The organism is Amycolatopsis stemonae (genome assembly GCF_054781455.1).
Map to the genome: position 1 here is coordinate 1057251 of NZ_BAAGUJ010000001.1, position 57226 is coordinate 1114476.

At 69.7% G+C, this 57226-nt stretch carries 52 protein-coding genes and 1 tRNA gene (2 of these 53 only partly in view); 27 read left to right on the forward strand and 26 right to left on the reverse strand.

Features of this window, described 5'->3' with window-relative positions; genetic code table 11:
• On the forward strand, window positions 1-214 hold the 3' end of the coding sequence (locus tag ACYVLJ_RS05250) for a hypothetical protein (RefSeq protein WP_460437914.1). Its footprint begins 404 nt before the window's first position; the window shows 214 of its 618 coding nt (coding positions 405-618); its start codon lies off the left edge, out of view; the stop codon is at window positions 212-214.
• A 4-nt stretch (window positions 215-218) separates the two neighbouring features.
• Window positions 219-695 (forward strand): hypothetical protein, encoded by a 477-nt coding sequence (locus tag ACYVLJ_RS05255; protein ID WP_460437915.1) that lies wholly within the window; start codon window positions 219-221, stop codon window positions 693-695.
• A gap of 49 nt (window positions 696-744) precedes the next feature.
• Here the strand turns inward: ACYVLJ_RS05255 and ACYVLJ_RS05260 are convergent, their stop codons facing one another.
• Window positions 745-1959, reverse strand: a complete 1215-nt coding sequence (locus tag ACYVLJ_RS05260) for a helix-turn-helix domain-containing protein (RefSeq protein WP_460437916.1) — start codon at window positions 1957-1959, stop codon at window positions 745-747.
• Window positions 1960-1992: 33 nt separating this feature from the next.
• The gene (locus tag ACYVLJ_RS05265; RefSeq protein ID WP_460437917.1) at window positions 1993-2481 is read right to left on the reverse strand and encodes an NUDIX hydrolase; all 489 of its coding nucleotides are present in this window, start codon (window positions 2479-2481) and stop codon (window positions 1993-1995) included.
• A gap of 133 nt (window positions 2482-2614) precedes the next feature.
• On the opposite strand from ACYVLJ_RS05265, the gene ACYVLJ_RS05270 reads away from it, so the two are divergent.
• The 5 genes from ACYVLJ_RS05270 (at window position 2615) to ACYVLJ_RS05290 (ending at window position 5201) form a co-directional block, all read left to right on the forward strand.
• Window positions 2615-2827, forward strand: a complete 213-nt coding sequence (locus ACYVLJ_RS05270) for a hypothetical protein (protein ID WP_460437918.1) — start codon at window positions 2615-2617, stop codon at window positions 2825-2827.
• Window positions 2824-3123 carry a hypothetical protein gene (locus ACYVLJ_RS05275; protein ID WP_460437919.1) on the forward strand — a complete coding sequence of 100 codons (300 nt, stop codon included), beginning with the start codon at window positions 2824-2826 and terminating at the stop codon, window positions 3121-3123. The genes ACYVLJ_RS05270 and ACYVLJ_RS05275 overlap by 4 nt, the downstream gene beginning before the upstream one ends.
• Complete coding sequence (locus tag ACYVLJ_RS05280) at window positions 3110-3370, forward strand: hypothetical protein (protein WP_460437920.1); 261 nt, start codon at window positions 3110-3112, stop codon at window positions 3368-3370. The genes ACYVLJ_RS05275 and ACYVLJ_RS05280 overlap by 14 nt, the downstream gene beginning before the upstream one ends.
• Before the next feature lie 3 nt (window positions 3371-3373).
• Entirely contained in the window at window positions 3374-4171 is a 798-nt protein-coding gene (locus ACYVLJ_RS05285; RefSeq protein ID WP_460437921.1) for a helix-turn-helix domain-containing protein, read from the forward strand.
• A 133-nt stretch (window positions 4172-4304) separates the two neighbouring features.
• On the forward strand, window positions 4305-5201 hold the full coding sequence (locus ACYVLJ_RS05290; RefSeq protein WP_360470821.1) for a phosphotransferase family protein: 897 nt from the start codon (window positions 4305-4307) through the stop codon (window positions 5199-5201).
• On the opposite strand, the gene ACYVLJ_RS05295 is transcribed toward ACYVLJ_RS05290, so the two are convergent.
• Window positions 5160-6575, reverse strand: a complete 1416-nt coding sequence (locus tag ACYVLJ_RS05295; RefSeq protein WP_460437922.1) for a hypothetical protein — start codon at window positions 6573-6575, stop codon at window positions 5160-5162. The genes ACYVLJ_RS05290 and ACYVLJ_RS05295 overlap by 42 nt on opposite strands.
• Window positions 6576-6760: 185 nt before the next feature.
• Here ACYVLJ_RS05295 and ACYVLJ_RS05300 point away from each other — a divergent pair, with 185 nt between their 5' ends.
• Window positions 6761-6961 carry a hypothetical protein gene (locus ACYVLJ_RS05300; RefSeq protein WP_451970843.1) on the forward strand — a complete coding sequence of 67 codons (201 nt, stop codon included), beginning with the start codon at window positions 6761-6763 and terminating at the stop codon, window positions 6959-6961.
• Here the strand turns inward: ACYVLJ_RS05300 and ACYVLJ_RS05305 are convergent.
• Window positions 6958-7311, reverse strand: a complete 354-nt coding sequence (locus tag ACYVLJ_RS05305) for a GntR family transcriptional regulator (protein ID WP_452061520.1) — start codon at window positions 7309-7311, stop codon at window positions 6958-6960. The genes ACYVLJ_RS05300 and ACYVLJ_RS05305 overlap by 4 nt on opposite strands.
• A 142-nt stretch (window positions 7312-7453) precedes the next feature.
• On the opposite strand from ACYVLJ_RS05305, the gene ACYVLJ_RS05310 reads away from it, so the two are divergent.
• From ACYVLJ_RS05310 to ACYVLJ_RS05340, 7 genes are all read left to right on the forward strand, one after another.
• Window positions 7454-7687: a hypothetical protein gene (locus ACYVLJ_RS05310; protein ID WP_460437923.1), complete on the forward strand. Its 234-nt coding sequence runs from the start codon at window positions 7454-7456 to the stop codon at window positions 7685-7687.
• 91 nt (window positions 7688-7778) lie between these two features.
• Complete coding sequence (locus ACYVLJ_RS05315) at window positions 7779-8567, forward strand: ABC transporter permease (RefSeq protein WP_460437924.1); 789 nt, start codon at window positions 7779-7781, stop codon at window positions 8565-8567.
• Window positions 8567-10738, forward strand: a complete 2172-nt coding sequence (locus tag ACYVLJ_RS05320; RefSeq protein ID WP_460437925.1) for a P-loop NTPase family protein — start codon at window positions 8567-8569, stop codon at window positions 10736-10738. The genes ACYVLJ_RS05315 and ACYVLJ_RS05320 overlap by 1 nt, the downstream gene beginning before the upstream one ends.
• Before the next feature lie 450 nt (window positions 10739-11188).
• Window positions 11189-11719: a hypothetical protein gene (locus ACYVLJ_RS05325; protein ID WP_460437926.1), complete on the forward strand. Its 531-nt coding sequence runs from the start codon at window positions 11189-11191 to the stop codon at window positions 11717-11719.
• Window positions 11719-13278, forward strand: coding sequence for a DUF3631 domain-containing protein (locus ACYVLJ_RS05330; protein WP_460437927.1), 1560 nt, complete (start codon window positions 11719-11721; stop codon window positions 13276-13278). Before ACYVLJ_RS05325 ends, ACYVLJ_RS05330 begins: the two co-directional genes overlap by 1 nt.
• Window positions 13275-13505: a helix-turn-helix domain-containing protein gene (locus ACYVLJ_RS05335; RefSeq protein WP_460437928.1), complete on the forward strand. Its 231-nt coding sequence runs from the start codon at window positions 13275-13277 to the stop codon at window positions 13503-13505. Before ACYVLJ_RS05330 ends, ACYVLJ_RS05335 begins: the two co-directional genes overlap by 4 nt.
• The gene (locus ACYVLJ_RS05340) at window positions 13489-14685 is read left to right on the forward strand and encodes a site-specific integrase (RefSeq protein WP_460437929.1); all 1197 of its coding nucleotides are present in this window, start codon (window positions 13489-13491) and stop codon (window positions 14683-14685) included. Before ACYVLJ_RS05335 ends, ACYVLJ_RS05340 begins: the two co-directional genes overlap by 17 nt.
• A gap of 226 nt (window positions 14686-14911) precedes the next feature.
• Here the strand turns inward: ACYVLJ_RS05340 and ACYVLJ_RS05345 are convergent, their stop codons facing one another.
• Window positions 14912-17203 (reverse strand): tetratricopeptide repeat protein, encoded by a 2292-nt coding sequence (locus ACYVLJ_RS05345; RefSeq protein ID WP_460437930.1) that lies wholly within the window; start codon window positions 17201-17203, stop codon window positions 14912-14914.
• Between the two features lie 360 nt (window positions 17204-17563).
• Window positions 17564-17637, reverse strand: a tRNA-Thr gene (locus ACYVLJ_RS05350).
• A 134-nt stretch (window positions 17638-17771) separates the two neighbouring features.
• On the opposite strand from ACYVLJ_RS05350, the gene ACYVLJ_RS05355 reads away from it, so the two are divergent.
• Complete coding sequence (locus ACYVLJ_RS05355; protein ID WP_451969297.1) at window positions 17772-19436, forward strand: hypothetical protein; 1665 nt, start codon at window positions 17772-17774, stop codon at window positions 19434-19436.
• Between the two features lie 98 nt (window positions 19437-19534).
• Here the strand turns inward: ACYVLJ_RS05355 and ACYVLJ_RS05360 are convergent, their stop codons facing one another.
• The 7 genes from ACYVLJ_RS05360 to topA form a co-directional block, all read right to left on the reverse strand.
• The gene (locus tag ACYVLJ_RS05360; protein WP_460437931.1) at window positions 19535-20740 is read right to left on the reverse strand and encodes a DNA polymerase III subunit delta'; all 1206 of its coding nucleotides are present in this window, start codon (window positions 20738-20740) and stop codon (window positions 19535-19537) included.
• Window positions 20737-22902 (reverse strand): bifunctional MFS transporter/dTMP kinase, encoded by a 2166-nt coding sequence (locus tag ACYVLJ_RS05365; protein ID WP_460437932.1) that lies wholly within the window; start codon window positions 22900-22902, stop codon window positions 20737-20739. The genes ACYVLJ_RS05360 and ACYVLJ_RS05365 overlap by 4 nt, the downstream gene beginning before the upstream one ends.
• 148 nt (window positions 22903-23050) lie before the next feature.
• Window positions 23051-23668: a hypothetical protein gene (locus tag ACYVLJ_RS05370; RefSeq protein WP_460437933.1), complete on the reverse strand. Its 618-nt coding sequence runs from the start codon at window positions 23666-23668 to the stop codon at window positions 23051-23053.
• A gap of 310 nt (window positions 23669-23978) precedes the next feature.
• Complete coding sequence (locus ACYVLJ_RS05375; RefSeq protein ID WP_451969304.1) at window positions 23979-24770, reverse strand: hypothetical protein; 792 nt, start codon at window positions 24768-24770, stop codon at window positions 23979-23981.
• A gap of 368 nt (window positions 24771-25138) precedes the next feature.
• On the reverse strand, window positions 25139-25930 hold the full coding sequence (locus tag ACYVLJ_RS05380) for an ESX secretion-associated protein EspG (protein WP_460437934.1): 792 nt from the start codon (window positions 25928-25930) through the stop codon (window positions 25139-25141).
• 86 nt (window positions 25931-26016) lie between these two features.
• Window positions 26017-26634: a hypothetical protein gene (locus ACYVLJ_RS05385; RefSeq protein WP_460437935.1), complete on the reverse strand. Its 618-nt coding sequence runs from the start codon at window positions 26632-26634 to the stop codon at window positions 26017-26019.
• 118 nt (window positions 26635-26752) lie between these two features.
• Window positions 26753-29635, reverse strand: a complete 2883-nt coding sequence (gene topA / locus ACYVLJ_RS05390) for a type I DNA topoisomerase (protein ID WP_460437936.1) — start codon at window positions 29633-29635, stop codon at window positions 26753-26755.
• A 305-nt stretch (window positions 29636-29940) separates the two neighbouring features.
• On the opposite strand from topA, the gene ACYVLJ_RS05395 reads away from it, so the two are divergent.
• Entirely contained in the window at window positions 29941-30747 is an 807-nt protein-coding gene (locus ACYVLJ_RS05395) for a S1 family peptidase (protein ID WP_460437937.1), read from the forward strand.
• A gap of 18 nt (window positions 30748-30765) precedes the next feature.
• On the opposite strand, the gene ACYVLJ_RS05400 is transcribed toward ACYVLJ_RS05395, so the two are convergent.
• From ACYVLJ_RS05400 to ACYVLJ_RS05410, 3 genes are all read right to left on the reverse strand, one after another.
• Window positions 30766-31416 (reverse strand): hypothetical protein, encoded by a 651-nt coding sequence (locus ACYVLJ_RS05400; protein WP_451969311.1) that lies wholly within the window; start codon window positions 31414-31416, stop codon window positions 30766-30768.
• A gap of 51 nt (window positions 31417-31467) precedes the next feature.
• Window positions 31468-32058 carry a hypothetical protein gene (locus tag ACYVLJ_RS05405; protein ID WP_460437938.1) on the reverse strand — a complete coding sequence of 197 codons (591 nt, stop codon included), beginning with the start codon at window positions 32056-32058 and terminating at the stop codon, window positions 31468-31470.
• Between the two features lie 218 nt (window positions 32059-32276).
• Window positions 32277-34538 (reverse strand): sodium-translocating pyrophosphatase, encoded by a 2262-nt coding sequence (locus ACYVLJ_RS05410; protein WP_451969315.1) that lies wholly within the window; start codon window positions 34536-34538, stop codon window positions 32277-32279.
• Window positions 34539-34887: 349 nt separating this feature from the next.
• Here ACYVLJ_RS05410 and ACYVLJ_RS05415 point away from each other — a divergent pair, with 349 nt between their 5' ends.
• Entirely contained in the window at window positions 34888-37335 is a 2448-nt protein-coding gene (locus tag ACYVLJ_RS05415) for a DEAD/DEAH box helicase (protein ID WP_460438014.1), read from the forward strand.
• A gap of 81 nt (window positions 37336-37416) precedes the next feature.
• Here ACYVLJ_RS05415 and ACYVLJ_RS05420 read toward each other — a convergent pair whose 3' ends face one another.
• The 8 genes from ACYVLJ_RS05420 to ssd all read right to left on the reverse strand — a co-directional run bounded on the left by ACYVLJ_RS05420 (window position 37417) and on the right by ssd (window position 43580).
• Window positions 37417-38034, reverse strand: coding sequence for a bifunctional DNA primase/polymerase (locus tag ACYVLJ_RS05420; protein WP_451969317.1), 618 nt, complete (start codon window positions 38032-38034; stop codon window positions 37417-37419).
• A gap of 488 nt (window positions 38035-38522) precedes the next feature.
• Window positions 38523-38918: a flp pilus-assembly TadE/G-like family protein gene (locus ACYVLJ_RS05425; RefSeq protein ID WP_460437939.1), complete on the reverse strand. Its 396-nt coding sequence runs from the start codon at window positions 38916-38918 to the stop codon at window positions 38523-38525.
• Window positions 38908-39240: a TadE family type IV pilus minor pilin gene (locus ACYVLJ_RS05430; protein ID WP_460437940.1), complete on the reverse strand. Its 333-nt coding sequence runs from the start codon at window positions 39238-39240 to the stop codon at window positions 38908-38910. The genes ACYVLJ_RS05425 and ACYVLJ_RS05430 overlap by 11 nt, the downstream gene beginning before the upstream one ends.
• A gap of 20 nt (window positions 39241-39260) precedes the next feature.
• Window positions 39261-39434: a DUF4244 domain-containing protein gene (locus tag ACYVLJ_RS05435; protein ID WP_460437941.1), complete on the reverse strand. Its 174-nt coding sequence runs from the start codon at window positions 39432-39434 to the stop codon at window positions 39261-39263.
• A gap of 21 nt (window positions 39435-39455) precedes the next feature.
• Window positions 39456-40178: a type II secretion system F family protein gene (locus ACYVLJ_RS05440; protein ID WP_460437942.1), complete on the reverse strand. Its 723-nt coding sequence runs from the start codon at window positions 40176-40178 to the stop codon at window positions 39456-39458.
• A complete protein-coding gene (locus ACYVLJ_RS05445) occupies window positions 40175-40933 on the reverse strand; it encodes a type II secretion system F family protein (protein WP_460437943.1) in 759 nt (252 codons plus the stop codon). Before ACYVLJ_RS05445 ends, ACYVLJ_RS05440 begins: the two co-directional genes overlap by 4 nt.
• A 67-nt stretch (window positions 40934-41000) precedes the next feature.
• Window positions 41001-42149: a TadA family conjugal transfer-associated ATPase gene (locus ACYVLJ_RS05450; protein WP_460437944.1), complete on the reverse strand. Its 1149-nt coding sequence runs from the start codon at window positions 42147-42149 to the stop codon at window positions 41001-41003.
• 357 nt (window positions 42150-42506) lie between these two features.
• Window positions 42507-43580 carry a CpaE-like family protein gene (gene ssd, locus ACYVLJ_RS05455; protein ID WP_460437945.1) on the reverse strand — a complete coding sequence of 358 codons (1074 nt, stop codon included), beginning with the start codon at window positions 43578-43580 and terminating at the stop codon, window positions 42507-42509.
• Window positions 43581-44144: 564 nt separating this feature from the next.
• On the opposite strand from ssd, the gene ACYVLJ_RS05460 reads away from it, so the two are divergent.
• The 7 genes from ACYVLJ_RS05460 (at window position 44145) to nicT (ending at window position 53858) form a co-directional block, all read left to right on the forward strand.
• Complete coding sequence (locus ACYVLJ_RS05460) at window positions 44145-44975, forward strand: HAD family hydrolase (RefSeq protein WP_451969330.1); 831 nt, start codon at window positions 44145-44147, stop codon at window positions 44973-44975.
• A gap of 724 nt (window positions 44976-45699) precedes the next feature.
• Window positions 45700-47457 (forward strand): glycoside hydrolase family 3 protein, encoded by a 1758-nt coding sequence (locus ACYVLJ_RS05465; protein WP_460438015.1) that lies wholly within the window; start codon window positions 45700-45702, stop codon window positions 47455-47457.
• Window positions 47454-48713 (forward strand): exo-beta-N-acetylmuramidase NamZ family protein, encoded by a 1260-nt coding sequence (locus tag ACYVLJ_RS05470; RefSeq protein WP_460437946.1) that lies wholly within the window; start codon window positions 47454-47456, stop codon window positions 48711-48713. The genes ACYVLJ_RS05465 and ACYVLJ_RS05470 overlap by 4 nt, the downstream gene beginning before the upstream one ends.
• 46 nt (window positions 48714-48759) lie before the next feature.
• Window positions 48760-50478, forward strand: coding sequence for a serine hydrolase domain-containing protein (locus tag ACYVLJ_RS05475; protein WP_460438016.1), 1719 nt, complete (start codon window positions 48760-48762; stop codon window positions 50476-50478).
• Window positions 50479-50716: 238 nt separating this feature from the next.
• Window positions 50717-51691 carry a MurR/RpiR family transcriptional regulator gene (locus tag ACYVLJ_RS05480; RefSeq protein WP_451969333.1) on the forward strand — a complete coding sequence of 325 codons (975 nt, stop codon included), beginning with the start codon at window positions 50717-50719 and terminating at the stop codon, window positions 51689-51691.
• A 23-nt stretch (window positions 51692-51714) separates the two neighbouring features.
• On the forward strand, window positions 51715-52644 hold the full coding sequence (locus ACYVLJ_RS05485) for an N-acetylmuramic acid 6-phosphate etherase (RefSeq protein WP_451969335.1): 930 nt from the start codon (window positions 51715-51717) through the stop codon (window positions 52642-52644).
• A gap of 122 nt (window positions 52645-52766) precedes the next feature.
• Window positions 52767-53858, forward strand: coding sequence for a HoxN/HupN/NixA family nickel/cobalt transporter (nicT, locus tag ACYVLJ_RS05490; RefSeq protein ID WP_460437947.1), 1092 nt, complete (start codon window positions 52767-52769; stop codon window positions 53856-53858).
• On the opposite strand, the gene ACYVLJ_RS05495 is transcribed toward nicT, so the two are convergent.
• On the reverse strand, window positions 53855-54577 hold the full coding sequence (locus ACYVLJ_RS05495; protein WP_460437948.1) for a Fic family protein: 723 nt from the start codon (window positions 54575-54577) through the stop codon (window positions 53855-53857). The two genes, nicT and ACYVLJ_RS05495, sit on opposite strands and share 4 nt — an antisense overlap.
• Window positions 54570-55067 (reverse strand): phosphoribosyltransferase, encoded by a 498-nt coding sequence (locus ACYVLJ_RS05500; RefSeq protein WP_451969340.1) that lies wholly within the window; start codon window positions 55065-55067, stop codon window positions 54570-54572. The genes ACYVLJ_RS05495 and ACYVLJ_RS05500 overlap by 8 nt, the downstream gene beginning before the upstream one ends.
• Window positions 55068-55179: 112 nt before the next feature.
• Between ACYVLJ_RS05500 and ACYVLJ_RS05505 the strand changes: the two genes are divergently transcribed.
• Both ACYVLJ_RS05505 and acs read left to right on the forward strand, forming a co-directional pair.
• Window positions 55180-55782 (forward strand): GNAT family N-acetyltransferase, encoded by a 603-nt coding sequence (locus tag ACYVLJ_RS05505; RefSeq protein WP_460437949.1) that lies wholly within the window; start codon window positions 55180-55182, stop codon window positions 55780-55782.
• 100 nt (window positions 55783-55882) lie between these two features.
• Window positions 55883-57226: the 5' portion of an acetate--CoA ligase gene (gene acs, locus ACYVLJ_RS05510; RefSeq protein ID WP_451969344.1), read on the forward strand. 639 nt of this gene lie beyond the right edge of the window; only the first 1344 of its 1983 coding nucleotides appear in the window; its start codon is at window positions 55883-55885; its stop codon lies off the right edge, out of view.

The window sequence follows — 57226 nt, forward strand, 5'->3', positions numbered from 1 at the left end:
GGCGGCAGTTTGGTATGCTGATGAGTTCTCATTGGAGATCATCGTGGATCGCGAAGGTGACGCTTACGCGATCGTTAAAATCGGCAGTAACATGCTTTCAGTGGATCTCGATAATGGTGATACCACTGCACTACGTGCTATCCGAGGACACCTCGGCAGGCTGACGGCTCACGTGAAAGTCAAGAATCCGCAGTGGCGCGACCTAGTGAGGTAGCTACATGGCGGATGATAAGGCGGACTTCATCGAAGGCGATGAAGTTATCCTACGACGATGCCCAAATAAGATTCCGGACTTTCTGAATCCGTTCGATCTTGTCACAAAGCAACCGAAGATGGAGACATATGCCGTTCGACTAAAGGACAACGAAGACGGTTTGTCTTGCTATCGCGAAGCTCTACTGGAGCGAAACGGTCAGTCTGCGGTGTCCGCCAGCAAAAAGCGGACTTGCTACGTCTTCTCGTTCCTTGCGCGCGTAGTTCGAGAGGTCTCGGGCGTAGTTCAGCAGTGGGATGTCATACCAGACCCACTAGAAGACCAGGAGGACGAGGAGGAAACGATCGGCCATGCCCACGCGCTAGTCACGCCACATAGAGGTTTTCGTTACGCGGCCAGCGGGCAGACCAAGAAAGATTTTACAAAGGTTCGACACGCGATTATTGCGAATGCACGTGCTGTCTATTGCCCCGTTGCATAGACAGCGGTCTCCCGACTCCGGGTGACCGGAAGGCCGGTACCTTGAAGGGTTAGTCGATCACGCCATAGTGGACTGCGAGCGCGGCAAACTCTGGTCCTCGACGCCGGGTAGCTCGGTCGACCAAGCGCTGCATGGTCGTCTTGCCGAGAGGCTGGTATCGGACCCAGTCTGGCGCCAGGTCGCGTGCCTCGGCGAGCCACGCCAATGCATCTCGGTCATGATGTAAGTCCGCTGCTGCGGCCGCGAGGAACAGCCGATGGCCGGCCTCCCAGAAAGCCGGGACGTCGCCCATTGTGTCGGGCACAACGGCAGCCAGTCGTAGAGCCTGTTCCGGGTCGCCGGCCCGCGCCGCAAGTTCGACGTTCTGAAGGGCCGCGACGCGCGGGCCGAAGATCGCAGCCTCCGTGGCCGTGTCGCCTCGTGACCGGATCGCAGCAGCGTGTGCGGCGGCGAGGAGGTCCTCGGCACGGCCGGCGCTGCCAGTTCGCAGCGCAGCGGTTGCGGCGTTGAACAGCAGATTCCCGAACACGCCGGCGCGTATCGGATCGCGATCGAGCATCCGCGGCTCGATGGCGGCTGCCGCCTGTGTGGCGACGCGCTCAGCGTCCTCGGCCCGACCTTGGCGAACCAGCGTCCACGCCAGGTAGCGCAGCGAGATCGCGGCCTCGACCTCGGGAGCATCCGACTCGGCCGCGGCGTCGATTGCCCGTGCGGCGGAGGTGTACGCCAGGTCGTCGAAGCCGAGCCGGCCCGCGATGCCGGCGCCGAGCCGGTAGGCCGTTGAAAGGACGCGGTGCGAGCCGGCACGCTCCTCGTCGCGGGTGTCGCGGACACCTCGGCGTGCGTCGGCCAGGACGACCGGCAGCGCGTGCAGCAGCTCGGCATGGCGCCCATCGACGTACGCCCTCCAGGCAGCGTGCGCGCTGGCTGTGAGTTCTGGGAGCGGCAGCAGCTCGCGGGTGTCGGCCAAATCCTCAAGACCGGGAATGGACGCATCCGCGGTGATCGCCCGGCGGAGCGGCGCCACGTCGACATCGCGAGAGTGCGGCGCCGGCAGCGTGCCGAGCAGTGCATCGACAGGGACGCCGAGCGCGGCCGCGAGCTTGCGGAGGGTGGCGGGGCGGCTGGTCGTCCGAGTGCCCTGCTCGATGCGCGCCACGGTGTCTACGCCGACCGAGGCAGCCTCGGCGAGGCCCTCTTGCGAGAAGTCGCGGGCTTTGCGGATGCGCGTCAGGTTCTCGGCGAGCGGGTTGTGAGTGGTCATCCGTCCTCCGGCTGTGTGCACGCAGTAACCAGACTACTGCGCTATGCGCCTGCCGTCTTCGCATATCAGCAGCTCACCGGCGCGTGCGGCGTCGAGGGCTACCGCGATGCGGCGCGCGAGGATTGGCTTCAGGCGCGATGCCGCGGTGTCGAGCGGTAGCAGCTCCACCGACAGGATCTCGGGGTCCGTGATCGTCAGGGCCTTGATCTCGGCCTCGGCGACCAGGCCGCCGTCGAAGACGTACGCCATCCCCTCCGGCATGCGCGAGTCGTCCGGGATGTAGTCGATCACCAGCAGGTTGCCGAGCGGCCGATCGATGCCGACCTCTTCCGCGACCTCCCGGGCCGCCGTGCGCCAGGGCGGCTCGCCCTCCTCGCACGCACCGCCCGGGATGTCCCAGTGCGGCTTGTACGACGGCTCGACGAACAGCACGCGGTCGGCCTCGTCGCGGAAGAGGACGCCTGCGGACATGCGCTTGCGGTTGAGCGAGCGCACGTACTCGTCGAAGGGGAGCAAGTCCACGAGGCGAGGCTACCGGCGGCGAGCGACGTCCCGCTGATCTATGCCTTTCACGCCTAGTTCGAAGGCGTTGACCTGCCGAAATCATGGTTACCGGCTGTGTTTCGACTGTCCGGATTCGACGACAGTTGATCAGGTGACGGCACAAGACGGGGGCTCGACCGGGCGCGAGGTCCGGCCGACGTTCTGGTGCGGCGGCTCGCTGTTCAACACCGGCGGCCAGCGGCTCAACGAGATCGACTGGAGCACAAACCAGCACCCGAAGACGCACGCGGACATGACCGATGCCGACTGGGAGCAGGCTGCCAGCGCGCTTCGGTCGTTCGAGATCGAGCGAGGGCTTCGGTGACCGCATTGGACGACCGCCCGGTCAGTCACCCGGCCGGCCCTCGGCGTGACTTCTGGGAGTGGCACGAGTTCACGGACGGCGACGGCTGGGCTCACCTGTACCTGCACTCGGAGATGGCGAACCCGCGGCTCGTCCTGCTACTGCCCTGGTGCCTGATCAACGATCCGTTTCCGCTGGAGCACGACCGCCCGAGCGTCAGCCGCGGTCGGGTGATCCCGAAACCCGGCCGGATATGCCCCGTCTGCGCGAGCCAGAACCAGCACCGACGAATCGAGGTGCCGCATGCACGCGCGTGATCGCGAACTGCTGGCCGGCCTCTCGAAGATGAACTCCAGGATCGGAAGCGTGACGGTCGAGCTGCTGACCCTCCAGCCGAACGACGCGCGCTATGCGGCGGCGCTGCGCACGCTCGCCCGTCAGCTGGCGCAAGTCGGCGCCGCGCTGGTCCAGCGCGCTGGCGAGTTGGACGGCGGCGACATCGATCTCGTGAACCTGTTGGACACCCCGAGGGAAGACACTCACCGACTGAACGGAGCGGGTTGAACCGTGACCGACGCTGCATCCCGACCGGCCCTCATCGCGCTCGCAGACGGCCTACGCGACGCCCGTACCCGCCGCGGCGTCGGCCTCCGCCGGCTCGCCGACATGATCAATCTTCACCCGGGAGTTCTGTCGAGTTTCGAACTTGGCAAACGCATACCGCCGGACACGACCGTGGCGCATATCCTCGGCGTCCTCCGCTCGCCGACCGCCGTGTGCGATCAGCTCGTCGACCTCGCCCGTCGAGCCCACGAACGAGACTTCATCGACCACGCCGGGCGCGCCGAAGACCTCCTGCGAACGACGTATGAGCAGCGGTCGACGCACGTCTTCGAGTGGTCGCCGACCCTGATTCCGGAGGCTCTGCAGACCGTCGAGTACGCCCGCGCGCTGCGGGATACTGGCCTGGTCGAGCCTACCTTTGACACCGCCCGCCGATCTCTTGCCCGGACGGTCCAGGAACTCACTTCGCCGACGGGCACGGAGCCGCGACGCACCTACCTGATCGGCGAGGCCGCTACTCGTTCCGATTTCGGCTCGGCGGATGAGTTTCGCGCCCAGCTCGACGCGGTGGTCGCTCTGACACGCCATCCGCGTATGTCCGTCCGTCTCGTTCCGGCCGTCGAGTGCCCGCCCGGCCTGGTCGAGCGATTCACCCTCTACGAGAACCGTGCTGGTGCCTTCACGGTCGCCGTGCCACACCACCGCGGAGCCGTCTTCATCACGCACGAAGACACCGTGACGGCCTACAGGAAGACCGCCAAGGCGCTACAGCGCCACGCCACCGACACCAGGTGGCGCTGACCAGCTCCCGGCCGGCGCGTCCTGACCTCCCTCCAGGCGGCGCGCTGGCCGGGTTCCACCCGCGCGTCATTCGCCGCGCACACGTTCCCGCCAAAGCTCTAGCCTGGCTGAGGCACCCCGATAGAGGAGTCTGATGACCACGACGAAGGCCTTCACGTCAGAGCGAACACAAGCCGTCTTCGAGGCAGCCTGTGCCTTCGCCGGGCTCGACGCGGCCGGCGCGAAGCGGGTCCGATTCGGGGAGAACGCCATCTTCCGCCTGGCCGACAGCTCGGCCGTCGTCCGCGTCGGACGCTCGATCCCCGCGGCGACGAAGGAAGTGCTCGTCGCCGGCTGGCTCGCAGAGAACGCCTTCCCCGCTGCCACGTCGCTACCTGGCGCCGAACAGCCGTTCATCGAGGACGGGTTACCCGTCACTTTCTGGAACTGCCTCGAAGAGGACGACACCCCGATCACGCCGGCGGAGTTCGGGAAGCTGCTTCACGACCTCCACGCCCTCCCCCATCCGAAGGACTTCCGCCTGCCGGCGTTCTCCCCGATGCCGAAGGTTGAACCGCGGCTGCAAGCCCTGAAGGGCAAGCTCCCCGAGGCTGACCTCGACTTCCTGCGCGAGCGGTACGAGGAACTCTCCGAGAAGTTCCAAGCCCTTGAGTTCCCGCTTCCCGCTGGCCCAGTGCACGGCGACGCGCACCCTGGGAACGTCATGCGCGCCCCGGACGGGACGCTGAACCTGATCGACTTCGAGGACTTCGCCTTTGGTCCACGCGAGTGGGACGCGGCCGTGCTTTCGGTCCGACACCAGGCGTTCGGCTGGGCATCCGAGGCCGAGTACGACTCGTACACCGAGGCGTACGGGTTCGATCCGATCAGCTGGGACGGGTTCCCCGTGGTTAGGGCTACCCGCGAGCTGAACATGACCATGTGGCTCTCGCAGACCGTCGACGAGTCCGCCGAGGTCAAAGCCGAGGTCGAGAAGCGGATCAGCGACCTACGCGACGACCAGGCGCCCCGACACTGGAAGGTTTTCTGACGGCAGGTGGATGTTGGCGAAGTCGAGGAATTCCTTCACCAACGGGTCGCCGGCATGCCCGCCCAGCCGTCCGCGGAAGTCGTCGAGATACGAGATCACCCGGAACGACTTGAGCTTCGCCGCGGTCTCGACGACCGACCTGGCCACGTCCAACGCCTCTTCGAGGTTCCCGCCTTGCAGGTGCGACGTGGCCAGCACGGTCCGGCAGAACGAGAGACTGCGGACGTAAGTCGACTCCGAGGCAGCGATCGACGCGGCCGCGTGGTGGTTCGCCAGCTCGGCATTCCCGATGTCGCGGAAGCAGTGCGCGAACTCGGCGTGTAGCTCGGCCTCGTCGAAGTAGTGGATCCACTCGGGGTCGTTCTCCCGGATGCCCTGGCAGTGCCACCGCTCAGCCGTGAGCAGCGCGGCCGTGACGTCCTCTGCCCTGCCGAGCGACGCAAGCGCCCTCGCTTCCATCGCGTGGAACAGCGCCATCGTGGTAGGAGTGGCGTAGCCGTTCGCGCCCTTGTACGCGGCTCGCGCCAGGTCGACCGCCCGCTGGAAGTGCCCGAGGAAGTTCGCCTGATGCGACATGCCCGCGAGGATTCGGCCGCACAGCGCCTTGTCGCCGGCCGCCTTCGCCAGGCGGAACGCCTGCGTTAGGTACCGCTGCGCGAGTCCGTGCGCACCCGTGTCGTAGGCCGTCCAGCCGGCGAGCCGCGTCAGGGCAGCGACCTCCCGGAAGTACTCCCGGCCGACTGGGTCTTGCGGGGACACGTGCTTGATGTTCGGCAAGATCTCCTGGTCGAGGAACGAGGCGACGAGCGACTTCGGCCGGCCCCCGCCGTACTTGTAATCGAAGCTGCTGAACATCGCGGTTGCCTCGCGAACCGCCTCGACGTCCACAAGGGTGATCGAGCGCGGCTCGGATGGCGGCCGCGATCCTTCGTCGTCGGAGTCGGTCAGCCATCGGACGAGCAGGCCGCTCCATGCCTCCGGTACGACGGCCAGCGGGCCGACCCGCTTCGGCGTCCGCAGCTCGAGTTCGGTGATCGCGCCTAGCGCGACCAGGCTGTGTGCGATCTCCTCCGGGTACTCCAGGCCGACGTCATCCGGGGTGGTCTCGGTGGCTGCGGCGAAGCCGATCTCATCCAGGCCGACCGGACGGCCGAGCAGCTCGCCGAGAACGCTGGCGATCAGCTGGCAGGTGCGCGGGTGCGGCTTCGTGCCGTCGAGCCAGCGCTTGACCGACACGTGGTCCGCACTGACAAGCTCGCCGCCGTCTCTCAGGCTGCGCTCGCGCACACGGCGAGCGAACCCCTTGTTAGTCGCCCCCGCCTGTCGCATAACCGCAGCTAGAAGTGCGTTCGGCTGCTTCCCCTTGTCGACCACCGGTACCTCCGAAGGTCATTAAAGCACCCCCCGTGCACCCCCCACGTGCAGAAATGCACCCCCGCGTGCACTCTGCTGCACCCCCACCCCTGCGCGGTTTCCTGAGTTCATCAGCGACAACGCCGGATCGAAAACCCCGATCCGGATCGGCCTCCAGGCCTGTCGCAGAACGAAAGGAGACCGTGATGGCGAAGAACAACTTCCCGGTTATGAAGAGCGGGGGCGGCCTGGTCGGCAAGGCGATCGGCCTGATCGTCGGACTCGCGATCATCGTGCTGATCGTCAAGTACCCGGCCGACTCGGCGAGCTGGGCCAGCGGAGCCGCACACGGCATCGGTGCCGTGATCGACGGTGTCGTGACGTTCCTCCGCGCCCTGTTCGGCTAGTTCTCCCCCAGCTTCCGCTCGATCTCGCCGAGACGCTTCCTGATCTCGGCAATGGCCTGCCAGACCCGCTCGTCCCCCGAGGCCTCGGGGCGAGTCGCGGAGTCACCTTCGGCCGGCTGTGTACGAACGAACGAGCCCTTGCCGTGCCGGATGACCACCAGGCCCTCTTCCCTGAGGTGGGCAACGGCGCTCTTGGCCGTGTTCACCGCCACCCCCCAGGAATCGGCCAGTTCCTGGTAGGTCGGCAGCTGCGCCCCGGGGGCGTACTCCCCCGACAGGATCGCGGCCCGGAGACCGCCGGCTACTTGCAAGAACGGCGCACGCGGGTCGTCCGGGTTCAGGGATGCCATGCCACCAGCGTAGGCCAAGTCAGTTGGCTAAGTCAGTTCTCCCATGTCAGTTGACAAAGTAATAGACAGGACTTACGTTGAGTTCCGGCCGACACCGGCCGCTCCCGAGCGGGAGACCTACAAGTCGTTGGAGTTCACACCAATGGATGACCTCGTTCCTTTGCCCAGCTACGCGCCGGACGGACTGACCGAGTCGGACATCGACGCGATGATCGCCGAGTACTTCGTGACTGCTCACGACCAGGAAGCGGCGAGCACCAGCCTGGCGCCGAGCACGGATCGGGCCGCCACGCATCGACACGTCCGGCGCATCAGCCGCCAGAACGTCAGCTCGGCCCTCCGGGGCCGGTCGGACAGCCCCGGCGCGGCCGCTTGAAGCCGCCCCGGCCCGGCGCACGGAACCGCCAAGAACCACCCGCCGGACCGGGCTTCTCCCAACCACTTCCAAGCCAGTCAGGAGAACACCCATGGTAGGGCTCGACACGCCTACGAACACCCGAAGCGCGTACCCGCCTTCGGTCACCGACCTGCTGCCCCGTGTCCGCGAGTTCGCCGCGGACCTGGGCGAGTGCCCCTCCCGGAACCGGATCATGACCGAGTTCAAGGTGGGTGCGCCGAAAGCCCGCGCCATCCTCGCCGCGCTGAACGAGGAGGCCGACACCAAGCCCGTGCGGAAGCTGCACGCGGTGACGGAACCCGCCAAAGTAGAGGAACCGGATCAGGAGTCCGAGACCTCGGACGAACCGGCCTCGGATGGCTCAGAGCCGCAGGTCAACGTCACCGCAGACCCGGGTGCGACGCCGGAGAAGGTGCGGCGGATCAAGCTGTGGCCGGTGCTCCTCCTGGCCCTGCCGGCGTTCGTCGCCGTCTGGAGCGGCTGGGTCGGTCTCGGCAGGCTGACCGGGTTCGGCCCGATCCAGCTCCTGCCGGGAATCTGGGACCACCTGACGATCAATTCGGCGATCACACTCCCCATCGGGGTCGAGACCTACGCGGCATTCGCCCTGCGGGTCTGGCTGTCCCCGGCGACCCGGACCCACCGAGTCCGCAGCTTCGCGAAGTGGTCCGCCCTGGGCTCGCTCGTCCTCGGGATGGTCGGCCAGGTCGCCTATCACCTGATGTCCGCGGCGGACGTCGAACGCGCTCCCTGGCCGGTGACCACGCTCGTGTCCTGCCTGCCGGTGGTCGTCCTCGGCTGCGGCGCTGCCCTCGCACACCTCGTACGCGACACCACCGACCAGGAGGTGAACGACTGATGAGCACCACCAACGAATCGCAGAGCGGCCGCGTGATCGCGTTCCCCAGCACGGGGCCGGTCGAGGCCGACCCGTTCGTCATCGACGCCGAGTCCGGCGACGAGGCCGCGGAGCAGTCGCCGGCCATCCCGGTGGACCGCCCGGTCACCGACGGCTCGTCGTGGCTAGACCGCCTCCGCTCGCAGAACCGCCAGGCGATCATCCCCAGCTACCTCAAGTCGACGGCCGACGCGAAGGACGCCGCGAAGTGGGTGGGGAAGCACTACGCGCACAAGGCCGGCTACCACGCGGCCCGGTCGCCGCTCTACGCGCTTCGGCTCGCGGTGCGTTCCCCTCGGGGCCTTTTCCTCCTGCTGGCAGCGACCGGCCGGTACGTGACCGACGCCGAAGGGCGCCCAGCCCGGTCGGAGACGGCCACGGCCGACAAGGCCGATCTCTACCTGAAGCTGTCACAGCAGCGGGATCGACGAGTCGTACTCCGGCTGATTCAGCTCGGTCTCGTGTCGACGGTCGGCCTGGTCCTGGTGTTCGCGCTGCCGAACGTCCTTCCGGAGTGGGTGATCTGGGCCTGCGGCGCCATCGCGGTTGGACTGCTCGGAAAGCTCGGGTCCACCCGGGACAACCCGGTGGTGTCGTCTCGCGCCGTCCTGTCCACTCAGGTTCAGAAGCTCACAAGTGACAACGTCGTTCAGGCGCTGTCAGTGCTCGGCATCGCGGGCATCAACCAGGCCCTCACCAAGAACCCGAACGCGATCGGGTTCACGGCGCCGATCACCCGCGACGGCCCCGGCTGGCGTGCCGACGTCGACCTTCCGCCGGGCGTCACGGTGTCCGAAGTGGTCGAGCGGCGCGCGAAGCTCGCGTCCGGCCTCGGCCGGCCCCTCGGCTGCGTCTGGCCGGAGGGCAACGCCGAGGTCCACCCCGGACGGATGGTCCTATGGGTCGGTGATCAGGATTTGTCCAAGTCGCGACAGGCCGCCTGGCCGCTGCGCAAGCCCGGCACCGTGGACCTGTTCAAGCCTCAGCCGTTCGGCACCGACCAGCGCGGCCGGTGGGTGGACATCACCCTGATGTTCATCTCGATGGTCATCGGCGCGATCCCGCGGATGGGCAAGACGTTCACGCTGCGAGAGCTGCTGCTGATCGCCGCGCTGGACCCGCGGGCCGAGCTGCACTCGTTCGACCTTAAGGGAACCGGCGACCTCTCGCCGCTGGCGCCGGTGTCGCATCGGTACCGCGCCGGCGACGAGCCGGAAGACATCGCGTACGCCGTCGCCGACCTGCGCGCGCTCGCCGACGAGCTGCGGCGCCGCGCGAAGGTGATTCGGGAGCTGCCGAAGGACCTGTGCCCGGAGAACAAGGTCACACCGGAACTGGCCGGCAAGAAGTCCCTCGGCCTGCACCCGATCGTGATCGGCGTCGACGAGTGCCAGAAGTGGTTCGAGCACCCGGGGTACGGCGCAGAGATCGAGGAGGTCTGCACCGACCTCGTGAAGCGCGGCCCGGCACTGGGGATCGTGATCATCCTGGCGACGCAGCGGCCGGACGCGAAGAGCATCCCGACCGCGATCAGCGACAACGCGGTGATGCGGTTCTGCCTCAAGGTCACCGGCCAGCAGGCCAACGACATGGTGCTCGGCACCTCGTCGTACCGGAACGGCATCCGGGCCACCACGCTGTCCTTTCGGGACAAGGGCATCGGGTACTTGGCCGGCGAAGGCGACGAGCCGCGCATCACCCGCGGCGTGTACATCGACGGCCCGGACGCCGAGAAGCTCGCCGCCCGCGCACGAACCGCACGGCTGGCCGCCGGACGGCTGACCGGCTACGCCGCCGGCCTCGACCTCACGCCCGAGGAGGACGAGGACACGAGCACCTTGCTCGCCGACGTGCTGACCGCGATCGGCGACGCCGAGAAGGCATGGTCGGAACGCATTGTTGACCGGCTCGCCGAGCTTCGGCCTGCGGTCTACGGCCCGTGGGCCGAACTGCCCACCGGGGCGGCGAAGGCAACCCAGCTCTCCACCGCACTGAAGCCGCTCGGGATCACCACCAAGCAGGTGTGGGGCAACGACGCCGACACCGGCAAGGGCGCCAACCGGATGGGCGTCAAGCGCGAATGGATCGCCGACGCACTGACCGAGCGTGATCGTAACCGCAAGAGCGGCTAGCTCCCGCAGGGCTCTAGGTCTAGAGCCTCGTCCCTCTAGACCTAGAGCCCTCCCTAGACCACCACAACACCGCTGATCAGCGCCCTAGCACCTAGAGGCGCGGGCCGAGTGCGGCCAAAAACAGCCCCGGAGGCTCCGTTGAACCCCCTCAGCAACCCGCCCATCCTGCTCCTACTCATTCTCACGATCGTCACTCTCGGCTACTCCTGGTCGTGCGCGGTCTACCCGTACAAGCCGTGCCGTTCCTGCCGGGGCTTCGGCGCTTTTCGCTCGCCGTTGCTCCGTGCGATCCGGCTCTGCCGGCGGTGCGGCGGCACCGGCCGCACGCTCCGCGCCGGCCGACGCGCCTACAACTCCTGCCTCCGCGCTCGCCGGTCATACCGCGATCTCCGCGACCGCGACCGCCGCGACAACAGCCGCTGACCCACAGCTCAACCGAAAGGCCACCCCATGAAGACCACATTGCTCGACCCCGAGCGTCAGTTCCTGGGCTGCGTGATGCAGGTCCGGCTGATCGAAGCCCGGCGACTGCTCGCCGGCATGCGCGCCGACGACTTCGGCTCACCGATCGCCGCCCGCGTCCTCCAGCTGGTCATCGAACTGACCGGCGCCGGCCACGCGCCGACCCCGATGGCCGTGATGGACCATGCCCGCGAGCGGACGGCGACCGAACCGCGGTCCGGCGGCGCGCACCGCCTGCACAGCCTCGGCCTCTGGATCGTCGAGACCTACACCGATGGCCCGATCCTGCCACCGCCGTACTACGGCGCCTGGCTGAAAGCCGTCGTGCTGAAGAACGCCTACCGCCGCGCTGTCCGGGAGCACGCGACCCGCCTTGTGCAGGCCGTCGAAGACGACTCGCCGACGGACGTCCTCCGCCACCAGCTCGACGACACCGAGCGGCTGGACGACCTGTGGCGGCGCTACCGCGAGGCCGGAGGCGACGACGAACCGACCGCACGCCTGGAGGTGGCCGCCTGATGTCCGGATTCGACGACACCCTGTCCGTGATCGACTTTGTGATCTCCGACGAGCCGGCACCGAACTGCCAGCAGTGCGGCCGGCCGCGCGGTGACTCGCCGTCCGGCGACTTCTGCTCGGAGAACTGCCAGCGCGTCTGGCGAGGCCGCCACATCGCGGCCCAACCGGCGGAGGACGGTGGCGCCCAGCCGAGCGCCTCCCTGCCGGAGGACGCGCCAGTCAATCTGCTCACGTGGCTCGGGCCGACACCAGTCGGTGCCTTCGCGAAGCCCGGTCATGAGGTCTTGGACGCGGTAGTGACGTTCGTGTCGCGGTTCTCCGCCTTCGCCAACGAACACGCCGCGCCGACGCTGGCGCTTTGGTACGCCCACACCCACGTCGCCGAACGGCTCTACGTCACGCCGAGGCTGATCCTCGACTCGGCCGAGCCGGGCAGCGGCAAGACGCGGGTGCTGGAGGTCGCGCAGTACCTCGTGGCCAAGCCGGAGATGACGATCAGCATAACGCCGGCCGCGATCTTCCGGATGCTCGCCGACGGCCCGATGACACTGCTGTTCGACGAGATCGACGCGGTGTTCAACCCGAAGACGGGCGGGAACAACGAAGACCTCCGGGCGCTGCTCAACGCCGGCTACAAGCGGTCGGCGACGGTGACGCGGTGCGTCGGGGACGCCAAGAACATGAACGTGACCCGGTTCCCGGTTTACGCGCCAGTCGCGCTCGCCGGGATCGCGGGCGGAATGCCGGACACGATCACCACGCGGGCGATCACCGTGCACATGCGCAAGCGCCGGTTCGACGAAGTCGTCGAGGAGTTCATCGAAGAGGACGTCGAACGCGAGTCGGCGCCGGTGCGCGCCGAGCTGGCGGAGTGGGTCGGGCGCGTCGGAGACGAGGTGAGCCGCGCACGCCCGGAACGCCCGGACGGAGTGCGCGACCGGGCGGCCGAGATCTGGCGGCCGCTGCTGGCAATCGCCGACGCGGCCGGCGGGCACTGGCCGGGAACCGCACGGAAGGCGTGCCGTCACTTCGTACTCGAAGCCACCGCGCAACCGGCCTCGATCGGCGTGCGCCTGCTGGCGGACATCCGGCAGATCTTCGCCGCGGAGAACACCGACCGCATGGTCACCGCCGAGCTGATCCGAGAACTGCACGCCATCGAAGACGGCCCGTGGACCGACCTCCAGGGCAAACCGCTCGACAGCCGCCGTCTCGCGAAGGAACTCGACCGGTACCTGGTTCGACCGAAAGACCTCAAGGTCAGCGGCAAGACGCTCAAGGGCTACCGCATCGACGGCGACGGCGGACTCGCCGACGCCTGGAGCCGCTACCTCCCACCGCCCGAAACGGGCGCGACCTCCGCGACCAGCGCGACCCTGCAGGTCAACGCCACAACTGGTGCCGCGAAGTCGTCGGGCTCGGCCGCGACCTCCGCAACCCAGGTCGCGGACGGTCGCGGCACCCAACAGCCGCTCACACACGCGCTGACCAGCCCGGTCGCGGAGGTCGCGGACGTCGCGCCCACCAAGCCCGACCACGACACCGAGGGGGATCGATGAACGCCGTACCCATGCCGGTCGCTGTGCCCGAACGGCATCTCTACCGGATCACCGAAGCCATGCGCCTGCTCTCGATGAGCCGCTCGGTCATCTACGAGCAGTTGCGCTCGGGGCGCTTGCGCTCGGTCAAGCAGGGGCGCTCCCGGCTCGTTCCGGCCGTTGCCATCCAGCAGTACGTCGAGTTGCTCATGAAGGAAGCGGAGGTCAGCTATGGCGAGTCGGCGTAGCCGCGGAGACGGCGGGCTCTACTGGTCGGAGAGTCGTCAGCGCTGGATCGCCGAGCTGACGACCGGCTACCGGCCGAACGGGAAGCGGATCGTCCGAAAGGCGAGCGGCAAGACCAAGACCGAAGCCAAGGACAAGCTCAAGGAGCTGATTCGTGACGTCGAAGAGGGCGCGGCCAACGCGTCGACCACCTACACAGTGGAGCAGGCGGTGAACGACTGGCTTGTGAGCTACGAACGCGGTGAGCGGGACCCGAACACCGTGAAGGCCGTCCGGTCCCTGGTGAACAACCACATCGTGCCCGCGATCGGTGCTCGGCCGTTGGTGAAGCTCGAAGTTGACAACGTCGAGGACTGGCTCGCCGAGAAGGCTGAGGTCTTAGTGACTTCGACCTTGCGCAACCTGCGCTCGATCCTCCGCCGGGCGATCAACCGCGCTCAGGTACGCAAGCGGGTTCGGTATAACGTGGTGCTGCTGTGCGACGAGCTTCCAGCGGGCAAGGGCGCTGGTCGACCGTCGAAGGCGCTCACACTCGCTCAGGCCGAAGCGGTGCTCGCGGCAGCGGAGTCGTCACCGATGCGTGCCTACGTCGTGGTATCCCTGCTGACCGGCGCACGGACGGAGGAGATGCGCCCGCTCACCTGGGACCACGTGGACCTCGTGGGCAAGCCGAACGCGACGCCGGCAATCCCTCCGAACGTCAAGGTGTGGCGTTCGGTCCGCGCCCGCGGCGAGACGAAGACGCGAAAGTCGCGGCGCACATTGGCGCTGCCTGAGCGAGCCGTCAAAGCGCTGGAGGCGCACCGAGTGGCCCAGCAGGCGGCAAGAACGGTCGCGGGCGACGACTGGCGCGAACAGGGGCTCGTGTTCGCAACCAATGTCGGCACCGAGCGGGACGTCAATAACGTCCGACGGGACTTCCGCCGGGTGGTCAAGGCAGCCGGGCTCAACCCGACCCAGTGGACGCCCCGGGAGCTGCGGCACAGCTTCGTCTCGATCCTCTCGGACGGCGGAATGCCGATCGAGGAGATCTCGCGTCTGGTCGGGCACAGCAGCACGGCCGTGACGGAACTGGTCTACCGGAAGCAGATCCGGCCGGTGGTGGAGTCCGGGGCGACCGCAATGGACCGACTCTTCCCTGCAACAGGTGTAATTGCGGAAGGTGCTCAGTCCATCGAATAGGTGCCTTCGTCACCTCTCGGGTGAGCCGGGCCGCGCCCGCACCGTCGGGCGCGGCCCGGCTCGGGGTCCGTTACGTCTAGCCGAAGCGCGAGGCCGTTGATGAGCCCCATGCGGTGTGGTTGATCCTCACCAACAAAACGACCGACGCACCTATTGAATAGAGCGTCGCACTATTGGCTCTAATCAGCTTCGCCTTGCTAGTCCTAGCCGAGGGTGTGGGGCTTGTTCAGGGCCTGGTGTTGCTGGAGGCTACGGCGTCGCGAAAAACTTGTTCAGCTTCGGCTTCACGACCCGGCTGTCTGCTGAGCAATACAGCCAGGTTGTTCAGAGCGCCAGTGTCGCCGGCGACGACAGCCTCACGGTAAACCTGTTCAGCCTCAGCTTCACGACCCGACTGCCTGCTGAGCAATACAGCCAGGTTGTTCAGAGCGCCAGTGTCGCCGGCGACGACAGCCTCACGGTAAACCTGTTCAGCCTCAGCTTCACGACCCGACTGCCTGCTGAGCAGAAGTGCCAAGTTGTTCAGGGCCGGGACGATGCCAGCGGCGATGGCATCACGGTAAACCTGTTCAGCCTCAGCTTCACGACCCGGCTGCTCACTGAGCAGAAACCCCAGGTTAAACAAAGCGTTGGTATTACCAGCCGCGACGGCGTCGCGGAGAAAGTATTCGGCCTCGGTTTCACGACCGGACTGCGCGCTGAGCAGAATTCCCAAATTATTTGATGCTTTGAGGTCTCCGGCGGCGACAGCATCGCGAAAAAGCTGTTCAGCCTCGGCTTCACGACCAGGCTGCTCACTTAGTGTCACTGCTAAGTTGAACAGGGCCTCGGCGTCGCCGTCGGCGACGGCATCACGGTAAAGCTGTTCAGCCTCAGCTTCACGACCCGGCTGCTCACTTAGCAACAGCGCTAGATTGAACCGTGCTTGGCTGATTCCAGCGGCGACGGCGTCGCGGTAAACCTGTTCGGCCTCGGCTTCACGACCCGGCTGCTCTTTGAGCAATACAGCCAGGTTGTTCAGGGCTTTGGCACCGCCTGCTGCGGCCGCGTCGCGGTAAGCCTGTTCGGCATCGGCCACACGTCCCGCCTGCTGACTGAGCATGAATCCGAGGTTGAACGAGGCCTCCGAGTCGTAGGGAGCGGCGGAGATGAATGCCCGTTCCGCGACGTCAAGACGCCCGGCATGGTAGGCGGCAACGCCGATACGAAGGTTTTGCATGGGGGGCAGCGCGGCGGTCAGGACGGTCCAGGTCTTATCCCTGACGGGGCCAGTAAGCGGTACGCCTGAGTCGGTATGGGCCTGCTGGGCGCGGTCGAGAAGGTAATCCGAAGCCAGGTAACGCTGGTCGGAAGCGGGTTGTAGGCAGGAACTGGCGCCAAGGACCTGCCGGGTAGCCCAGCGCAACCCTACGTCGACCGAAGGCAAGTCGGCGCGATTCCGCCAGGCGAGCGGCAGAAATTGGGTGTGCAGGTCGGCCAGGAGCGCGGCGGGCAAAGGGGCGTGGTGTCCAGCGCGGCGGCAGTCGACCGCCGCGCTGATGAGGGCTTGGCCGCGGATGAACTCGGGCGTCCCGCCCGTGCTCCAGCGGTCCATCATCGCCGGCCCTGCAGCCAGATACTCAGCGAATCCTTCCGGAGCGGCGACTGCCCGCCTGACCCGCGCGTCTTGCTCACCCACCTGGGCAGCGCGAGCTCGTTCGGTGGCCGTGAGCGCCGCGGCGACCCTAATTCGCCGGCGACCGCGGACTCCGGCGAGGATCTCCACCGCAGCCTGGTCGATACCTGGGCCTGTGTCGGCTATCGAGCGGGTCGCGGCCTGGGTGTGAAGGGCGAGCTGCTCATCACGCATCGTTGCGACCGCCGCAATCCCGGTACTCCCGAGCGGGCATACCCGCTGCAAAAGCCCTACATCGAGGCCGTTGGCACCTAGATAGCGTTCAAGGTCGTCGAGCCAGAGAACCGTATCCGACAGGTCCACACCAGCGTCGACGATTTCCCGCAACGCCGGGCCGTCGTTTGGGACGAGCAGCCTGTGGTTGGGTCGAAGTCGGCGCAGCGCCTCCACCGCGGCCCGGGACTTGCCCGCCGCTGCTGGGCCGTGCAACAGCACCATCCCCCCGGCGTGGATGGCCCATTCCAAGTCCTCATCGATGTCCCGGGCAACGTAGGGAGGAAGATCGGAGCCGTCATCGGCGTGGGTATCGATCGCCGGCTTTACCCGCAGGTCGAGCAAACCCACTCCGGACACCGGCGGTAGCTCGCCGTCGACCAAGTGCAGCGCTCGCCCCACCAGCGGGCTGACGATCCGTGTCGCCATCACAGGGGACTGGGTGTCCTGCCGCCCACGCACCCACCGCCAGAATCCGGGCGCCCCCAAGGCCAGAGCAGCCACGATTCCCGCAGGCCAACTCAGACCCTCTAGAACGTTCCGCACCGGATGTTGATCGGCCAGCAGCCAGCCCGGGAGACCGAACGTTCCCACCGCCCAGACCACCGCGGCCGTCACGCCGAACGCCACTGCGACTCGCGGCCACCGGCGAGACTTCACCTCAGTTCCTTCCTTCGCCCGCGTCGCCGCGCGGTCACCCACCATTCTTACTGTCGCGCACGACCTCAGACGTGATACCAACGCTACGAAGTTAGTTCACTACCGTGCGCAAGCGTGCTAGACACCCACCGGTCAGAATGCCGCGCTAGCGGCTAACACTTCCGCGGGAGTCAGCAGAGTAAGGCGGCTACGGCGAGGAAGGTTCCCCATGCCGGGTGAACCTGCGGAACTTTCTTCACTCTCCGACCAGGCGTCTTAGTCACCCACTTAGTCACCCACCAGACGAGTCAGGCCCCACCCGAGGTGTCTCGGATGGGGCCTGACCTGCGGAGCCGCCTGGGGGAATCGAACCCCCGACCTATTCATTACGAGTGAATCGCTCTGGCCGACTGAGCTAAGGCGGCATGTCTCCGGCTCGCGCTGGCGACGGTAGCAAGTGTAGCGGAGGCTGTGCGCGTCACTTTCCGGGGGGACTGTCGTTAGGGCCCTATGACGTCGGTCTCACTCCCCGGTCGACCCTATCTGGAGGCTCTGGCACATGCGGCGAAGACTGCCCCGTTCGGTGGCCCTGCCGGCGGCCGCGGCGTTGGTCCTGCTCAGCGCGGCACCGGCGAACGCCGATCCGACTTATCCGACGACGCCGATCCCGCAGCCGGCGAGTTCCGGGCAGGCGCCGATCTCGGCGCCGATCGGGCCGCAGCCGCTGGGGCAGGCGGTCGGGGACGCGGGGACCGCGCTCGGGATCATCCGGTTGCTGCCGAACTCCGTGCCGACGAGCACGATCCTGCCGGGGTTCGGGGAGACGCTGCCGAAGCAGTCGGCGCTCGAGGCCGGGATGGGTCTCTCCAGCGCGTCGGCGAACTCGGACGCCTACCTGAGCTATGAGAAGGCGATCGCGCAGGCGTCGCCGTTCGGGCTTTCGGTGGGCGGGAACGCGCCGCAGGCGCCGGGCAGTGTCGTGCAGACGGCGTTGCCGGACAACCCGCAGCCGATCAGCGGCGGGCTGAACGCCCCGTCGAACCCGCTGCTCAACGTGGGTCTGCTGAACGGGAGCGCGCACGCGCGGTGGAGCCCGACGCTCGGCCCGTGCGTCGACACCATCGCCGACGCGAACACGTCGGTGGCGAGCCTGTCGCTGCTGAACGTCATCCCGTCGATGCCGAACCTGAACCTGGGTTCGCTGTCGCCGAAGCTGGATCCGAGCACGTTGGCGAGCGGGTTCGACCTGACGAAGGGCCTGCAGAGCCTCGGCGGTCTGCTGCAGGGTGGCGGGCAGACGGCGAAGGACGGCACCGGTTCGCTGCTGAGCCTGCCGAACACGCTGTCGTCGCGGTCGCAGGTGAAGCTCGTCGACGTGCCCGGCTCGAAGAACAAGGCTGTGCAGTCGACGTCGACGCTGCAGGCCGCGGACATCGAGGTCCTCAAGGGGACGCCGTTGGCGCTGAGCATCAAGGTGGCGAGCCAGCCGACGCTGAAGGTGACCTCCACCGGTGACGCGAAGACGTCCAAAGTGGACTACACCGCGCCGGTGCTGACCATCGAAGCGGCCGGTAAGACGCTGTACACGCTGGACGCGGCGCACCCGACGAAGGACATCCCGATCGGGCTGCCGCTGAAGGGGCTGAGCGACCAGTTCGGGCAGGTCAACGACATCCCGGTGGTCGGCGGGCTGGTCTCGACGCTCACGAAGGGCATCCAGCAGGTCGGCAACACGACCGGCACGGTGCTCGACCTGGGTGTCCTGCGGCTGAGCATCGCCGGGCTGGACCAGAAGTCCGCGCAGATGACGACGCCGTTCAAGGGCTTCCAGCTGGGCGCGTCGGCGCGGCTGTTCGACCTGCAGCTGCTGCCGACGACCAAGCTCAAGAGCCTGCTGCCGGACGACCAGGCGAAGAACCTGCCGTCGTCGCTGGCGCAGCTGTCGCTCGGCGAGCAGGTCGCGCGGGCCTACGCGCCGACCGGCGGTGTGGTGTGCGGGTCGACGTCGACGCCGCCCGCGGGTGGCCAGGCGCCGAAGGGGCCGGTGAAGAACCTCGCCTACACCGGCGGCGCGTACGACACCGTGCCGCTGTTCTGGACGGGCACGGCGATGCTGCTGATCGGTGTCGTGATGGTGGCGGCGATGCCGGGTACCCGGCGCCGTCCGCTGGCCGTCGCGGTGGAGCCGAAGCCGTTCAAGCCGTCGCCGCGGCCGCGCGAGTGACCGGGACGCCCCGGGGGCAGTGAAGGAACCCGTCAGGAGCCCGGTGCTCCTGACGGGTTTCTTTTTCGCTACCTCCCCAGGGCCGCCTGCAGGCGGACTCAGCCTTGGCGCAAGGTCGTGACCATCGCCTCGACGGCAATGCGCGGCTTCACGTTCAAGTCGATCGCTTCACGGCATTCCAGCACCGCTTCGAGACGGCGAAGCGTCGACTCCGGTGTCCACGCCTGCGCCGCCTCGCGGATCTGGTCGGCGTGGTCGGGGTGGTTGAGCGTCGCGCCCGAGCGGGTCGTCGTCACCAGGACGTCGCGGTAGAAGGCGGCCAGGTCGATCAGTGCCAGGTCGAGCGTGTCGCGCTGGGTGCGGGTCGCGCGGGACTTCTGCTTCTTCTCGAGCTGCTTGACCGCGGCCTCCGCGGCTCGTTTGGCCCCGGCGACGCCCTTGCCGACGCCGTCGCCGCCCATCGCGGTCCGCAGTTCGTTGCGCTCGTCCTCGTCGCGGGCCTTGCTCGCTTCGCCCGCGTCGGCCTCCGCCGCGCTGATCAGCTGGTCGGCGCTGGTGAAGACGTCGCTCATCCGGCGCAGGCCCAGCGGGATCCGCAGCACGGTGGCCCGCCGCTGCCGGGCCGCCTCGTCGGTGGCGAGCCGGCGCGCGCGGCCGACGTGGCCGCCGCACACGGAAGCCGCCCACTGCGCGCGCTCCGGGTCGACGTGGTCGCGCCGCATCAGCACGTCCGCGATCGCCTCCGGCGGCGGCGTCCGCAGCGTCACCAGGCGGCAGCGCGAACGGATCGTCACGGAGACGTCCTCGGGGTGGTCCGAGGGCGCGCACAGCAGGAAGACCGTGCGGTCCGGGGGTTCTTCGACGGCCTTCAGCAGCGCGTTCGACGCGCCTTCGGTGAGCCTGTCGGCGTCTTCGATGATCACGACCTGCCAGTGCCCGGTCGTCGGGCGGCGCGCGGCCGCCTGCACCAGGGCACGCATCTCGGCGACCGAGATGGACAGGCCTTCCGGCACCACGAGCCGGACGTCGGCGTGGGTGCCCGCCATCGTCGTGTGGCAGCCCGGGCAGGCGTCGCAGCCGGTGCCGGTGCTGCACTGCAGGGCCGCGGCGAACGTCCGCGCGGCCACCGACCGGCCGGACCCGGGCGGACCGGTGAGCAGCCACGCGTGCGTCATAGCACCGGCCGGGGCGGGCTCGCCGGCGACGATCTTGGCGGCGGCCGCGGCGGCCTTGGTGAGCGTTTCGACCGCGGGCTCCTGGCCGACCAGCTGGTTCCAGACGCCGATGCGCTCGATCGTCGTCACTTCACCTCCACGCGAGGCTCTTCCGGGACGGGCAGCGGGTCGTCGACGTCCAGCGGGAGCGTCGACGGCAGGTCAGTGACCGGCTTGTCCGTGGTCCCCGGCTGCCCGGTGACCGGCTGGTCGGACGCCGGCGCCAGCGCGGCCAGGCGGCCGACGAACACGGCCCGCAGGGCGGTGCGGATGCGCTCGGCGACCTCGGCGTCCGTGCCGTCGGCGTCGACCACGACGTACCGCTCCGGATCGGCCGCGGCCATCTCGGTGAGCAGGTGCTGGACGCGCCACTGGTCGTTCATCGCGGCCGACTTGTCGCGGGGCGCGCCGTTCGGCGCCGAGTCGAGCAGGACGGTCAGGTCCGGGCGAAGCCGTCCGGTCGCCCAGTCGGCGAGGCCTTCCAGCTCGTCGCTGTCCAGCCCGGCGACGGCCGAGAGGTGGGCGAGCGGCGAGTCGACGAACCGCTCCATCACCACGACCGAACCGGCGTCCAGCGCGGGCTGCACGTGCCGCTCGACGATGTCGGCCCGCACGGCGGCCGCGGCCAGCGCCTGCGCCCGGGCTCCGGTCAGTGAAGCGCCCGAGACGAGCGCGGTGAGCCGCTTGTCGTCGAGCGCCGGGTCGGCGGCGACCACGACCGGCCGCGTGCCGGCGCGCATCCAGTCGGCGAGCGTGACGGCCTGGATCGCGGTGTTGATCGCGGTCGTGCCCTCGACGGCGATCAGGTAGCCGTTGACGCGCCGCGGCGTGCGGCGCAGGGCGTTGCGCAGGTCGGACAGGATCGGCTCGGTGCGCTTGTCGTCCATCTGCCGGTACGCGAACAGGCCCGCGACCAGCGCGATCGCGGCGCCGCCGAGCATGACCGGGCGCGTGCCGTCGATGGTGAGCGGGCTGCCCCAGACGGAGATGGTGTGCCGCTGGACCAGGCCGACCAGCAGCGGCACCGTGACCGTGGTGCCGAACAGCACCAGCTTCATCATCAGCTGGTAGATCGCGTTGATCCGGCCGCGGATGGCGTCTTCGACGCGCGAGCCGATGATCGTGACGCCGGTGAGGAACGCCGTCCCGGCCCAGATGCCGACGAAGAACACGGCGATCAGCGAGAACGTCAGGTGCGGCGACAACGCCACCACCAGCAACGACAGCGCGGCGGCGATGATGGAGATGCCGAACAGCCGGTCGTGCGCGAGCCGCCGGGCGAGCTTCGGGGCGGTGGCCATGCCGGTGGCCAGGCCGAGGAACACGGCCAGCACCAGCAGGTTGAACGCCGAGTCGCCGGCCAGCAGGCTCGAGGAGTACGGCTTGGCCGAGCCGATCACGGCGCCGCCCGCGGCGAACGCGCCGAACGCGCCCACCAGCAGGCCGCGCACCAGCGGCGTGCTGCGGATGAACCGGAAGCCGTCGGCGATCATCTGGCCGATGCCGAACTTCTCTTCGTCGGCCGGCTTGACCGTCTGCTGCGGCATTTCGTGGACGTTGCGCAGCGAGAGCTCGGGGATCCGGGTGGCGATGACGATCGCGCTGGCCAGGTAGAGCAGGCCGGTGATGATGACGACCAGCTTCGCGATGCTGAGGCTCGCGTTGTCGCCCGGGAACAGGTGGAAGGTCGTGTTGACGCCGGTGATGATGGCGTTCGCGCCGGCCGCGGTGATGACGGCGAGGCCGTAGGTCATCACCATGCCGAGCTGGTTGGCCGTCTCGACCTGGTCGGGCCGGCGGAGCAGGTTGGGGACCGCCGCTTCTTTCGAAGGGATCCACATGCTCGACGCGCTGCCGACGAGGAAGTTGCCGACGAGCAGCCACCAGGGCGCGCTGACGATCGCGATCGACAGCAGGAAGCCGCACCGCAGCAGGTCGGCGACCACCATCACCTTGCGGCGGTCGAACCGGTCGGCGAGCAGGCCGCCGACGGGCGCGAACAAAAGCCCCGGCGCGAGGCCGGTGAGCACCACGCCGACGAACGCGAAGTTCTGGGCGAAGTAGTTGTCCGTCAGCTTCGTGGCCAGGCCGGTCAGGGCGAGGATGTTCAGCCAGTCGGCCACGCTGCACAGGTACGTGACGCCCCAGAGCCGCCGGAAAGGTTTGATCGCCAGCACCCGCCGGACCCGGTTGATCGTGGACGCCTCGGCGCCCGACGACCCACCCGGGCCGGCCCCGGGTACCGATCGCACGCCCTCGCTGATACGCCCACCCCACTAGTCACGGCGGTGCCGGACACCCTCGTGGGAAAGCCCGACCGTGAAGCCAGGGTAGCCCGATCGGCCCTTGCCTCGCGGGCGGCCCCGAGGTCCCGGTGGGGTGGGGAACAGCGGGCGAACGCTAGTCGAACAGCCCGGTCACGCTGCTCACCAGGCTCGACACCATCTCGATGGCGACGAAACCGAACACGATCAGCAGAGCCACCGCCAGGATGACGCCCGCCGCGCTCGACGACGGCCGGTTGAACGCCGACATCGACACCGACGGCATCTTCGGCAGCTTCCGCCGCTTGACGGGCACGACCTCGAGGTCTTCGTCGAAGTCCTCCTCGGCGAGCGGCTGCTGCCGCACGGGACGCAGCAGCTGCGGCGGCCGGGTCGGCCAGGTGCGCTGCCGGTTCCGCTGCCGCGGGAGCAGGCCGGGCGGCGGTGCCCCGTCTTCCCCGGCGGTGCTCGTGGTGCCCGCCGGCGGGATGGGCTGCGGAGCCCGGGCGTTCTCCTCGCGCAAGGTCTCCTCGACCATCCGCCGCACGGCTTCCTCGTCGTGCTGCACCGGCCCGGCCACCGGGATGGCGGCGGGCTCGTGGCCATTGGCGACCGCGGCGCGTGGCTCGGAGCCGGCCGTGACCAGTCCCGATACGGGGTCGGCGAACGTTTCGCCGGGTGCTTCGGACAGAGTGCCGTCGCGCTGAGTGAGCTCGGGGGCATTGAAGAAGGGAGCCTCACCGTTCGCGCTCATGGTGACCACCTCACTACTGAATGTCCTCGCCTTTCCAGGGTAGCGACGATGGCGGATAACGCATCCGCCCAATGGCTCTGTCTGCTGTGGAGGGTCCGTCACGCTGCGCAAGCCCGCACCCGAACCCCCTGCAGTGTCCAGTCCGCCGAGGGTCCGGTCGACCGCCAATGGTGACGGATTGTAGTGAGTCCGGTCACAAGACCGGCAGCCGGGACTGGCCAGCGGACGGCCCGCGGTGGCCAGTTCGCCGGGCGCCACCCGGGCTGCGCACGGCGTCGCACAGAAAGGCCCGCGCCGGCTGCTCACCTGCTCAGGGCACCTCCTCCTGCCCGAGGTCGATCATCTTCCGGCACCAGTCACGCAGCATGCCGCGGCTGAAGGGACTCAGAACCAGCTGACGGCAGCCGTCACCGCGGTCGAGGGCCGCCAGCGCGAAGCGGCCCAGGTCCGTGTCGACCAGGACGAACCCGTGGTCGGGGAACTCCGCGCACAGGCCGCCGAAGGCGAGCATGTCCAGCACCGCCGTGCCCGAGCGGGGACGGGCCAGCAGCTCACGCATCGCGCCGACGTCGTCTTCCTGGCCGTCGTGGACCAGGCCGTCGTCGTCGACCGACAGCCAGATCGCGCGGGGCGAGGCACCGAACGGCACGTCCGGCAGCTCGGCCACCAGCATCTCCGGCAGCTCCTCGAAGTCGGCGAGGTGGATCGCGGTGCGCCCGGGCAGCGAGCCCATCATGAACGCCCGCTCGCCATCGGCGTAGCAGCGGATGTCCGCGGTCTCCGGCCCTTCGTCGAACACACCGCACAACGCCGCCCGGACCGAGCCGCGCAGCATCAGCGACACCACCTCGAAGCCGACCTCGTTGAGCTCACCGTCCTCGCCGAACGGCGTCCCATCGATCCAGGCGGCCCACTCGGTGTGCCGCTCCACCTCGGCGATCAGGTCGGCCGGATCGTCGGAGACCGGGCCGTGCACGAGGATGTCGTGGTCGCTGACATCCGGGTTGTACAGCCGGTCGACGGGCTCCCGGTCCGGCATCGCCGCCAGCACCGGCCCGGCCGCCAGCTCGAGCAGCTCGAGCGCGGCCGTGCGGTCAGCCATGGCTCCGCGCCTCCTCACCGGCTCGCCGCCCGGCACCGTTCCGGTCGCCGGCCGGGCGGGCGCGGCCGTCACGTGAGATCGGGCCCGCCGCTCGTGACGGTGGCTTTCCGGCCGCGCAGGATCGCGTGGCCGGGGCGGGTGGTTGCGCCGCCGAGTCAGCATCGGTGCGCGATGCAGGCGAGCCCGGGCCGTCCTCGGCAGGCAACCGGGGCTCGGAGTCAGCCTCGGTGGCATCCGGTGGTGCGGATACGCCGCTGTTCTGCTCCGCAGCCTCGAGGATCGCCTCGCTGACGGTGAGCCACATCGGCGCGGGCGCCTGCTCCGGCCCGGGCGCCTGCTCCTGTGCCTCGCTCACAGGTCTCCGCTGGTCAGGCATGGCTCTGCACCGCCTCGACGATCCACTGCTCGGCCGTTGTGCGGGAGGCTGGGCCCCACGTGACCGTCCAGCGGCCGGTTCGGCCTACCGCTGCGCTGAACTGGTAGCGGCCCAGGTCGTTGTCCACCAGGCCGAACGCGCCGTGGGGGTACTCCGCCAGGATCGCGTTGCGCACTGCCAGGTCGACCAGCACCGTGCCCAGGCGGGGCCGGGCCGCGCACTCGCGGATCAGCTCCACCTCGCGCTCGCAGCCGCGCGGGATCAGGCCTCCTTCGTCGGTCTCGATGCGCACCTGGTGGCCGGGGCCCGGCGGGCGGTCGGGCAGGCCGTCGAAGACCCAGCCCGGCAGCTCGCTCAGGAACCCCGAACGCAGCCGCGCCCGGGTGCCCAGCTTGTGCAGCACCGTGGTGTAGTCCTCGTCGCCGAAGAACCGCACCTCCCACGGCTCCCGCCGTGCCGGGAAGACGCCGGTCACCACGCCGCGGATGAAGCCGCCGCGCAGCGCCCGGTACAGCCCGACGGCTTCCGCCGTGACCTCGCCACCCGGGGCCAGGCCGATCGCGGACATCCCGGCGACGAACCGCGTGTACTGCTCCACTTCGTCCGCGAGGGTCCGCGGCGGCGAGGAGGGACGGCCCGGCAGCGGTCCGGCGTCCGCCAGCACCGGCGGGATCTCGAACTCGGGGTCGTAGAACTCCATCACCGAGGGCCGCTCCGGCACCTCGGCCGACAGCGGGGCGATGACCTCGTCGATGACGTCGAAGACGGCGACTGAGTTGTTCACCCCTTGATTGAACACCCTGGCACCGACAATTTCTCGCACATATGTTCGACCGGGTGACACCTTTCGGTGAGCGGTCGGCGAGCGGCTCACGCATGCTCCGGCACCCGCCCTTCGACGAACTCCGCGAGCCGCTCCACGCTGCCGGGCAGCCACCAGAACCGGCGGTGGCCGCCCTTGCGTCTGCCCAAGGCGGCCAGGTGGCGGCCGCGGTCGTCGTCGACGAGCGCCAGCACCTCCCACGGCCGCCGCGGCCCGCGGTCGCCATCGCGGGTGACGTCGATCTGCAGGGTGCCCAGCCGCGGCCGGTCCAGATCGTCCATCAGGTCGTAGATCAGGCACTCCTGCTCGGGCTCGAGCACCCCGCGCTCGTCGGCGTCGAGGTAGAGCCCGCGGCCCGGCGCCGGTGGCCGCGGCGGCAGGCGTGTGAACGCCAGGCCGAGCAACTCGACGGCCGAGCCCAGCGCGGGCCCGGACAGCCGCAGGCCATCCCCGGCGACGCCGAACCTCTTCCGGTCGTCGAAGAACGCCGCCGTCCACGGCTCGCCGGTCATCGCGACGGCGACGCCGCAGACGCCGCCGCTGCCCACGAAGCCGGGGAGTGAGTCGATGAGGTCCATGGCGGTGGAGCTGCCGGCGGCCGCCGCCCGGACCGGCTTCAGGATCTTGGTGGTCACCGTGTGCACGGTGCGTGGTGTCTTGGTCACGCGTTCATGAAACCCGGGACCACCGACAATTTCCCGAACATCCGTTCGAGATGTCACCCGAAAGAGTGGGCAGACACCACGAAGGCCCCCGGGTGGACCGGGGGCCTTCGTGGGTGTCTTACTTGGACTTCGTCGCGGTCGAGCCGGAGCGCTTCGTCCCGGTGGACTTGGCCGCCGCGGCCTTCGACGTCTTGCTCGTACCCGCCTTGACCGTCTTGGCCGTCGTCGACGCGGGCTTGCGAGCCGGCGCCTTCCGCTTCGGCGCCGGGCCCTTCGCGCGCTTCTCGGCCAGCAGCTCGGAAGCCCGCTCGGCGGTCAGGGACTCGATTTCGTCGCCCTTCCGCAGGGTCGCGTTGTACTCGCCGTCGGTCACGTACGGGCCGAAGCGGCCGTCCTTGACCACCATCGGCTTCTTCGACACCGGGTCCTCGCCCAGCTCCTTCAGCGGCGGGCGGGCCGTCGCCGACCGCCCGCGCTGCTTCGGCTCGGCGTAGATCTTCAACGCTTCTTCGACGGTGATCGAGAACAGCTGGTCCTCGGTCGAGAGCGACCGCGAGTCCGTGCCCTTCTTCAGGTACGGCCCGTAGCGCCCGTTCTGCGCGGTGATCTCGTCGCCGGACTCCGGGTCCTTGCCGACCACGCGCGGCAGCGAAAGGAGCTTCAACGCGTCGTCGAGCGTGATGGTCTCGATGTCCATCGACTTGAACAGGGAGCCCGTACGCGGCTTCGGCGCCTTCGCCTTGGCAGCCTTCTTCTGCGCGGCCGTGGCGTCCTCGGGGATCTCCACCTCGGGCAGCAGCTCGGTCACGTACGGCCCGAAGCGGCCTTCCTTGGCGACGATCTCGTGCCCGCTCACCGGGTCGGTGCCCAGCGAACGCCCTTCCTGCGGAGTCGCGAACAGCTTCTCCGCGATCTCCTGCGTCAGCTCGTCCGGCGGGAGGTCCTCGGGCAGGTTCGCGCGCTGCGACTCGCCGTTGACCTCGCGCTCGAGGTACGGCCCGTAGCGCCCGACGCGGACCACGACCGTGTGCCCGTCGGCGTCGCTGAACAGCGGGATCGAGTTGATCTCCCGCGCGTCGATGTCCTCGACGCTGCCCTCGACCAGCTTCTTCAGCCCGCCCAGGCGGCCGATCGAGCCGTCGACGCCCATGTCGCCACCGAAGTAGAACTTCGACAGCCACTGCGCGCGCTGCTCGTTGCCCGCCGCGATGCGGTCGAGCTCGTCCTCCATGCCGGCGGTGAAGTCGTAGTCGACGAGCCGCTCGAAGTGCCGTTCCATCAGGCCGATCACGGCGAACGCGACCCACGACGGAACGAGCGCGGAGCCCTTCTTCCACACGTAGCCGCGGTCCTGGATCGTCTTGATGATCGACGCGTACGTCGACGGGCGGCCGATGCCCAGCTCTTCCAGCTTGCTGACCAGGCTCGGCTCCGAGTAGCGGGCCGGCGGCGACGTCGTGTGGCCGTCGGGGCTCAGCTCCGTGGCCGTGAGGTCCTGGTCCTTCTCCAGCACCGGCAGGCGGCTCTGCTTGTCGTCGGCCTCGCCGCCGGTCTCGGTGTCGACCGCCTCGACGTACGCCTTGAGGAAGCCCGCGAAGGTGATCGTGCGGCCCGAAGCGGCGAAGGTGCACTCCTCGCCCGAAGTCGCGTTGCCGACGATGCGGACGGACATCGTGGTGCCCTTGGCGTCCGCCATCTGCGACGCGATCGTGCGCTGCCAGATCATCTCGTAGAGCCGGAACTCGTCGGTGTCCAGTTCGCCCGCGACCTGGCCCGGCGTGCGGAAGACCTCGCCCGACGGCCGGATGGCCTCGTGCGCTTCCTGCGCGTTCTTGACCTTGCGCGTGTACTGGCGCGGCGACGGCGAGACGTACTCCTTGCCGTACAGCTGCGTGGCCTGGCTGCGCGCGGCCGAGATCGCCGACTCCGACAGGGTCGTCGAGTCGGTACGCATATAAGTGATGTAACCGTTCTCGTACAGCTTCTGCGCGATCCGCATGGTGCGCTCGGAGGTGAACCGCATCTTGCGGCCCGCCTCCTGCTGCAGCGTCGACGTCATGAAGGGCGCGTACGGCTTCCGCGTGTACGGCTTCTCTTCGACGCTCGAGACCTTGAAGTCACGCTGCTTGAGCGCGTCGGCCAGACGCCGCGCGTCGGCCTCGGCGAGCACCCGGACCTCGGTGTTGGACGCCTTGAGCTGCCCGTCCGAGCCGAAGTCGCGGCCGGTGGCCAGGCGCGCTCCGTCGACGGCGACCAGACGCGCCGGGAAGTTCCGCGGCGAGGCCTCCTCACCGGCGTCCATCGTCGCCGAGATGTCCCAGTACGACGCCGAGGTGAAGCGCATGCGCTCGCGCTCCCGCTCGACCACGATCCGGGTCGCCACGGACTGCACGCGGCCCGCCGAGAGCTTCGGCATGACCTTCTTCCACAGCACCGGCGAGACCTCGTAGCCGTAGAGGCGGTCGAGGATGCGGCGGGTCTCCTGCGCGTCGACGAGGTCGGCGTCCAGCTCACGGGTCGAGTCGGCGGCCGCGCGGATGGCCTGCTCGGTGACCTCGTGGAAGACCATCCGGCGGACCGGGACCTTCGGCTTCAGCGTCTCGAGCAGGTGCCACGCGATGGCCTCGCCCTCGCGGTCGGGGTCCGTGGCGAGGTAGAGCTCGTCGACGTCCTTGAGCAGGCCCTTGAGCTCGGTGACCTTGGACTTCTTGTCCGGGGTGACCACGTAGAGGGCCTTGAAGTCGTTGTCGACGTCGACGCCGAGGCGCGCCCAGGACTCGCCCTTGTACTGGGCGGGCACGTCGGCAGCGCCCCGCGGCAGGTCGCGGATGTGCCCGACGGAGGACTCGACGACGTAACCGCCGCCCAGATAGGGGGCGATCTTGCGAGCCTTCGTCGGCGACTCGACGATGACCAGCCGCCGGTGCCCGGCGCCGTTGTCCGCCGAGGCTCCGTTCTTCTTGGTCCGTGCTCCTGCCACGCTGCCCTGCTCTCCGCTCATCTCGTCCCGCCGCCGCGGGACCGCACCGGGCCCGTCCCCGTAGGTCCGGGCCCGCGTCTTCGACCTGCCAGTGTGCACGCTGTTCCGGCCCGGACGGCGCGGAGGTGGCCCAACACGCCGCCGGTCCTGTGTCCAGCGCATCGCCGCTGACCTCGACGATGTTTCCCCAACGTACCCGTCACGTGATTTCGGCCACGTCCCGCGCAGCCTAGCGCGTGACCACCCGGATACCCTCCGTTCGACGGTGGTGGGCGCGGGGACGGCACCGCTTCACTGGTTTCCCCGCCCCGCCGAAAGGATCCGACATGACCCGACGCCTGCTCGGCGCCCTGCTCACCGCCGCGACCGCCACAGTATTACTGGGAACGACACCGGCGAGTGCGGCAGCGGCGAACTTCGCCGGCACGGTCGCCCTGTCCAACTGCTCGGGCTCGGTGGTCAAGCCCGCCGCGACACCCGACACGGCACCCGCGCTCGTCATGTCGAACGGGCACTGCCTCGAGACCGGTTTCCCCGGCCCCGGCGAAGTGATCACCAACCGCACCTCCAGCCGGACGTTCACGCTGCTCACGGCCAGCGGCAGCAACAAGGCCACGCTCCGCGCCAAGAAGATCGTCTACGGCACGATGACCGACACCGACGTGTCGCTCTACCAGCTCACCACCACCTACGCGCAGATCAAGTCGAGCTACGGGATCTCGCCGCTGGAGCTGTCCGACGCGCACCCGGCCGCGGGCTCGGCGATCGACGTCGTCTCCGGCTACTGGAAGCGGATCTACTCCTGCAACGTCGACGGCTTCGTCTACCGGTTGAAGGAGGGCAGCTGGACCTGGAAGGACTCGATCCGCTACACGTCCGCCTGCCAGACCATCGGCGGGACGTCCGGCTCGCCGATCATCTCCGGCGGCAAGGTCGTCGGCGTGAACAACACCGGCAACGAAGACGGCGAGCGCTGCACGGAGAACAACCCGTGCGAGGTCGACCAGGCCGGCAACGTCACCGTGCACTACAAGACGAACTACGGCCAGGAGACCTACGGCATTCCCGCCTGCCTCACCCCGGCCAACGAAATCGCCCTGACGCAGGCCGGCTGCACCCTGCCCCGGCCCTGACACGCCACCCGCACCCGGTCAGGCCGTGCTCGTCACGGCCTCCGGGTGCGGGACCGGCTGCGGAGCCGCTCCCGGCCACGCCGCTTCGGCGCCCGGCGGCGGCTCCCCGATCAGTTCCAGCAGCGCCTCCAGCCGGCGTTTCCCGGTGACCTTCACGGCCGGGACCTCGGCCTTCGGGCCGGTCAGCTTCGCCGCGACGCCCAACGGCGTGAGCGCCTCGACCAGCCGCTCGTGCATGCCGGGCGCCAGCGGGTCGACACCCAGCAGGTAGCCCTGCGTGCCGGGGCGGCCGCCGGCCAGCGCCCACATCCGCAGCATCGCCCCGCTGAGCCGGAAGCCGTCCGGCACCGCCTTGCCCGAGTCGTCCTCGACCGGGCCCGCGCACCCCTCACGCAGCCATCTCAGCGCCAGCGGGAGCAGGTCGACGCGGAACGACGTGCGCACCTGCGGCCGGCCGCACTCGGCCTTCGAGACCTGGGCGTCCGAACCGCGGCAGCGGAACTCACGCGCCAGGACGTGCGCCCGCCACGGCTCCTCGACGATCACCGACAGCCGCGCGGCGGTGCGCCCGAAGCCGGTGATCTGGCCGTGGCAGCACAACAGCCCGGCCAGGTCGCCCAGACCCGGCCCGCTGGCCTCGGCGGAGAAGAGCGAGATCGTCCGATCCACCGCGCCATACTAGAACACAAGTTCGATTCGTGGCGATAGTCACGCCGATCTTCACCGGGGTGACTGATCCAGCTGACGGCAGCTCGGCGCCCGCTGCTCGGCCGCTGCCAGGGCCGGGACGTCCTTGAGGCCCCTGAGGTAGTCGAGGGCGTCGATGCGGTCGAGCGTCGCCTTGGCCTCGCCGAGGGCCGCCTTCGTCGCCGACGCGTCGCCGCGGACGGCGTCGATGCGCTGACGCGCGGTCTCGGCCTGCGCGCGGATCTCGGAGAACTGCCCGATGACGTCCTTGCGGCCGGCGTCCGCGGACGGCACCGGCGGCGCGCCGAGCGCGTTCAGCCCGGCCAGGCTCTGGTCGAGGCCGCCGACGACGGAGGAAAGCAGGTCACTGGACGTCCGGGACGCCTGCTGCGGGGTGCTCGGGTCGACGACCGGCAGCGCGGCCAGCGTGCTGACCAGGTGCGTCACCGCACCGCAGTAGGCCTCCGCCCATCTCGCCGCCGGATCGGCCTGGGGCACCACGGTCGACACCGAAAGACCCTGGTCCCCCGACGGTGCCTGCGTGGCGGCTTGCTGCCCGCAGCCGGCGAGACCGATCGTGATCGTCGTGGTTAGGGCGGCGAAGACGGTTGACCGCGGCCGCACCTGCACACCTCCTGCCCGACGACGTCCCGGCAAGCCCCGACGGTACCGACTCGGTGCCGCTTCGCAAGTCGCCGTGCCAGTGTGGGATGCCCCGACACAGCACTTGGTGCTTTCGGGGGCTCGGGTGGCGGAGCCCCCGACCCGAGGCGAAGCCTCGGTACAGCACAGGCCCGGCACGCGACGCTGCGTGCCGGGCCCGGGTGCGGGTGGTGCCGGTGTCAGGCCTTGACCTCGGCCGGGGTGTCGGAAATGACCGTCCCCCGCCGCTTCGAGACCACGATCGCCGCGACGATCACGGCGAGCGCGACCAGCGAGATGATGATGCGCACCGCGGTGTTGGCGCTGTCGCCGATCGTCAGCTGCACGACGGCGGGCGCGATCAGCACGGAAACCAGGTTCATCACCTTGATCAGCGGGTTGATCGCCGGGCCGGCGGTGTCCTTGAACGGGTCACCCACGGTGTCACCGATGATGGTGGCCTCGTGCGCGTCCGACCCCTTGCCGCCGTGGTTGCCGTCCTCGACCAGCTTCTTCGCGTTGTCCCACGCGCCACCGGAGTTGGCGAGGAAGATCGCCATCAGGGTGCCGCAGGCGATGGCACCGGCCAGGTAGCCGGCGAGCGCGCCGGTACCGAGGCCGAAGCCGACCGCGATCGGGGCGAAGACCGCCAGCAGGCCCGGCGTCGTCAGCTCGCGCAGCGAGTCGCGCGTGACGATGTCGACGACCTTGCCGTACTCGGGACGGGTGGTGCCCTCCATGATCCCCGGGATGTCGCGGAACTGGCGGCGCACTTCGTAGACGACCGCGCCGGCGGCCCGGGACACCGCGTTGACCGCGAGACCGGAGAACATGAACACGACGGCCGCGCCGACGATCACGCCGACCAGGGTCGCCGGGGTGACGATGTTCGCGACGAAGCTGCCGCCGACGCCCACCGCCTTCGTGATCGCGTCCGAGTAGGAGCCGAACAGCGCCGTCGCGGCGAGGACCGCCGTGGCGATCGCGATGCCCTTGGTGATGGCCTTGGTGGTGTTGCCCACCGCGTCCAGCTCGGTGAGGATCTGCGCGGCCTTCTCGTCGACGTCGCCCGACATCTCGGCGATGCCCTGCGCGTTGTCCGAAACCGGGCCGAAGGTGTCCATCGCGACGATGACGCCGACGGTGGTCAGCAGGCCGGTGCCGGCCAGCGCCACGGCGAACAGCGCGACGCCGCCACCGAGCAGGTACGCGCCGAAGACGGCCGCGCCGATGACGAGCGCGGTGTACACAGCGGACTCGAAACCGATCGAGATGCCGGACAGGATGACCGTCGCCGCACCGGTTTCCGACGTCTGGCCGACGTCCTTGACCGGCTTGTACTCGGTGCCGGTGTAGTAGCCGGTCAGCTTCAGGATGACCGCGGCGAGCACGATGCCGATGATCACCGCGACGGTCGCGATGACCGCCGGGTTGCCCGAACCCGAGAAGCCCTGGCCGAACTCGGAGAAGCTGCTCGGCAGGTACACGAACGCCGCGATCGCCGACAGGACGGCGGAGATGACCGCGGAGATGTAGAAGGAGCGGTTGATCGTGACCAGACCGCCCTCACCCGCGCGCGCCTTGGTGATGTAGACACCGATGACGGCGGTGATGACGCCGATCGCCGGGACGATCAGCGGGAAGAGCAGGCCGTGCACGCCGAAGGCGGTGCTGCCCAGGATCAGCGCGGCGACCAGCATGACGGCGTAGGACTCGAAGAGGTCCGCGGCCATGCCGGCGCAGTCGCCGACGTTGTCACCCACGTTGTCCGCGATGGTCGCGGCGTTGCGCGGGTCGTCCTCCGGGATGCCCTGCTCGACCTTGCCGACCAGGTCCGCGCCGACGTCGGCGGCCTTGGTGAAGATGCCGCCGCCGACACGCATGAACATCGCGATCAGGGCCGCGCCGAACCCGAAGCCCTCGAGCACCTTCGGGGCCTGCCCGGTGTAGACGAGCACGACGACCGCGGCACCGAAGAGGCCGAGGCCGACGGTGATCATGCCGACCACGCCGCCCGTGCGGAACGCGACGCGCATCGCCTTCTCGCGGCCGCCCTCCTCACGCGAAGCGGCGGCGACCCGGAGGTTGGCCTGCGTGGCCAGCCACATGCCGAGGTAACCGATCGTGAACGAGAAACCCGCCCCGACCAGGAAGAAGATCGAACGGCCGATCCTCTCGCTCCAGTCGTCCGCGGGGAGCACGAAGAGCAGGAGGAACACGACCACGCCGAAGATGGCGAGGGTGTTCCGCTGCCGCTTGAGATACGCGGCCGCGCCTTCTTGCACCGCCTTGGCGATGTCCTGCATCTTGGCGGTGCCCTGGCCTGCGGCCAGCACCTCCTTGAGCAGGACGTAGCCGATGACGAGTGCGGCAAGCGCGACCACGGCGACTACACCGACAATCGTGTAGTCACCTCCGGAGAACGGAAGGTTTCCGCCCTCCGCGAGGAATTGCCGTGACATTCGTCCTCCAGGAGACGTCGCCGATCGCCAGCTTCGACGGCAAGCCGAGGGTTCGACACGGCCGACGCTGGCATGGACCCTGTACCGAGCGACACGCTAGCCGTGCGGCGATGCACGTCTCGCATGACGCTCACCACAGAGGGTGTGGATTGCGGGAGTGTATTGGTATCGCAACCAGCGGCGATAAGCCGTCCCCAGGACAGCACGTTCCGTTATCTTGTGAGCCTCCTCACTTGATCGATCACTCTTCCGCCGATCCGTTGCCGCGATTGGGGATGCGGGAACTGTCGGACCCCTGTGCCAAGCTCGGCGAGTGGACGACTCACGTGGGCGGCGGCTGCTGGGGCGGGTGACCGCCGGCATCCCGTCGCGCGAGAACCCGGTCACGCACGTCGCGGACCTGCCGGGCCGCGCCGCGCGGTGCGTGGAGTGGCCGTCGTGGGCGGATCCGGCGGTCGTGGCTGCGCTGCGTGACTGCGGCGTCGCGGCGCCCTGGGCGCACCAGATCGAGGCGGCGTCGCACGCGTACGAAGGCCGGCACGTCGTGATTTCGACCGGCACGGCGTCGGGCAAGTCGCTCGCCTACCAGCTGCCGGTGCTGTCCCGGCTGGCCGCGGGCGAGAAGGTGAACGCGCTGTACCTGTCGCCGACCAAGGCGCTGGGCGCGGACCAGCTGCGGTCCGTGTCCTCTTTGGACGTCCCCGGCGTGCGCGCGGCGTCGTTCGACGGGGACACGCCGATGGCGGAGCGCGACTGGGTCCGCGCGCACGCGAACTGGGTGTTCACCAACCCGGACATGCTGCACCGCGGGATCCTGTCGGCGCACGGGCGGTGGGCGTCGTTCTTCCGGCGGCTCAGCTGCGTGGTCGTCGACGAGTGCCACAGCTACCGCGGCGTCTTCGGCTCGCACGTCGCGCTGTTGTTGCGCCGGCTTCGGCGGGTGGCCGAGCACTACGGCGCTTCGCCGGTCTTCGTGCTCGCTTCGGCGACAACGGCTTCGCCTGCTTCGTTCGCTTCGCGGCTCACCGGCGTTCCCTGTGAGGCCGTGACGGAGGACGCGTCACCGCGCGGCGCGCGGACGGTGGTGCTGTGGGAGCCGCCGCTGCTGGAGGAACTGACCGGGGAGAACGGCGCGCCGGTCCGGCGTTCGGCGGGCGCGGAGACGTCGCGGATCCTGGCCGACCTGGTGGTCGAAGGCGCGCGGTCGCTGGCGTTCATCCGGTCGCGGCGGGGCGCCGAGCTGGCCGCGCTGGGCGCGCGCCGCATTTTGTCCGAAGTGGACCCTCGGTTGACGGAAACCGTTGCGGCGTACCGATCCGGCTACCTGCCGGAGGAGCGTCGCGCGTTGGAGGCCGCCCTGTTGTCGGGGCGGCTGCTGGGGGTCGCGACGACGAACGCGCTGGAGCTCGGCGTCGACATCGCGGGCCTGGACGCGGTGGTGCTGGCCGGCTACCCGGGCACGCTCGCGTCGTTCTGGCAGCAGGCCGGGCGGGCGGGCCGGTCCGGCGATTCGGCGCTGGTGGTGTTCGTCGCGCGGGACGACCCGCTGGACACCTACCTGGTGCACCACCCGGCGGCGCTGCTCGACCGACCGGTGGAGACGGCGGTGCTCGACCCGGCGAACCCGTACGTGCTGGCGCCGCAGCTCGCGTGCGCCGTCGCCGAGCTGCCGCTGACCGTCCCCGAGCTGGAGGTGTTCGGCGGCGCGGCGGCTCAGGAGGTGCTGACCGAGCTGGCCGAGCAGAAGCTGCTCCGGCGCAGGTCGAGCGGCTGGTACTGGACGTCTCGCGACCGGCCGCACGCCGAGGTCGGCATCCGCGGCACCGGCGGCGAGCAGATCGCGGTGGTCGAGTCGGACTCCGGGCGGATGCTGGGGACGGTCGACCCGGGCTCGGCGTGCTTCGCCGTGCACCCGGGGGCGGTGTACCTGCACCAGGGGTCGTCGTACGTCGTCGACGAGCTGGACCTGGAGACGGGGCTGGCGATGGTGCACGCCGAAAACCCGGACTGGACGACGACGCCGCGCGAGATCGTGGACATCGCGGTGCTGAGCACGCAGGAGAAACAGGACTTCGGCGGCGTGAGCGTGTGCCTCGGCGAGGTGGCGGTGACATCGCAGGTCGTCGGTTACCTGCGGCGACGGCCGTCCGGGGAGGTGCTGGACCACACGCCGCTCGACCTGCCGGAGCAGAGCCTGCGGACGCGAGCCGTCTGGTACACGATCTCGTCGCCGCTGCTCGGACCGGCCGAGCCGCAGCGCGCGCGTTCCCGTGACTCGGGGGCCGATGGCGTGGCGGGGACCGGGGGCCATCGGGTGGGGACCGAATCTGCGGGGCCGGTGGGGACCGGGGAGGAGACCCTGGCGAACGGTCGGGGGCCCGTTCACGAGGGGGGTGGCAGGACACCGGGGAGTGCCGGACTGATTCCGGCACGAGTCCCCGGTGCCCTGCATGCCGCCGAGCACGCGGCGATCGGCCTGCTACCGCTGTTCGCTACGTGCGACCGATGGGACATCGGCGGGGTGAGTACCGCGTGGCACGAAGACACCGGGGAGGCGACGGTGTTCGTGCATGACGGCCATCCCGGGGGTGCGGGATTCGCCGAACGCGGTTATGCCGCGATTGTCCCGTGGCTGGCCGCAACGCGGGAGGCGATCGTCTCCTGCGAGTGCCCGACGGGATGCCCGTCCTGCGTCCAGTCGCCGAAGTGCGGGAACGGCAACGATCCGCTGGACAAGGCGGGTGCGGTGGCAGTTCTGGACACCGTGCTCGGGGCGTTGCGTCAACACGGGGAATAGAACCGCCACTGGTGGTTCATGGAGTTGTGTCCTGCGCCGCCTCGGCCGGGCTGGGACCGGCCGGGCGGTGGTCGTGGTGGTTCAGGCCGCGGTGGTCTGAACCAGCTGCGCGGCGTCGGCGCCGGCCAGGGCGCGCACGAGGACGTCGTGCACCTCGGCGGCGTCCGGCAGCTGCCAGCCGCACACCTCGGGCTTGACGCGCCAGTGCACGACACCGTGCTGGAACGGCGACGGCGGCAGCGGGATGTAGCTGTCCTTGCCGTGCCACTGGATGCCGGCCTGCGCGGCCAGCTCGGCCGGGATGGTGTCGGCGACGGTGGTGAGGAAGAGCCAGCGGCCGTTCGGCAGCGCGATGATCGGCGCCGGGTGACCGAGGGCGCGCAGCAGGCGGCAGGCGCGCTTGCCGAGTTCGTCGTCGACCTCGATGGCGTCGAGCACGGTGCCGGTGGCGACGAGCAGGCTGTGGGTCCGGTCGGAGAACCAGGTGGCGACCTCGTGGGCGTGGGTGCCGATCTGCTCGCGCCAGTGGTCACTGGCGGGGATCGGACGGCGCCAGGTGAGGTCGTCGCCCTCGGTGACCGGCGCGGGGTTGACGCCCGGGAGCACCGGCCAGCCACGCCAGGCGAGTCCGATCGCCTCCGCGCGCAGTTCGATGCGGAAGGCGCCCCGCCAGCTGTCCGGCCAATTCGCGTCCAACATTGTCTTTCCTGCCTTCAAGTTCCGGTTCTCCGCGACCCCGCTAGACCCGGTCGTGGTGTCGCACATCTCACTAAACGGCAAGTTGCACATCGCCCGGAACCCCCACGCGACAACCGGTGGTTACGCGGCGATGAACGCCCAGTAGTCCCTACCGCCCGACCGAACCCGTCGGCACTGATCGACGGTGAACGGCAGCCGCCCACGGACCGCTCGTCGCGGGAAAACCCGTGATCACCAGCCCGGCAGGCCGGGCGCACGGTGGCCGATGCACGCCCTTTCGGCCCAGGTGAACAGCGGTTTCGACCGCTCGCCGTGCTTCACCGACCGCTGCCCGTGACCTTCGGCCGCTCATCGTCGGCCGGACCGGATCAGCCGGTCACCGTGGCATACCGACCGGTCGGCGTCCGACGGGCGGACGGTCCGGCGGACGTCTCGACGAGCGGGAGGACGCCGGTCGTCACCGACAGCCGGTCGCGGCCGGTGGGCGGTCACGGTGGTCGGCCGGCAGGTCCGGCGCGGGCACGTGCCTGTGGGCCGGGTAGGCCGCCGATGCCCAGGCTCGGGGCCTGGACTTCGACGAACGCGTCCAGCCGCTGCCATCTGCACGTCAGGAGGGTGACCGCCATTCGGTCGGCTATCCACCTGGCGCGGTCGCAGGCGCGGTCCGGGCCTTCCGCGGCGTGTGAAGCCGCTGCGAGTGCGCCCAGGTCGGCGGCGGTCTCCGCCCGGTGGCGGGCGACCACCGCCGCGGCGAGCCAGCAGCCCAGGACTGCGACGCCGGTCAGCGCGGCTACCGCCATCGCCGTCCAGATGGTGGCGATGCCGCTGTCTGCCGCGAGCCGGTTGCTTGGTCGTGCCCCGACCGGTCGTGGGTCAGCCTGCATCGGCGGATTCCGTTCCCGGCTCGGCTACGGCGTAGGCCGTCGCGTTCAGGTCGATCGATGGGAGCAGGCCGCCCACCGGGTGGGCGCTGACCTGCACCGTTATCGAGTCACCTGTTCGCTGGATGTCGAGTTTCGCTCCGGGTGGGGCGATCTGGTGGACCGCAGCCGCTGCCTCGTGGGGCTGGCCTCTTGCCAGCAGGCGCGCCGCTTCGCGGGCCGCGTCCGTGCAGCGCAGGTAGCCCGTCAGGGCCGTGACGGCCGCCAGGAGCAGCACAGTCACGACCGTCAGGCCGGCCAGGCCGAGCGCTGCCTCGACGGTCACCGATCCCTCGTCTCGGCGTCTCACGACGGGACCGACAGGGCCTTCATCACCAGGCTCGTCAGCCACGTGACCACCGAGTCGCCGGTGAGCAAGGTGTAGAGGACAGCCGCGAAGGCTGCCACCGCGACCGTGACGATCGCGTACTCGACCGTCGTCGAGCCGTCGTCGGAGCCGGGCTGCTTGGACGCGCGCATGGGGTTCCCTTCAGGTACGGGTCAGAAGAGGGGGCCTAGGCGGGTGGCCAGGCCGATGACGACCGGGAGCACGCCCAGGCAGAAGAAAGCCGGTAGGAAGCAAAGGCCGACCGGGAGGGCGAGCGTTACGCCCGCCCGCTCGGCTCGTTCCTCAGCCTCGGTGGCCAGCTCCTCGCGGAACCGTCCGGCCAGGTCGGCGGCCGCTGTCGCGAACGCGGCGCCCGAGCGGGACGTCCGGATCGCCGCGGTCGCCAGTTCGCCGAGGCCGGGCACAGCCTGGGCCGGGGCCCAGGCCTCGTCGGGGCGTGAGCCGAGGGCGAGGAGGCTCGCCGTCGAGTGCAGGGCCGCGCCTGCCTCGGCAGGTGCGGTGCCGGACACCGCGTCCAGGGCCGAGGGAACCGGTAGGCCCGCGCGAAGGCACGCGGCCAGGAGGTCGAGCGTTCCCGCCAGCCGGAGCTTGGCCGTCATGTCGACGGTCGGCGCGCGGGGACGTCGGGTGCTGCGGATCGCCCACCAACCGGCCGCGCTCGCCGACGCACCCAGGGCGACCCCGGTGACGCCGCCGACCAGGAGGGCCGTCGAAGCGCCCGCCACGGCCGTCGCGATGTGCGGGACCGCTCGAGGCCACTTGCGGGGCTCGGGCTGTCCGTGTCCCGCCAGCCAGCTGAAGCGGCGTGCCGCGGCCGCCTCGCCCGGCCAGGCGAGCAGGGCGCCCGCGAAGAAGAGGAGCGCGGTCGCGTTCATCGGAGCCGCACCCGTCCGGTCAGCGCGCGGCACCAGGCTGTGCCGGCCCAGAGCAGGACGCTGCCGGCGACCAGCAGCAGCTGCCCCGGCACGCTCTCGGCGAGGACCGGCAGCGGGGACGCGCCCATCACCTGCCCCAGCAGCGCGCACAGGGCCGGGAGGCCGGTGAGCACCGCCGCGCTCGCCCGGGGGCCGGCCAGTTTCGCGCGCATTCGGCGGGCGAAGGCCAGGGCTGCTTCGGCGTCGCGGCGAGTCGCGTCCAGGACGTCCGCCATGGGCAGGCCGTAGCGCTTGCCCAACGTCCACGCCGCCGCGAGTTCGGGGAGAGCCGGAGCGTGCAGCTCGCCGTCGAGACGTGCCGACGTCGCCAGCGCACGCAGGTCGCCGGCCACCGCCGGGACGGCCGTGGCTGCCGACTCCGCCGCCGTGACCGGGTGGGCGCCGGACCTCAGTTCGGCGACCATCGTGCGCAGCGCCGTCGCCGTGTGGGTGGCGACCTCGAGGTTCGCCGCCGCGCGGCGGTGGGCTTGCCACTCCTGGCGCCATGCCAGCGTCAGCACGCCGGCGGCGATCGCGCCGCCGACGCCCGCCAGCAGGCCGGCGAGGGCGGCCGGGAGCAGCCACTGCGCCACGCGCCAGACGTCCGGGAGGCGGATTGCCGTCGGCTGCTCGACCACGGCTTGGAGCCGGGTCGGTGCCGCCGGCCAGCACGCCAGTGCGGCGCCGACGCACAGCGGGAGCCACGGCGTGATCATCGCGGTCTCCTTCGGCGGCGCGGGAAGACGCCCGCCAGCAAGGAAATACGGACGAACAGGAGGGTGATCACGCGATCGCTCCCGTCGTGGCGAAGAGGTGGCGGTCGACCGTCCAGCGGCCTCCCCGCCACACCGGGACGACGCGGGCCCGGCCGTGTTCCTTGCGGAGCACACCGACCTCGGCGAGCCGTCGTCGGCCGCCCGGCTCGCGTCGCATGTGGAGGACCACGCGGATCGCCGCGACGAGCTGGCTGTGCACCGCGTCGCGACCGAGGCCGCCGAGCGCGGCCAAAGCCTCGATGCGGGCCGGCACCTCGGCCGGGGAGTTGGCGTGGACGGTGCACGCCCCGCCGTCGTGGCCGGTGTTCAAGGCCGTGAGGAGCGCGCCGACCTCCGCGCCGCGGACCTCGCCGACCACCAGCCGGTCGGGACGCATGCGCAGGGCTTGGCGGACGAGCTCCGGCAGGCCCACCGCGCCCGCACCCTCCACATTGGGCGGACGGGCCACGAGGCTGACGAACTGCGGGTGCCGGGGCTGCAGTTCGCCGGCGTCTTCGACGCAGACGATCCGCTCGGCCGGGTCGACCGCGCCGAGCAGCGCGGCGAGGAGTGTGGTCTTGCCCGCGCCGGTGCCGCCCGTGACGAGGAAGGCCATCCGCCGCGAGATGACCTTCTGCAGCAGGTTCGCGCCGCCTTCGTCGAACGCGCCGAGCTCGCGGAGGGTGGTGAGGTCGTGGGTCGCCGGGCGGAGGACGCGCAGGGACAGGCAGGTGCCGCTGGCCGCGACCGGTGGGAGGACGGCGTGCACGCGGATGCGGCCGTGGGGCCCGGCGCCGGGAAGCCAGCCGTCCACAAAGGGCTGTGCGTCGTCGAGCCGCCGGCCCGCCGCGAGGGCGAGGCGCTGGGCGAGCCGGCGGACGGATTCCTCGTCCTTGAAGCGGATTTCCGTGCGGGTGAGGCCTTCGGGGCCGTCCGTCCAGACCTCGGCGGGGCCGGTGACGAGGACGTCGGTGGTCGCCGGGTCTTCGAGGAGCGGGGCCAGCGGGCCGGCGCCGACGAACTCGTCGCGGGCTTGACGGGCCGCGTCGAGCGCCGCGACGTGGCCGAGGGCGCCGCCGGCTTCGGCCCGGACGGCGGTCGCGACGGCGACCGGATCGGCTTGCCGGCGGTCGCCCGCGAGGCGGTTGCGGACGCGGTCCACGAAGTCGCTGGTCATGGGGTCTCCGCCTTTGCCAGGGGTCGCGGGTGGCTTCGGGGGAAGCCGGCCGTGACTCGGGTGCCCGGTGTGGAGCGGGGTTGGTTGCCGTGGGGAAAGAAGGCCGTGACGCGAGTGCCTGCCGCGGGGCGGGAGCGGTGGGTGGCGTTCGCTGTTACTCGGGTGCCTGCCGAGGGGCTTGGCGTGGTGGTCATCGGGGTGGTTCCTCGGGGTTCGGGGTGGGTGATTTGCTCGGGGGTGCCAGGAGCGTCAGGAAGTTCTCCGCGCTCACTCGGCCGCGGGTGGCCAGCGTCAGGACCGTCGGCCAGAGGAGCTCGGCCACTCTCACCGGGCGGCCTGGTGCTCTGAGGTGGGTGCTCATCGGGCTGCCGCTCGGGCTTCTCGGCGGGCTACTGCCAAGACGTCGGCTGCCGCTGTTGCCAGGGGGCCCGATGTCCTCGTGGGGAACTCGCCGCGCTCGATGGCCGTCTCCAGGCCTCTTTCCGGGGGCATCGCGGCCAGGAGGGGCGGGCCCAGGAGGCCGGCCGTCTGGGCTGGGGTGGCTCCGGACCGGGACCGTCCACACGCGACCACGCCCAGGCGGGCCGTCAGCTCCGACAGGTGCCGCACGACCTGCTTCGCCGCCATGCAGGCGCGGAACTCCACCGGGGCCACCAAGACCACCAGGTCCGCCACCGTGACCGCTTCCGCCGCCGCGTTGCCCAGGGTGCGCGGGAGGTCGCACACCACCGTGCGGCCCGAGCGGCGGGCCGCCGACAGCACGGCCGACAGGGACTCGACCGCCGGGCCTTCGCCCTCGCGGCCGCACGCCAGGACCGGGAGGCTGCCGCCTCGGTGTTTTCGCTGCGGGAGTGCCGCCGCCAATGACGGGACCGAGACGCGGCCGTCGAGCCGGACCTCCGACCAGCGGGGTCCCGGGGTCTTTTCCAGGCCCAGCAACAGATCCAGGCCACCACCCAAGGGGTCGCAGTCCACCAGCAGCGCGCCGCCCGGGGCGCGGTCGGCCGCCAGCGCCAGCATCGACGCGAACACCGACGCGCCCGCGCCGCCGCGGCCGCCGACCACGCCGAGGACCAGGCCGGCTTCTTCGGCCGGGGTCTCGACGACGTCGGCGAACGCGCCCGCCAGCTCGGTTTCTTCGTCGGGCAACGAGATCACGCGCTCGACGCCGCCGCGGAACGCGTGCTCCCACGTCCGTGGGCCCGGACTGCCCTTGCAGACCAGCAGGATTCCGCCACGGCGAGGGAGCCGGGGTGGCAGCCGGGCGGCTTCCTCGTCGAGGACCACCAGTGGCGCACGCGCCCAGTGACCGCCCGCAGCCGTCAGGTCCGGTGCCCGCTCGAGCTCGCAGCCCGCGACCGCGGCCACGCGCAGGATCTCGTCGAGCACGGTCTCGTCCGCGGCCACCACCAGCGGTCGTTCCCCCGCCATGCGTTCCTCCCCCGTCGTCGGTGCGGGCCGTGGGTGGCCCGGATTCCACCGTCGCGCTCGGGGGTACGGGGGCACAACGGGCCGGGCGGCCGGCTGTGGACAACCGGGGTGTTGTGGACAACTGCCGTCCGCCGAACCGCTCGCGGACCGGTTCTGTCGGTGGGCTGTGGCAAGATCGCGCCCGCCCGCGACGCACCTGCGGCGAAAAGCGGAACGAATATCCGCATCGACGATTTCGATCACCCGGAAAATGGGTGATCGGGCCCGCGTCGAACGGAATCGAAAAAGGTAAGAGGAAGGTTAAGAGGGCGGCCCCCGCCAGGGGGGAGGGACGGGGGCCGCCGTGGGTTCAGCCCCGGGGGGTCGGACTGAACCGGCCCGGTTGGACACCGGGCTCCCTCACTGTAACTCCGCCGGTGGCCGGTTCGCGCGCCAGGCCGGGCATACAGTTCGATAACGGCACGGCGCGCCGGAAGTGCCTTCCTGTCATGGATTTTCCGCCGGTGCGACGCGCGCGTGGTGGACCAACGGGACGTGCCGCGATCAAGCTCTTATCCTGGTGGCGTGGCCGAACCGAGCAGCGCGCCGTCGCGCATCCGGAAGCCGGGCCCGGAGCACGCGGTGGCCGCGTTCTTCGACCTGGACAAGACGATCATCGCCTCGTCGAGCGCGCTGGCGTTCAGCAAACCATTGCTCAAAGAAGGACTGATCAACCGCCGCGCGGCGTTGCGCAGTGCCTACGCGCAACTGGTGTTCTCACTCGCCGGCGCCGACGAAAACAAGACCGAACGCCTGCGCGCCGAGGTTTCCGCGCTCTGCGCCGGGTGGGACGTCGCGCAGGTTTCGGCGATCGTCCGCGAAACCCTGCACGACGTCGTCGATCCGCTGGTGTACGTGGAGGCGGCGGAACTGATCGCGCGGCACCGCGAAGACGGGCACGACGTCATCGTGCTGTCGGCGACCGGCGAGGAGGTCGTCGCGCCCGTGGCGGAAATGCTCGGCGCCACCCGCAGCGTCGCCACGCGGATGCAGATCGTCGACGGCCGCTACTCCGGCGAAGTCGACTTCTACTGCTACGGCGCCAACAAAGCCGTCGCCGCGAAGCAGCTCGCCGCGACCCACGGCTACGACCTCGCGGAGTGCTTCGCCTACACCGATTCGAGCACCGACATCCCGCTGCTCGAAGTCGTCGGGCACCCCCACGCGGTCAACCCGGACAAGCTCCTGCGGCGCGAGGCCCTCGAGCGCGGCTGGCCGATCCTGGCCTTCGACCGGCCCATGTCGCTGCGCAGCCGGATCCCGACACGATCGGCGGGAATGGTGGCTCTCGGCGTCGGCGCGGTGGCCGCCGGCGCGACCTGGTACGGGCTCAGTCGTCGCCGTCGGTCGCGATAGCGCGAGACCGTCCCACCCACACGGCCGCACGACCTGCACTTTGCTTGGCCCAGCCCCGAATTGTCCGTCGCGCAGGGTGCCCGTGTCACCCGATCCAGCCTCTGTACCGGTGCACCCGTCCGCGCACTTGAAGTGACCGGGCTCACGGCGTAGAAAGTAGGTGCGGACGTTTGGTCGGCCAGGGAGCAGGTAGAAGAGAAGCCTGTTCCACCCCGGCAAACCTCCGTGCGCGGACTCCGGGTACCCACGCGCAGCGCGCCGCGGGAGGCTCGTCGTCTAGGGACTGCGTAGTGGGACGCCACACGCCGAGTCCATGTAGGTACGACCAGAGTTGCACGCTTGGTCGCCCGAGAAGTTCGCGCTTGCAGGCGGCGCCCGTCGGCCCTAGGCCACGGGCGCCGCCTCGTCTCTGCGTAAAGGTCGTCAAGCCGGCCTGGGCAGAGCCGACCCTGGGTAGAGCCGACACAGCCCACTCGTCGAAGTGGTCCGGCACCCGTTCAGCCGTAGCGCATGTTGCGAACGGCGAATTTCTTACCGATCCGGGTACGAACGGACCGTTGGTGCCGTCGGTCGATGGACATCGCCGGATTCGGTGAGTAGCTTCCCGATACTGGCGCCTCCGAGTGGACTTCTCACGTCCGCCGGGCGCCCGCAACTTTCTGGGAGGCTGGTCGTGACGACCCGAAATCGGAGGTTCCATGCGCTCGCCCTGCCCGTCGCGGGGGTGCTCGCCCTCACCGGTGTGGGTGTCGCAACCGCGGCGAGTGCGCCTCAGGTGAGCGCCGACGCGCAGGCGGACGCCGCGGCGACGCAGGCGCTCCGGGGGCTGACGCTCGAGCAGAAGGTCGGGCAGCTGTTCGTCACCTGGGTGAACGGCAAGTCGGCCGACGAGGTGAACCCGAAGAACCAGGCGGACTTCGGCGTCGACACCCCGGCGCAGGTGATCCGGAAGTACCACCTGGGCGGCGTCATCTACTTCAACAACGACACGCGCGACAACTTCGACGACCCCGTGCAGGTCGCGAAGCTGTCGAACGGCCTCCAGCAGGCCGCCATCGGCAGCGGGGCACACATCCCGCTGCAGATCGGCGCCGACCAGGAGGGCGGCACGGTGACCCGGATGGGCGCACCGGCGACCGAGTTCCCGAACTCGATGGCCATCTCGGCCGGGCGGGACCCCGGGCGGGCGACGAAGGCCGCGACGATCCTCGGCCACGAGCTGCGCGCAGTCGGCATCAACCAGGACTTCGCGCCCGATTCGGACGTCAACTCCAACCCCGCCAACCCGGTCATCGGCGTGCGTTCCTTCGCCGGCCAGCCCGGCCTCGCGAGCCAGTTCGTGACCGCCGAGGTCAAGGGCTACCAGGACTCCGACCTGCCGACGAAGACCGTCGCGGCGACCGCCAAGCACTTCCCCGGCCACGGCGACGCGGCCACCGACAGCCACACCGGCCTGCCCCGGATCGACCGGACCGAGCAGGAGTGGCGCGACATCGACGTGCCGCCGTTCAAGGCCGCGATCGCGGCCGGCATCGGCTCGATCATGACCGCGCACATCCAGTTCCCCAGCCTCGACCCGTCGCTGGAACCCGCGACGCTGTCGAAGCCGATCGTGACGGGCAAGCTGCGGGGCGAACTGGGCTACAACGGTGTCGTCATCACCGACTCGCTCGAGATGCAGGGCGTGCGCGAGATGCACAGCGACGCCGAAATCCCGGTGCTCGCGCTCAAGGCCGGCGTCGACCAGCTGCTCATGCCAGTGCACCTCGATGTCGCCATCAACGCGGTGCTCAACGCCGTGAAGACCGGCGACCTCCCGATGCAGCGGATCGACCAGAGCGTGCTGCGCGTGCTGAAGCTGAAGTTCAAGAGCGGCATGCTGTTCTCGCCGTTCGTCGACCCGGACCGGGTGATGAAGACCGTCGGCACGCCGGCGAACCTCGCCACCGCGCAGGACATCGCCGACCGCGGCATCACGGCCATCGCGAACGACGGCGGCGTCCTGCCCCTGAAGCAGAAGCCCGCGACGACGCTCGTCACCGGCTGGGGCGTCTCCACGACGGCGACGCTCGCGCAGAAGCTGACCGCCCACGGCACCACGGCGACCGCGTACCAGACCGGGCAGGCGCCGACGGACGCCCAGATCGCGCAAGCGGTCGCCAAGGCGCAGAGCGCCGACCTCGTCGTCGTCCTGACGAACAACATCGGCGGCTTCCCGCTGCAGACCAAGCTGCTGAACGCGCTGCAGGCGACCGGCAAGCCGGTCGTCGCGGTCGCCGCGCAGATCCCGTACGACGCGGGTTACCCGAGTCAGGTGCGGACCTGGCTGGCGACCTACGGCTACATCACGCCGACCCTGGAGGCACTGGCCAAGGTCATCCTCGGCGAGACGAAGCCGGTCGGGAAACTGCCGGTCGACATCCCGGCGGGCGCCGACCTGCAGACCGTGAAGTACCCGTTCAGTCACGGGCTGACCTGGTGAACCTCAACCGGCGCCACTTCCTCGGCGCGGGCGCGCTCGCCGTCCCGGCCCTGGCGGGCGGCTCGGCTGTCGCCGGGGCCGAGCCGGAGAACCGGCCCGGACGGGTCCTGACCGGCGCGGAGCAGCTGGCCGCGCAGGGCTGGCGGTCCTTCGCGGGCCGCAAACTCGGCGTCCTGTCGAACCCGACCGGCGTGCTGCTGAACGGCGACCACATCGTCGACTCGATGGTCGCGGCCGGCATCAAGCCGGTCGCGGCCTTCGGGCCCGAACACGGCTTCCGCGGCAGCGCGCAGGCCGGTGGCTCCGAGGGCGACTACACGGACCCGCGCACCGGCGTGCCCGTGTACGACGCGTACGGCGTCGACGCGACGAAGCTCGCTTCGCTGTTCACCAAGGCGGGCGTCGACACGGTCGTCTTCGACATCGCCGACGTCGGCGCGCGCTTCTACACCTACATCTGGTCGCTCTACACGGCGATGGTGGCCGCGGCGCAGGTCAAGGCCGCTTTCGTCGTGCTCGACCGGCCGAACCCGATCGGCGGCCGGGCGGCCGGGCCGCTGCTCGACGCGAAGTTCGCCTCGGGCATCGGGAAGAAGCCGATCGTCCAGCAGCACGGCATGACCGCCGGTGAACTCGCGCGCTTCTTCGCCGAAGAGTTCCTGCCCGGCGAAGGCGTGAAGCTCGACCACCTCGACGTCGTCCAGGTCCGTGGCTGGCAGCGTGACACGCTCTTCGCGCAGACCGGCCTGAACTGGGTGCTGCCGAGCCCGAACATGCCGACGCCGGACACCGCGCTCGTCTACCCGGGCACCGGCATGTTCGAGGGCACGGTGTTCTCCGAGGGCCGCGGCACGACGAGGCCGTTCGAGATCATCGGTGCGCCCGGCCTCGACTGGCGCTGGCGCGAAAAGCTCGAGGGTCTGCGGCTGCCCGGCGCGAAGTTCCGCGAGATCTACTTCGTCCCGACGTTCAGCAAGTTCGTCAACCAGACCTGCGGGGGCGTGCAGCTGAGCGTCGACGACCCGCAGGCCTTCGACGCCGTCCGGACCGCGGTCGCCATGCTCGTGACGGCCAAGGCACTGCACCCGGACGTCTTCGCCTGGCGTTCCGACAACTACATCGACAAGCTCTCCGGGTCCGACCGCCTGCGGACCATGGTCGACGCCGGCGCGGGCGTCGACGAGATCACCGGGGCATGGCGGGCCGAGCTCGCCGAGTTCGACCGGAGACGTCGTCACTACTTGCTCTACCGCTGAGGGGGAACTCGTGCGTGCTAGGAAGGTCATCGCCGCGGCCACCGGAGTGCTGGTCGCTCTGACCACCTTGACCTCGGGAGCCAGCGCCATCGGACGCCACGACGACGCGGGCCGCTTCGACCGGCCGCAGCAGGGCTTCGCCGCGCCGTGGACGACCCTGCGCGACGGACGGCCGCAGGAGGTCAACCTCGATCCGGCGCCGATCAAGGCCGCCGAGGACTTCCTGGCGAGCTGGACGAAACCGGACGCCACCGGGCACCCGCACTTCTCCGGCGCGGTCGGCCTGCTGGCCCACGACGGCGTGGTCGTCGACCGGTACGCCGTCGGCGGCGCGCTGCGGTACGCCGACGCGGCGGGCACAGAACTGCCCGCCGACCAGCAGGTCCCGATGCGGAACGACACCATCTTCGACATGGCGTCGATCTCGAAGCTGTTCACCTCGATCGCCGTGCTGCAGCTGGTCGAACGCGGTCAGCTCACCATCGACACGCCCGTGTCGAAGTTCTTCCCGGAGTTCGCGACCGGCGCCAAGGCCGCCATCACGGTCAAGATGCTGCTCACGCACGTCTCCGGGTTCGACGCCGACCCGGTCCCCTCGCTGTGGGCGGGCTACCCGGACATCCCCTCACGCCGGCAGGCGGTGCTCGACAGCCCGTTGAAGAACAAGCCGGGCACGACCTACCTCTACTCCGACATCAACCTGCTCACCCTCGGCTTCATCGTCGAGAAGCTGACCGGGCAGACCCTCGACAAGGTCGTCCACGACCGGATCACGGCGCCGCTGGGCATGGTCGACACCGGGTACAACCCGCCCGCGTCGAAGCTGAACCGGATCGCGGCGACGGAGTTCGAGACGAACCCGCCGCGGGGGATGGTCCGCGGCAGCGTCCACGACGAGAACGCGTGGTCGCTCGGCGGCGTCGCCGGGCACGCGGGGGTGTTCAGCACCGCGAACGACATGGCCGCGCTCGCCCAGACGATCCTCAACGGCGGCACCTACCGCGGGCACCGGATCCTGGGCGCCGAGACCGTGCGGCAGATGCTGACCAACTACAACCAGCAGTTCCCGGACGACTCGCACGGCCTCGGCTTCGAGCTCGACCAGCCCTGGTACATGGGCGCGCTCGCCTCGCCGGTCACCGCCGGGCACACCGGATTCACCGGGACGACGCTGGTCATCGACCCCGAATCGCGGTCGTTCGCGATCCTGCTGACCAACCGCGTGCACCCGAGCCGGAACTGGGGCTCGATCAACACCGCGCGCCAGGTGTGGGCGACTTCGCTGGCCAGGGCCATGGCCGTGCAGCCGGCCGTCGGAAAAGACGCCTGGACGAGCACGCTGGGTAACGCGAGCGTGGCCACGTTGAGTACTCGACCATTTACTACGCAAAGTGATCAAGCACGCGTGTCCTTTTTCGCCTTCGTGGACACCGAAGGAAGCACTGATCCATTACAGCTGCAAGCCTCCACCGACGGGGTGAACTGGCAACCGATCGTGCTCTCGGTTTCCGGCCCGGGCGCACCCTCCGGAGATGGGACGTCGCTCTCCGGACACGGACACCGTGCCTGGTGGAAGGCGACCGGCGTGCTTCCGCAGGGCGCGTCGGTGAGCCTCCGGTGGCGTTACAGCACCGACCCGAATTACACGGGCCGCGGAGTTTCGGTCGACGGTGTGAAAGTCACCGAGAGCGGCCGATCACTCCTCGACGGTGAACGGAATCCCGCTGCATTCGTCGCAGAGGGTTGGCAATTGAGCGCTCGGTGACTTGCCGGTCGCTCGTTGTTGACTTTTCACCGCAGTTAACCGTCAGCTTGCCGTTTGCACCGCGACACTAAGTTGCCAAGTCGTTAGCTTGAGCTCGTTAACAAGACCGACCTGGTTGGCGACTTTCTGGTCAGTGATTAATCGCAAATCCAGATCCGCAGACACGGACGGGTTGCGATCCGACCGAAGGGTGTGGGTAGCCTTGTCGCAGATGCCAACGGTTAGTAACTTTCCGACGGTGAGTGATACCGAATCCGTAGTCGGCACGGCACCGTCCGAGCCCGTATCGGTCCAGACGGCCGTGCGGGACGCGGACGCCAGCCCGCTGGTCCGGATCCGGTCCCTGCTCCCCGGCCTGGCCCGCGCCGAGCAGCGCGTGGCGAAGGTGGTGCTGGAGGATCCCGCGCAGGTCGCGAGACGCAGCATCACCGAAGTGGCCTTGGCGGCCAACACGAGCGAGACCACGGTGACGCGGTTCTGCAAGGCCGTCGGCGTCGGCGGGTACCCGCAGCTGCGCATCGCGCTGGCCGCGGACACCGCCCGCACCGAGGCGCGGACCACGCGCAACCTCGGCGGCGAGATCGGCCCGGAGGACGACCTGGCCGCCGTGATCGGCAAGGTCAGCTTCGCCGACGCGCGGGCGGTCGAGGAGACGGCCGACCAGCTCGACGTGGCCACGCTGGAGCGCGTGATCGAGGTCGTCGCGAACGCCGGCCGCGTGGACGTCTACGGCGTCGGCGCCAGCGCGTTCGTCGCCGCGGACCTGCAGCAGAAGCTGCACCGCATCGGCCGGGTGTGCTTCTCGTGGTCGGACACGCACATCATGCTGACCTCGGCCGCGGTGCTGAGCCCCGGTGACGTCGCGATCGGCGTCTCGCACACCGGCGCGACCACCGACACCGTCGAGGCGCTGCGGGTGGCCCGCGAGCACGGCGCGATCACCATCGCCGTGACGAACTTCCCGCGGTCCCCGATCACCGAGGTCGCCGACTACGTCCTGACGACGGCCGCCCGGGAAACCACCTTCCGTTCGGGAGCCACGGCGAGCCGCATCGCCCAGCTCACCGTCATCGACTGCTTGTTCATCGGTGTCGCCCAGCGGCACATGGACGCGTCGGTCAGCGCCCTGGACGCCACCAGGGACGCGGTCGGCTCGCACCGCTTGGGGGTCAGGCCGGACGGTCGTCGCCGTCCGCGGGAAACCGGCAAGTAATGACCGGAGAAAATGTGAGGCGCATGATGACCGTCCCCACCCAGGCGGTGCACGTCGATTCGCCGACCGAGACCCGCAATCCCCGCACCACGGACATCGACCTGATGTCCACCGCGGGGATCCTGGGCGCGATCAACGCCGAGGACCGCACGGTCGCCGGTGCCGTGGCCGCGGTGCTGCCCCAGGTGGCGCGCGCGGTGGACTACGCGGTGGACGCCCTGCGGTCCGGCGGGCGGGTGCACTACGTCGGGGCGGGCACGTCCGGGCGGCTGGCCACGCTGGACGCGGCCGAGCTGGTGCCGACGTTCAACGTGCCGGCGGACTGGTTCATCGCGCATCACGCCGGCGGCGAGCAGGCCCTGCGCCACGCCGTCGAAAACGCGGAGGACGACGACGGGGCGGGTGCGGCCGAAATGGCCGCGATGGTCCAGCCGGGTGACTTCGTGCTGGGGCTGACGGCGTCGGGCAGGACGCCGTACGTCTTGGGCGCGCTGCTCGCGGCGTCCCGCCAGGGTGCCCGCACCGGGCTGGTGTCGGGCAACCCGAAGGCCGCGAAGCCCGCCGGCGTCGACGTGCTCATCGCCGTCGACACCGGCCCCGAGGCGATCGCCGGCTCGACCCGGATGAAGGCGGGCACGGCGCAGAAGATGATCCTGACGTCGTTCTCCACCGCGACGATGATCAAGCTGGGCCGGACGTACTCCAACCTGATGGTCAGCATGCGGGCCACGAACGCGAAGCTGCGCGGCCGGACCATCCGGATCCTGCAGGAAGCCACCGGCATGACGATGGCGGACTGCTCGGACGCGCTCACCGAGGCCGGGGGCGACCTCAAGGTGGCGCTGGTGCACCTGCTTTCGGGCACGGACGTCAAGAGCGCCGCGAAGGCGCTGCACACGTCCGGCGGGCATGTCCGGAAGGCACTGGACTTGGTGCGCGTGCGCGCCAGCTGACCCCGTCTTTCGGGGGCTCCGGGTGGCGGAGCCCCCGGCCCGAGGCGGAGCCTCGGTTGTCACAGCATTGCTCTTCATCTGCTCACCTGTCTAACCTCTCAGATGAGGGAAGGCGGGTGGCGATGGCGGGGACGAAGGAGGACTCGCGGCGCGGGCTTTCGCGCCGCGAGTGGGTGTCCGTCGGCGGGATGGCCGGGTTCATCCTGCTGCTCAACGTCGTGGGCTGGGTGGTGCTCGCCGCCTTCGTCGCTCCGAAGCACTACGCGCTGGGCACGTCCGGGGTGTTCGGGATCGGCCTCGGCGTCACGGCGTTCACGCTCGGCATGCGGCACGCGTTCGACGCCGACCACATCGCGGCGATCGACAACACCACCCGGAAGCTGATGGCCGACGGCCAGCGGCCGCTTTCGGTCGGGTTCTGGTTCTCCCTCGGGCACTCGACGATCGTCTTCGCGCTGTGCCTGCTGCTGTCGCTCGGTGTCCGCGCGCTGGCCGGGCAGGTCGAGGACGGCTCCTCGGCGTTGCACGACACCACCGGCCTCATCGGCACGTCGGTGTCCGGCGTGTTCCTGTACGTGATCGCGATCCTCAACCTCGTCGTGCTGGTCGGCATCCTGCGGGTCTTCCGGCGGATGCGCCACGGCGAGTTCGACGAGGCCGCCCTGGAGCGCCAGCTGGACAACCGCGGCGTGCTGAACCGGCTGCTGCGCGGCGCGACGAAGGCCGTGCGCAAGCCGTGGCACATCTACCCCGTCGGCGTGCTGTTCGGGCTGGGCTTCGACACCGCGACCGAGATCGGCCTGCTCGTGCTCGCCGCCGGCGCCGCCACGTTCGCCCTGCCCTGGTACGCGATCCTGGTGCTGCCGATCCTGTTCGCCGCCGGGATGAGCCTGTTCGACACCGTGGACGGCTGTTTCATGAACTTCGCCTACGGCTGGGCGTTCGCCAAGCCCGTGCGCAAGATCTTCTACAACATCACGGTGACCGCCCTGTCGGTCGCGGTGGCGCTGGTGATCGGGACCATCGAGCTGGTCTCGATCCTCACCGAGAAGCTGGACATCACGTCCGGCCCGCTGGCCGCGATCGCTTCGGTGGACCTGGACTACGTCGGCTTCGGGATCGTCGGGCTGTTCGTGCTGACCTGGGTCGTCGCGCTGGCGGTGTGGCGGTTCGGGCGGATCGAAGAGAAGTGGTCGGCGAAGCTGTCCGCTTAAGACGCCGCGTCCGAAATGCTCTTCGCCTCGCGCGCACCTGCCTCGAACGCTTCGCAGCAGAAGAGCAGCCACGCGCGCACGCCTTCGGGTTCGCCGCTCGCGAACCCTTCCGCGGCCTCGAGATAACGCGGCACGCGGCGGAAGAACGCGACTTCGGGCACGCTCAAGGCCTTCGGGTCCAGGCCCGTCGCGATCATCGTCAACCGGGCCGCCGCGCGGGCCACGACGCCGTCCGCGCTGCCGAACGGCTTGAGCGCCAACAGTTCCCCGTGCACCACGGCCGTCAGGACCGGGCCTGGCACCGAAGTCGAGCCGGTCACGAGCTGAGCGAGCAGCTCGAGCCGGCCGCCGCCGGAACGCGGGCGCCCCAGTGCGTCCAGGTCGTCGACGAGGTCCGCCGCGGCCAGGACGTGCAGGCGCGCCAACGCCTGCATCGGCGCGCGGCGCCACGTCGGGAGGAGCGACTCCAGCGTTTCCGCGACGCGCAGGGCGCCGGCGAGGATCGGGTCGGCGACCGAGCCGTCGGCGGGCAGTTCCGGGTTCGCGCCTTCGATCCCGGCCGACGCGCGGGCGGCGCGCACCGACGCTTCCGCCGCCGTCTCCGCGCCGCCGCGGAGGTTCGCCGGGAGGCGGTGGACCGCGAACACGGCGTCCTGCGCGGACTTCGCGGCCGCCGCGACGCCTTCGAGGTCGAGCAGGGGCTTCAGCGGATCAGGCATCGAGCACCTGGCCCGCGCGCGCGACCACGGGCGGCAGGACCGACCACGGGAAGTTGATCCACTTGTCGGTGTGCCGCCAGACGTACTCGCACTTCACCGTCGAATGCGGCTTTTCGTAGACGACCGCCGAGCGCACCTCGGCGACGTGCTCGAGGCAGAAGTCGCGGACCAGCTTGAGGGTGGCGCCGGTGTCGGCGACGTCGTCGGCGATCAGGACCTTCTTGCTCGTCAGGTCGACGACGTTGGGCACCGGCGGCAGCATCACCGGCAGGTCGAGGCGCTGGTCGACGCCGGTGTAGAACTCGACGTTCATCACGTGCAGGTTCTTCACGTCGAGCGCGTAGCCGAGCGCGCCGGCGACGAAGAGGCCGCCGCGGGCGATGGACAGGATCAGGTCCGGCGCGAAGCCGTCGTCGGCGATGGTGTGAGCCAACTCACGGCTGGCCGTGCCGAACAGTTCCCAGCTCAGCTCTTCGCGCTCTTCGGCCATCGATCCTGCCTTCCGTCGTGGTCAGCCGAGCATAGGCAACGCCGAAGTGGCCTGTGGAAATGCTCCGAAATTGGCTATCAGGAGCAGCCACTGCGCGCCTTACGGTGATCATGTGAGCGACTGGAGCACCACCCCGACCCTGGCCGGCGAGCACGTGCGGCTGGAACCGCTGAGCCTCGACCACGCGAAGGGCCTGCTCGAGGCGGGCGCCGACCCGGGCATCTGGGCGTGGCTGAGCATCCGGCAGCCGGGTGATCTCCCGGCGGCGGAGCGGATGGTCGAGCAGGCCCTCGCCGACCCCGCGCGCCGCGCGTTCGCGCAGATCGACGTCCCCTCCGGCCGCGTCGCCGGGACGACGTCGTACTACCAGGTCGTCGAGCAGCACCGGATCCTCTCGATCGGGCACACGTGGATCGGCACCGACTGGCAGCGCACCGGGCTGAACACCGAGTCGAAGCTGCTCCTGCTCACCCACGCGTTCGAAACCCTTGCCGCGCAACGGGTTTCGTGGGAGACGGACATCCGGAACCTCCGCTCGCAACGCGCCATCGAACGGCTCGGCGCGCTTCGCGAAGGCGTGCTGCGCGCACACCGCATCCGGCCGGACGGCTCGTCGCGCGACACCGTCACCTATTCGATGCTGGCGCCGGAATGGCCCGCGGCGAAGGCGCGGCTGAACGAACGCTTAGTCACCGGGGCTCGCCTGCCTCGGTGAAACCACAGGGCAACGTGGGTGCAACCTTTTACAAGGCGGACTAACGTCGCTAGCGTGCCGCTAGCCGTCGTCTCGGCGCACTACAGGAGGCCTTGCAACCATGACCGAGCAGTCCCCAGCCCTGGACAACCTGCTCACCGAGAGCCGCACGTTCCCGCCCAGTGACGAATTCGCTGGCCAGGCCAATGCGAAGGCCGAGCTCTACGCCGAGGCGGACGCCGATCGCGAGGCGTTCTGGGCGAAGCAGGCGGAGCGGCTGACGTGGGACACGAAGTGGACCACGGTACTGGACTGGACCAATGCGCCCTTCGCGAAGTGGTTCGTCGGCGGCAAGCTGAACGTCGCGTACAACTGCGTCGACCGGCACGTCGAGGCCGGGCACGGCGAGCAGGTCGCGATCCACTGGGTCGGCGAGCCGGGTGACACTCGGGACATCACCTACGCCGAGCTGAAGACCGAGGTTTCCAAGGCCGCCAACGCACTCACGTCGCTGGGCGTCACCGCCGGCGACGTCGTGGCGATCCAGCTGCAGATGGTCCCCGAGGCCATCTTCGCGATGCTCGCCTGCGCGCGGATCGGTGCGCTGCACAACGTCGTCTTCGGCGGCTTCTCGCCGACGGCGCTGCGGGCCCGCGTCGACGACGCCGCCGCGAAGATCGTGATCACCTCCGACGGCCAGTTCCGCCGCGGCAAGGCCGCGCCGATGAAGGCCAATGTCGACGAAGCGCTCGAAGGCGCCGAGACCGTCGAGAAGGTCATCGTCGTCAAGCGCACCGGCGACAAGCTCGAGGGCGACGTCCCGTGGACCGACGGCCGCGACCTCTGGTGGCACGAGCTCGTCGACGGACAGTCCGAAGAGCACACTCCCGAAGCCTTCGACAGCGAGCACCCGCTGTTCATCCTCTACACGTCCGGGACGACCGGGAAGCCGAAGGGCATCCTGCACACCTCCGGCGGTTACCTGACGCAGACGGCGTACACGCACCACAACGTCTTCGACCACAAGGCCGGCGAGGACGTCTACTGGTGCACCGCCGACATCGGCTGGATCACCGGCCACAGCTACATCGTCTACGGCCCGCTCGCCAACCGCGTCACGCAGGTCGTCTACGAAGGCACGCCGAACACCCCGCACGAGGGCCGGCACTGGGAGATCGTCCAGAAGTACAAGGTCTCCCTCTACTACACCGCCCCGACGCTGATCCGCACGTTCATGAAGTGGGGCGCGGAAATCCCGGAGAAGTACGACCTGTCGTCGCTGCGGGTGCTGGGCTCGGTCGGCGAGCCGATCAACCCCGAGGCGTGGATCTGGTACCGCGAAAACATCGGCGCGGGCAAGGCTCCGATCGTCGACACGTGGTGGCAGACCGAAACCGGCGCGATCATGATCTCGCCGCTGCCGGGCGTCACGTCCACCAAGCCGGGCTCCGCGCAGAAGGCACTG

What these genes read in the sequence shown, in the direction of transcription:
- ACYVLJ_RS05255 (WP_460437915.1), top strand. Translation starts at nt 219, where the DNA reads ATGGCGGATGATAAGGCGGACTTCATCGAAGGCGATGAAGTTATCCTA.
- ACYVLJ_RS05260 (WP_460437916.1), bottom strand. Translation starts at nt 1,959, where the DNA reads ATGACCACTCACAACCCGCTCGCCGAGAACCTGACGCGCATCCGCAAA.
- ACYVLJ_RS05280 (WP_460437920.1), top strand. Translation starts at nt 3,110, where the DNA reads ATGCACGCGCGTGATCGCGAACTGCTGGCCGGCCTCTCGAAGATGAAC.
- ACYVLJ_RS05290 (WP_360470821.1), top strand. Translation starts at nt 4,305, where the DNA reads ATGACCACGACGAAGGCCTTCACGTCAGAGCGAACACAAGCCGTCTTC.
- ACYVLJ_RS05300 (WP_451970843.1), top strand. Translation starts at nt 6,761, where the DNA reads ATGGCGAAGAACAACTTCCCGGTTATGAAGAGCGGGGGCGGCCTGGTC.
- ACYVLJ_RS05305 (WP_452061520.1), bottom strand. Translation starts at nt 7,311, where the DNA reads ATGGCATCCCTGAACCCGGACGACCCGCGTGCGCCGTTCTTGCAAGTA.
- ACYVLJ_RS05310 (WP_460437923.1), top strand. Translation starts at nt 7,454, where the DNA reads ATGGATGACCTCGTTCCTTTGCCCAGCTACGCGCCGGACGGACTGACC.
- ACYVLJ_RS05315 (WP_460437924.1), top strand. Translation starts at nt 7,779, where the DNA reads ATGGTAGGGCTCGACACGCCTACGAACACCCGAAGCGCGTACCCGCCT.
- ACYVLJ_RS05320 (WP_460437925.1), top strand. Translation starts at nt 8,567, where the DNA reads ATGAGCACCACCAACGAATCGCAGAGCGGCCGCGTGATCGCGTTCCCC.
- ACYVLJ_RS05325 (WP_460437926.1), top strand. Translation starts at nt 11,189, where the DNA reads ATGAAGACCACATTGCTCGACCCCGAGCGTCAGTTCCTGGGCTGCGTG.
- ACYVLJ_RS05330 (WP_460437927.1), top strand. Translation starts at nt 11,719, where the DNA reads ATGTCCGGATTCGACGACACCCTGTCCGTGATCGACTTTGTGATCTCC.
- ACYVLJ_RS05335 (WP_460437928.1), top strand. Translation starts at nt 13,275, where the DNA reads ATGAACGCCGTACCCATGCCGGTCGCTGTGCCCGAACGGCATCTCTAC.
- ACYVLJ_RS05340 (WP_460437929.1), top strand. Translation starts at nt 13,489, where the DNA reads ATGGCGAGTCGGCGTAGCCGCGGAGACGGCGGGCTCTACTGGTCGGAG.
- ACYVLJ_RS05355 (WP_451969297.1), top strand. Translation starts at nt 17,772, where the DNA reads ATGCGGCGAAGACTGCCCCGTTCGGTGGCCCTGCCGGCGGCCGCGGCG.
- ACYVLJ_RS05370 (WP_460437933.1), bottom strand. Translation starts at nt 23,668, where the DNA reads ATGAGCGCGAACGGTGAGGCTCCCTTCTTCAATGCCCCCGAGCTCACT.
- ACYVLJ_RS05375 (WP_451969304.1), bottom strand. Translation starts at nt 24,770, where the DNA reads ATGGCTGACCGCACGGCCGCGCTCGAGCTGCTCGAGCTGGCGGCCGGG.
- topA (WP_460437936.1), bottom strand. Translation starts at nt 29,635, where the DNA reads ATGAGCGGAGAGCAGGGCAGCGTGGCAGGAGCACGGACCAAGAAGAAC.
- ACYVLJ_RS05395 (WP_460437937.1), top strand. Translation starts at nt 29,941, where the DNA reads ATGACCCGACGCCTGCTCGGCGCCCTGCTCACCGCCGCGACCGCCACA.
- ACYVLJ_RS05410 (WP_451969315.1), bottom strand. Translation starts at nt 34,538, where the DNA reads ATGTCACGGCAATTCCTCGCGGAGGGCGGAAACCTTCCGTTCTCCGGA.
- ACYVLJ_RS05420 (WP_451969317.1), bottom strand. Translation starts at nt 38,034, where the DNA reads ATGTTGGACGCGAATTGGCCGGACAGCTGGCGGGGCGCCTTCCGCATC.
- ACYVLJ_RS05425 (WP_460437939.1), bottom strand. Translation starts at nt 38,918, where the DNA reads ATGCAGGCTGACCCACGACCGGTCGGGGCACGACCAAGCAACCGGCTC.
- ACYVLJ_RS05435 (WP_460437941.1), bottom strand. Translation starts at nt 39,434, where the DNA reads ATGCGCGCGTCCAAGCAGCCCGGCTCCGACGACGGCTCGACGACGGTC.
- ACYVLJ_RS05440 (WP_460437942.1), bottom strand. Translation starts at nt 40,178, where the DNA reads ATGAACGCGACCGCGCTCCTCTTCTTCGCGGGCGCCCTGCTCGCCTGG.
- ACYVLJ_RS05445 (WP_460437943.1), bottom strand. Translation starts at nt 40,933, where the DNA reads ATGATCACGCCGTGGCTCCCGCTGTGCGTCGGCGCCGCACTGGCGTGC.
- ACYVLJ_RS05450 (WP_460437944.1), bottom strand. Translation starts at nt 42,149, where the DNA reads ATGACCAGCGACTTCGTGGACCGCGTCCGCAACCGCCTCGCGGGCGAC.
- ssd (WP_460437945.1), bottom strand. Translation starts at nt 43,580, where the DNA reads ATGGCGGGGGAACGACCGCTGGTGGTGGCCGCGGACGAGACCGTGCTC.
- ACYVLJ_RS05485 (WP_451969335.1), top strand. Translation starts at nt 51,715, where the DNA reads ATGATGACCGTCCCCACCCAGGCGGTGCACGTCGATTCGCCGACCGAG.
- nicT (WP_460437947.1), top strand. Translation starts at nt 52,767, where the DNA reads ATGGCGGGGACGAAGGAGGACTCGCGGCGCGGGCTTTCGCGCCGCGAG.
- ACYVLJ_RS05495 (WP_460437948.1), bottom strand. Translation starts at nt 54,577, where the DNA reads ATGCCTGATCCGCTGAAGCCCCTGCTCGACCTCGAAGGCGTCGCGGCG.
- ACYVLJ_RS05500 (WP_451969340.1), bottom strand. Translation starts at nt 55,067, where the DNA reads ATGGCCGAAGAGCGCGAAGAGCTGAGCTGGGAACTGTTCGGCACGGCC.